The sequence below is a fragment of the Azospirillum sp. TSH20 genome (assembly GCF_003115935.1).
Classification (GTDB): Bacteria; Pseudomonadota; Alphaproteobacteria; order Azospirillales; family Azospirillaceae; genus Azospirillum.
In genome coordinates, this window is the sequence record NZ_LGQU01000057.1 from 55,763 (window position 1) to 109,497 (window position 53,735).

The 53,735-nt window shown below is 67.5% G+C and carries 44 protein-coding genes and 1 pseudogene (1 of these 45 cut by a window edge); 26 read left to right on the forward strand and 19 right to left on the reverse strand.

Annotation, left to right across the window (positions count from 1 at the left end; genetic code table 11):
• Positions 1–679, forward strand: the 3' portion of a protein-coding gene (locus tag TSH20_RS16785; protein WP_109075801.1) for an FGGY-family carbohydrate kinase. Its footprint begins 974 nt before the window's first position; only the last 679 of its 1,653 coding nucleotides appear in the window; its start codon lies beyond the left edge, outside the window; its stop codon occupies positions 677–679.
• Between the two features lie 3 nt (positions 680–682).
• Here the strand turns inward: TSH20_RS16785 and TSH20_RS16790 are convergent, their stop codons facing one another.
• The 3 genes from TSH20_RS16790 to TSH20_RS16800 form a co-directional block, all read right to left on the reverse strand.
• Positions 683–1,669: a LysR family transcriptional regulator gene (locus TSH20_RS16790; protein ID WP_109075802.1), complete on the reverse strand. Its 987-nt coding sequence runs from the start codon at positions 1,667–1,669 to the stop codon at positions 683–685.
• Between the two features lie 189 nt (positions 1,670–1,858).
• The gene (locus tag TSH20_RS16795; protein WP_109075803.1) at positions 1,859–2,527 is read right to left on the reverse strand and encodes a hypothetical protein; all 669 of its coding nucleotides are present in this window, start codon (positions 2,525–2,527) and stop codon (positions 1,859–1,861) included.
• Between the two features lie 144 nt (positions 2,528–2,671).
• Positions 2,672–3,997 (reverse strand): solute carrier family 23 protein, encoded by a 1,326-nt coding sequence (locus TSH20_RS16800; RefSeq protein WP_109075804.1) that lies wholly within the window; start codon positions 3,995–3,997, stop codon positions 2,672–2,674.
• A 1,014-nt stretch (positions 3,998–5,011) separates the two neighbouring features.
• On the opposite strand from TSH20_RS16800, the gene TSH20_RS34980 reads away from it, so the two are divergent.
• Both TSH20_RS34980 and TSH20_RS36280 read left to right on the forward strand, forming a co-directional pair.
• On the forward strand, positions 5,012–5,263 hold the full coding sequence (locus TSH20_RS34980) for a hypothetical protein (protein ID WP_158282006.1): 252 nt from the start codon (positions 5,012–5,014) through the stop codon (positions 5,261–5,263).
• Between the two features lie 178 nt (positions 5,264–5,441).
• Positions 5,442–6,161 (forward strand): hypothetical protein, encoded by a 720-nt coding sequence (locus TSH20_RS36280; RefSeq protein ID WP_348770440.1) that lies wholly within the window; start codon positions 5,442–5,444, stop codon positions 6,159–6,161.
• On the opposite strand, the gene TSH20_RS34660 is transcribed toward TSH20_RS36280, so the two are convergent.
• From TSH20_RS34660 to TSH20_RS16825, 3 genes are all read right to left on the reverse strand, one after another.
• A complete protein-coding gene (locus tag TSH20_RS34660) occupies positions 6,133–6,330 on the reverse strand; it encodes a DUF6883 domain-containing protein (protein ID WP_136702049.1) in 198 nt (65 codons plus the stop codon). The genes TSH20_RS36280 and TSH20_RS34660 overlap by 29 nt on opposite strands.
• Positions 6,317–6,553, reverse strand: a complete 237-nt coding sequence (locus TSH20_RS16815) for a DUF4926 domain-containing protein (RefSeq protein WP_109075850.1) — start codon at positions 6,551–6,553, stop codon at positions 6,317–6,319. Before TSH20_RS16815 ends, TSH20_RS34660 begins: the two co-directional genes overlap by 14 nt.
• Before the next feature lie 244 nt (positions 6,554–6,797).
• On the reverse strand, positions 6,798–6,989 hold the full coding sequence (locus TSH20_RS16825) for a hypothetical protein (RefSeq protein ID WP_109075805.1): 192 nt from the start codon (positions 6,987–6,989) through the stop codon (positions 6,798–6,800).
• A gap of 249 nt (positions 6,990–7,238) precedes the next feature.
• On the opposite strand from TSH20_RS16825, the gene TSH20_RS16830 reads away from it, so the two are divergent.
• The 3 genes from TSH20_RS16830 to TSH20_RS16840 all read left to right on the forward strand — a co-directional run bounded on the left by TSH20_RS16830 (position 7,239) and on the right by TSH20_RS16840 (position 12,581).
• A complete protein-coding gene (locus TSH20_RS16830; protein WP_109075806.1) occupies positions 7,239–8,000 on the forward strand; it encodes an alpha/beta hydrolase in 762 nt (253 codons plus the stop codon).
• Positions 8,001–8,005: 5 nt separating this feature from the next.
• Positions 8,006–9,175, forward strand: coding sequence for an efflux RND transporter periplasmic adaptor subunit (locus TSH20_RS16835; protein WP_109075807.1), 1,170 nt, complete (start codon positions 8,006–8,008; stop codon positions 9,173–9,175).
• A gap of 217 nt (positions 9,176–9,392) precedes the next feature.
• On the forward strand, positions 9,393–12,581 hold the full coding sequence (locus TSH20_RS16840) for an efflux RND transporter permease subunit (RefSeq protein ID WP_109075808.1): 3,189 nt from the start codon (positions 9,393–9,395) through the stop codon (positions 12,579–12,581).
• Between the two features lie 240 nt (positions 12,582–12,821).
• Here TSH20_RS16840 and TSH20_RS16850 read toward each other — a convergent pair whose 3' ends face one another.
• Positions 12,822–13,910 (reverse strand): LacI family DNA-binding transcriptional regulator, encoded by a 1,089-nt coding sequence (locus TSH20_RS16850; protein WP_109075809.1) that lies wholly within the window; start codon positions 13,908–13,910, stop codon positions 12,822–12,824.
• 142 nt (positions 13,911–14,052) lie between these two features.
• On the opposite strand from TSH20_RS16850, the gene TSH20_RS16855 reads away from it, so the two are divergent.
• The 5 genes from TSH20_RS16855 (at position 14,053) to TSH20_RS16875 (ending at position 20,623) form a co-directional block, all read left to right on the forward strand.
• On the forward strand, positions 14,053–15,081 hold the full coding sequence (locus TSH20_RS16855; protein ID WP_109075810.1) for a TRAP transporter substrate-binding protein: 1,029 nt from the start codon (positions 14,053–14,055) through the stop codon (positions 15,079–15,081).
• Between the two features lie 254 nt (positions 15,082–15,335).
• The gene (locus TSH20_RS16860) at positions 15,336–17,234 is read left to right on the forward strand and encodes a TRAP transporter large permease subunit (RefSeq protein WP_247871349.1); all 1,899 of its coding nucleotides are present in this window, start codon (positions 15,336–15,338) and stop codon (positions 17,232–17,234) included.
• A 45-nt stretch (positions 17,235–17,279) separates the two neighbouring features.
• Positions 17,280–17,819: a VOC family protein gene (locus tag TSH20_RS16865; RefSeq protein WP_109075811.1), complete on the forward strand. Its 540-nt coding sequence runs from the start codon at positions 17,280–17,282 to the stop codon at positions 17,817–17,819.
• Positions 17,820–18,050: 231 nt separating this feature from the next.
• Positions 18,051–19,331: a ribulose-bisphosphate carboxylase large subunit family protein gene (locus tag TSH20_RS16870; RefSeq protein ID WP_109075812.1), complete on the forward strand. Its 1,281-nt coding sequence runs from the start codon at positions 18,051–18,053 to the stop codon at positions 19,329–19,331.
• 5 nt (positions 19,332–19,336) lie between these two features.
• Positions 19,337–20,623, forward strand: a complete 1,287-nt coding sequence (locus TSH20_RS16875) for a four-carbon acid sugar kinase family protein (protein ID WP_109075813.1) — start codon at positions 19,337–19,339, stop codon at positions 20,621–20,623.
• Between the two features lie 177 nt (positions 20,624–20,800).
• Here the strand turns inward: TSH20_RS16875 and TSH20_RS16885 are convergent, their stop codons facing one another.
• Genes TSH20_RS16885 through TSH20_RS16915 form a run of 7 tightly spaced genes read right to left on the reverse strand, consistent with a single transcriptional unit; the run spans position 20,801 to position 26,369 of the window.
• Entirely contained in the window at positions 20,801–21,148 is a 348-nt protein-coding gene (locus TSH20_RS16885; RefSeq protein ID WP_109075814.1) for a RidA family protein, read from the reverse strand.
• A gap of 33 nt (positions 21,149–21,181) precedes the next feature.
• Positions 21,182–21,946 (reverse strand): transporter substrate-binding domain-containing protein, encoded by a 765-nt coding sequence (locus TSH20_RS16890; protein ID WP_109075815.1) that lies wholly within the window; start codon positions 21,944–21,946, stop codon positions 21,182–21,184.
• A gap of 26 nt (positions 21,947–21,972) precedes the next feature.
• A complete protein-coding gene (locus TSH20_RS16895; RefSeq protein ID WP_109075816.1) occupies positions 21,973–22,320 on the reverse strand; it encodes a RidA family protein in 348 nt (115 codons plus the stop codon).
• An 18-nt stretch (positions 22,321–22,338) separates the two neighbouring features.
• A complete protein-coding gene (locus tag TSH20_RS16900; protein ID WP_109075817.1) occupies positions 22,339–23,466 on the reverse strand; it encodes an FAD-binding oxidoreductase in 1,128 nt (375 codons plus the stop codon).
• Positions 23,467–23,480: 14 nt separating this feature from the next.
• On the reverse strand, positions 23,481–24,944 hold the full coding sequence (locus tag TSH20_RS16905) for an NAD(P)/FAD-dependent oxidoreductase (protein WP_109075818.1): 1,464 nt from the start codon (positions 24,942–24,944) through the stop codon (positions 23,481–23,483).
• Complete coding sequence (locus tag TSH20_RS16910) at positions 24,941–25,255, reverse strand: (2Fe-2S)-binding protein (RefSeq protein WP_109075819.1); 315 nt, start codon at positions 25,253–25,255, stop codon at positions 24,941–24,943. The genes TSH20_RS16905 and TSH20_RS16910 overlap by 4 nt, the downstream gene beginning before the upstream one ends.
• Entirely contained in the window at positions 25,236–26,369 is a 1,134-nt protein-coding gene (locus TSH20_RS16915) for an FAD-dependent oxidoreductase (RefSeq protein WP_109075820.1), read from the reverse strand. The genes TSH20_RS16910 and TSH20_RS16915 overlap by 20 nt, the downstream gene beginning before the upstream one ends.
• A 485-nt stretch (positions 26,370–26,854) precedes the next feature.
• Here TSH20_RS16915 and TSH20_RS16925 point away from each other — a divergent pair, with 485 nt between their 5' ends.
• From TSH20_RS16925 to TSH20_RS16995, 15 genes are all read left to right on the forward strand, one after another.
• Positions 26,855–27,811, forward strand: coding sequence for a LysR substrate-binding domain-containing protein (locus TSH20_RS16925; protein ID WP_109075822.1), 957 nt, complete (start codon positions 26,855–26,857; stop codon positions 27,809–27,811).
• A gap of 268 nt (positions 27,812–28,079) precedes the next feature.
• Positions 28,080–29,129: an ABC transporter substrate-binding protein gene (locus TSH20_RS16930; protein ID WP_109075823.1), complete on the forward strand. Its 1,050-nt coding sequence runs from the start codon at positions 28,080–28,082 to the stop codon at positions 29,127–29,129.
• A 39-nt stretch (positions 29,130–29,168) separates the two neighbouring features.
• Positions 29,169–30,248 carry an ABC transporter ATP-binding protein gene (locus TSH20_RS16935; protein ID WP_247871706.1) on the forward strand — a complete coding sequence of 360 codons (1,080 nt, stop codon included), beginning with the start codon at positions 29,169–29,171 and terminating at the stop codon, positions 30,246–30,248.
• Positions 30,245–31,183, forward strand: a complete 939-nt coding sequence (locus TSH20_RS16940; RefSeq protein ID WP_109075824.1) for an ABC transporter permease — start codon at positions 30,245–30,247, stop codon at positions 31,181–31,183. The genes TSH20_RS16935 and TSH20_RS16940 overlap by 4 nt, the downstream gene beginning before the upstream one ends.
• On the forward strand, positions 31,180–31,980 hold the full coding sequence (locus tag TSH20_RS16945; protein WP_109049671.1) for an ABC transporter permease: 801 nt from the start codon (positions 31,180–31,182) through the stop codon (positions 31,978–31,980). The genes TSH20_RS16940 and TSH20_RS16945 overlap by 4 nt, the downstream gene beginning before the upstream one ends.
• 354 nt (positions 31,981–32,334) lie before the next feature.
• Complete coding sequence (locus TSH20_RS16950; protein ID WP_109075825.1) at positions 32,335–34,218, forward strand: carbohydrate-binding domain-containing protein; 1,884 nt, start codon at positions 32,335–32,337, stop codon at positions 34,216–34,218.
• A gap of 229 nt (positions 34,219–34,447) precedes the next feature.
• Positions 34,448–35,257, forward strand: coding sequence for an ABC transporter permease (locus TSH20_RS16955; protein ID WP_109075826.1), 810 nt, complete (start codon positions 34,448–34,450; stop codon positions 35,255–35,257).
• A 273-nt stretch (positions 35,258–35,530) separates the two neighbouring features.
• The gene (locus TSH20_RS16960; RefSeq protein WP_109075827.1) at positions 35,531–36,547 is read left to right on the forward strand and encodes an ABC transporter substrate-binding protein; all 1,017 of its coding nucleotides are present in this window, start codon (positions 35,531–35,533) and stop codon (positions 36,545–36,547) included.
• 55 nt (positions 36,548–36,602) lie between these two features.
• Positions 36,603–37,427 carry an ABC transporter ATP-binding protein gene (locus tag TSH20_RS16965; protein WP_109075828.1) on the forward strand — a complete coding sequence of 275 codons (825 nt, stop codon included), beginning with the start codon at positions 36,603–36,605 and terminating at the stop codon, positions 37,425–37,427.
• A gap of 148 nt (positions 37,428–37,575) precedes the next feature.
• The gene (locus TSH20_RS16970) at positions 37,576–38,943 is read left to right on the forward strand and encodes a hypothetical protein (protein WP_109075829.1); all 1,368 of its coding nucleotides are present in this window, start codon (positions 37,576–37,578) and stop codon (positions 38,941–38,943) included.
• Complete coding sequence (locus tag TSH20_RS16975; protein WP_109075830.1) at positions 38,940–40,091, forward strand: Gfo/Idh/MocA family oxidoreductase; 1,152 nt, start codon at positions 38,940–38,942, stop codon at positions 40,089–40,091. Before TSH20_RS16970 ends, TSH20_RS16975 begins: the two co-directional genes overlap by 4 nt.
• A 215-nt stretch (positions 40,092–40,306) precedes the next feature.
• Positions 40,307–41,467: a dihydrodipicolinate synthase family protein gene (locus TSH20_RS16980; protein ID WP_109075831.1), complete on the forward strand. Its 1,161-nt coding sequence runs from the start codon at positions 40,307–40,309 to the stop codon at positions 41,465–41,467.
• Positions 41,467–42,333 (forward strand): sugar phosphate isomerase/epimerase family protein, encoded by an 867-nt coding sequence (locus tag TSH20_RS16985; protein ID WP_109075832.1) that lies wholly within the window; start codon positions 41,467–41,469, stop codon positions 42,331–42,333. The genes TSH20_RS16980 and TSH20_RS16985 overlap by 1 nt, the downstream gene beginning before the upstream one ends.
• A gap of 73 nt (positions 42,334–42,406) precedes the next feature.
• The gene (locus TSH20_RS16990; protein WP_109075833.1) at positions 42,407–43,099 is read left to right on the forward strand and encodes a TetR/AcrR family transcriptional regulator; all 693 of its coding nucleotides are present in this window, start codon (positions 42,407–42,409) and stop codon (positions 43,097–43,099) included.
• A 76-nt stretch (positions 43,100–43,175) separates the two neighbouring features.
• A complete protein-coding gene (locus tag TSH20_RS16995) occupies positions 43,176–44,984 on the forward strand; it encodes a glycoside hydrolase family 15 protein (RefSeq protein ID WP_109075834.1) in 1,809 nt (602 codons plus the stop codon).
• A 176-nt stretch (positions 44,985–45,160) separates the two neighbouring features.
• On the opposite strand, the gene TSH20_RS17005 is transcribed toward TSH20_RS16995, so the two are convergent.
• From TSH20_RS17005 to TSH20_RS17025, 5 genes and pseudogenes are all read right to left on the reverse strand, one after another.
• Entirely contained in the window at positions 45,161–45,538 is a 378-nt protein-coding gene (locus tag TSH20_RS17005) for a sensory rhodopsin transducer (RefSeq protein ID WP_109075835.1), read from the reverse strand.
• A 20-nt stretch (positions 45,539–45,558) separates the two neighbouring features.
• Positions 45,559–48,456, reverse strand: coding sequence for an FAD-binding and (Fe-S)-binding domain-containing protein (locus TSH20_RS17010; protein WP_109075836.1), 2,898 nt, complete (start codon positions 48,454–48,456; stop codon positions 45,559–45,561).
• The gene (locus TSH20_RS17015; RefSeq protein ID WP_109075837.1) at positions 48,453–49,544 is read right to left on the reverse strand and encodes an enolase C-terminal domain-like protein; all 1,092 of its coding nucleotides are present in this window, start codon (positions 49,542–49,544) and stop codon (positions 48,453–48,455) included. Before TSH20_RS17015 ends, TSH20_RS17010 begins: the two co-directional genes overlap by 4 nt.
• Before the next feature lie 170 nt (positions 49,545–49,714).
• Positions 49,715–52,510: pseudogene (gene adhE / locus TSH20_RS17020) on the reverse strand (bifunctional acetaldehyde-CoA/alcohol dehydrogenase); the annotation flags it as partial.
• A gap of 232 nt (positions 52,511–52,742) precedes the next feature.
• Positions 52,743–53,477: a helix-turn-helix domain-containing protein gene (locus TSH20_RS17025; protein WP_109075839.1), complete on the reverse strand. Its 735-nt coding sequence runs from the start codon at positions 53,475–53,477 to the stop codon at positions 52,743–52,745.
• Positions 53,478–53,735 lie beyond the last annotated feature (258 nt).

Sequence of the window (53,735 nt, forward strand, 5' to 3'; positions counted from 1 at the left end):
CGGGGCGCTGATCGACCATGTCGTCCAGGGCCATCCCCGCCATGCCGAGCTTGCCCTTGAGGCCCAGCGGCGCGGCACCACGGTCTATCAACTGCTGAACGAGGAGTTGGCGGATCTTGCGGAGCGCAGCGGCGGACCGGTGGCGATGCTGACGCGTGACCTGCATGTGCTGCCCGACTTCCACGGTAACCGCTCGCCGCGGGCGGATGCGAGCCTGCGCGGCGCCATCAGCGGGCTTCGGCTGTCGGACGGGCTGGAGGATCTGGCGCTGCTCTATCTGGCGACGGTGCAGGCGGTGGCCTATGGCACCCGGCACATCGTGGCGGCGATGAACGAGCGGGGCTATGCCATCGACACCATCCTCGCCTGCGGCGGCGGCACCAAGAATCCGGTGTTCCTGGAGGCCCATGCCGATGCCACCGGCTGCACCCTGGTCCTGCCGGAGGAGCCGGAGGCGGTGCTGCTCGGCGCCGCCGTGCTGGGAGCGGTGGCGGCGGGCGCCTTCACGGACATCGCCGCCGGCATGGCCGGGATGAGCCGCGCCGGCCGCAGCATCAAGCCGGCCGAGGGGCGGATGCGGGCCTACCACGACGCCAAATACGCCGTGTTCCTGCGGATGCACGAGGACCTGATGGCTTACCGGGCCCTGATGGAGATGGGGTTGGAGGGTGCCCGGTAGACCTCACATCACGCACTCGCAGGCGCCTTCCCGTTCCATCACCGGGGCCGTCTGCTTTTCGCACAGATCGCCCGGCAGCTCCTCGCCCTGGAGCAGGGGGCAGCGTTCGAACAGTTCGGCCAGCCAGTCGACGAAGACCCGCACCTTCGGCGACAGGTGCCGGTTGTGCGGGTAGACGGCGGAGATCGGGATGCGGGGCGGCCGCCAGTCGCGCAGAATCTCACGCAGGGCGCCGCTGCGCAGATGCGGCAGCACCATGAAGCGGGCGGGCTGCAGGATGCCCTGCCCTTCCAGGCCGCAGGTGACATAGGCGTCGGCGTCGTTGACGGAGACGACGCCCTTCATGGCGACCTCCTCCACCGCGCCGTCGCGCTGGAAGCAGAACTCCATGTTCCGCCCGGTGCGGTTGCTGAAATAATTCACCGCGATGTGGCGCTCCAAATCCTCGATCGTCTTCGGCTCGCCATGCTCGGCGAGATAGGCCGGGGTGGCGCAGGTGATCTGCTGCATGGCGCCGATGCGCCGCGCCAGCAGGCTGGAATCCGCCAGCTCGCCGATGCGGACCACGCAATCCACCCCCTCCTGCACCAGATCGATGGGACGGTCGCCCAGACCCAGCATCAGCTCGATGTCCGGGTATTTGGCGTGGAATTCGTGGATCGAGGGGATGATGACCAGCCGGCCGATGGAACCCGGCATGTCCACCCGCAGCCGGCCGCGCGGCGTCTTGCGCGCGCTGGTGAAGGTGGATTCGATCTCGTCGATTTCCGACAGGATGCGGGTCGCCCCCTCCAGATAGGCGGCGCCGTCCAGCGTCAGGCTGAGCTTCCGGGTGGTGCGCTGGAGCAGGCGCACGCCCAGCGCCGCCTCCAGATTCTGGACCGTCGTCGTCACCGAGGCGCGCGGCAGCCCCAGCGTTTCCGCCGCCTTGGTGAAGCTGTTCGCTTCGACCACCCGGATGAAGACGCGCATCGCATGCAGCTTGTCCATACGGATCCCGTCCTTTCCAACCACGGCCAGCGCCGGGCGCGGCCCCCATCAAGCGCGGAGAGTGTCCGCCGAAGATAGGCGAATAGCAACCGGCAGAGTCCCCTCTCCCCCCCGGGGAGAGGGAGAAAGGCGTAGTTCAAGAGGCGGTGGGATGGAACAGCGTGGAACAGTTTCCGGCGGGTGTTCCATCTACCGGCGGCGGGAGAAAGCACCGGCACCGCGGCGGGGCACCGGGCCGGGGTTGAGGTTGGGATAGGGCTCGTACTGGTTGACGGTGAAGGGGAAGATGCCCTTCGGACCTTCGGATTCCGGACGGGCCAGGATGGCGGCGATCATCTCGGGATCGGGCGGCGTGCGCTCGCGCAGTTCGCCGGGGAGGTCGTCGTCCAGTTCGGGGACGGTGACGGCGGGCGGGTCTTCAGGTGTCGGGGCGGGCTTGAGAGCGGCTTTGCCGGCCGCGGCGTCCAGGCCGGCGAACAGGCCGAGCCGCTCGGCCAGCCAACGGACGGTGGAGGGGTCGCCGGCCGAAACCAGCCGTTCGATCTGCTCGGCGACCAGGGCGCGGAGGGAGGAGAGGCGGAGTTCGGCCTCGCGGTTCAGCGCCTGACGCTCCCACCAGACCCTGTGACGGAAATCCTTGGAACCGTAATAGGCGCGCCAGAGAGTCGTCCGGCTGCAGCCCATGGCGCGGGAGACCTGGAGAAAGCTGTTGCCGCGGGCCAGCATGCCGGCGGCCATGATCCACTGCTCCTCGTGGAACTGGGAACCGGGGACCAGGGAGCCTTCGGAGGGGACCGGCGGCTCTTCGGCCCAGCAGGGGAAACGCTCGGCGGCGAGGGTGCGGCTGTCGAGGGGCATGGTCTTTCTCCGCAGGTTGGTGGGGCTTTGCGGAGAGGCTATGGGACTTTAGTCCTGATGTGGCGGGTTTTTTGAAAAAACGGGACTTGCCGGTGATGGTCGTTACCGGCAAGGCCGGGAAGGCGCTCTCCCAGGGTTTCAGCGTCAGTGCAGAGTGGTGGCCGCCGGCTGGGACGCGGTGCGGGCGGTCTCGCGCGCACGGCCGATGCCGAGCAGCTGATAGAGGCCGATCGCCGCGATGGTCGCGGTGCCGATGCCGCCGATGGAGAAGCCGCCGGTGGAAATGGTGAAGTTGCCGGCGCCGAGAACCAGCGTCACGCCTACGGTGATGAGGTTGCGCGGATCGGAGAAATCGACGCGGTTGTCGACCCACAGCCGCACCATCGCCGCGGCGATCAGGCCGAAGACGACGGTCGCCAGCCCGCCCAGCACCGGCGCCGGGATCGTCCGCAGCAGGGCGCCGAACTTCGGCGAGAAGCCCAGCAGGATGGCGGCGATGGCGGCAACGACGAAGATCAGGGTGGAGAAGACGCGGGTGACCGCCATCACGCCCATGTTCTCGACATAGGTGGTGACGCCGGTGCCGCCGCCGCTGCCCGAGACGATGGTGGCGATGCCGTCGCCGATGAAGCCGCGGCCGATGAAGCGGTCGAGGTTGCGCCCGGTCATGGCGCCGATGGCCTTGATGTGGCCGAGATTCTCGGCGACCAGGATGAAGGCGATGGGGGCGACGAGCGCCATGGCGCCGGCGTCGAAGGTCGGTGTGCGGAAGGCCGGCATGCCGAACCACGGGGCGGTGGCCAACTCGGCGAAGCTGACCGGCGGCAGCAGACCGAAGCCGTTGGCGAGAACCACATAGAAGACATAGCCGGCGGCGATGCCGGCGAGGATCGAGAGCCGCCGGATGGCGAGCGGCGCATAGACCGCAATGACGGCGGTGGCGACCAGCGTGAACAGGGCGACGAGGGTGTGCGGACCGCTGCCCTCGATGCCCTTGACGGCGACCGGCGACAGGTTGAGGCCGATCGCCGCGCCGACGGCGCCGGTCACCGCCGGCGGCATCAGCCGCTCGATCCAGCCGGTGCTGGTGTAGCTGACCAGCAGGCCGATGAGGACATAGACCACGCCGGCCGCGATGATGCCGCCCAGCGCCGGCCCGATGTTCGGGTTGGGCCCCTGGCCGGTGTAGCCGGTGACCGCGATCACCACGGCGATGAAGGAGAAGGAGGACCCGAGATAGCTCGGCACCCGCCCGGCGGTGAGCACGAGGAACAGCAGCGTGCCGATACCGGAAAACAGCACCGCGAGGTTCGGATCGAACCCCATCAGCAGCGGCCCGAGGATGGTCGAGCCGGACATGGCGACAAGATGCTGGATGCCGAGCGTCAGCGTCGAGCCCCAGGGAAGGCGCTCGTCCGGCTGGACGACGGGGCCGGCCGCGAGCGGCCAACGCGGGAAGTAATCTGCCATGAAGGTTCTGTCCGAAGATGGGTGGAACGGCGCTGTTGCCGGGGGATGTACGTCGCCCGCTTTTTGGCGTTTGCGAGGGCGTTGCGCCACATTTTTGTGCGGAGGCGGTAGGAACGTCAGCAACAAGACCGGACGGGGGCATTCAAAGCCACTTTCATGCTTCAAATGCTGACGGCCATCGGATGCGCAACGCTGCGGATCGCTTCGCCAGAGGGCGCAACCGATCCGCAGCGTTGATCCGGATTACTGCCGATACTTAGGTGGGCAAATAGGCCGCGCGCTGCGATAGCGGCGACCATGGATGATATGGTTCACCGTTCCAACATTGAGGCCAACTTGGATTGCCGCCTCAGTCTGTGTCGTGCCCTCTACACCAACCAGCCACTTAACGTAACAAGCTTTCATGAAGTTGGCGCGACGCGGAGAGTGGAGTTCCATTTTTGTGCTCCTTGACGGAAGGTTCAGGAGCACTTGACCCTTGAAAAGAGCGAGTTCATGCGTTAGCGTAATTCCGCTTTCCCAAAAGCATGAACCGCGAGTCAAGTGCTCAGCTTGTGCGGTTAAGTCCTAAAGTGGCTCTCCCTGGTTTCGGAGGTAGGATTCCGAGACCGGGGAGTGTCCGCTCAGCCGCATATCGCTAGCTGGGCTTCTGACGCCGGACAAAGTTAGGGCGTTGTGGCCTTGCGGCCTCCTTCGTTGCCTAGGGGATTTCGCACCAGCGCTCTAAGGGCGCGGCGTAGCGACGTGTGTCGCGTCGAGTAGTGCATAGAGACAAATGAGCAAGTCCGTAGGTTGCTGTCAAGCGCCGCCGTTACCAGTAATATTGCTGCTGGTCTCCGCTGCGCCCCACAGGTTGACTGCGGGGACTTCAAGAAGCGCAAATGATAATTCTTCTCAAGCCGTAATACATTGATAAATAAAGACATTTATGACGAATTCGCGATTTCCCGCGATGCGTACAAGCATAGTTGCGCCTCAAAAGCGCCGCATTCGGCCCCCGTCACTGACAGTGACATGAAGATCGGTCAGGCACCCAAACAAGAACATGATGTTCATTTCGGCCTGCTTTTGGTGCGACTCGGAGATGGCAGAACGAGGCCATCAGAGCGGCAGTGCATACGCTCAGCGAATACAGAGCGGATGGTCAATATGAGTGAGTCAGTCGGCGTGGCCGCACGCAATGAAAGCATTATCGCTTTCGTGCACGAACGTCGTTCGCAATCCAGCAGCGATTATATCGGCCAATCGCAGGGCGGCTTCAAATGACTGAGCCTTCCCGAGAACGTCGATGCCACCATTGCCAGGGAGATCGCTAGCTTCGAAAACAAAGTACCCACTGAACCCAAGGTGCTCTGCTCCTGAGTCAACTATCGTCTGACGCGAAAGGGTGGCAATATGAACACTCCGCCCCTCACCGATCTTCGCGCTCATGAGGATATCGTCCATGGCCATCGCTTTTCCCCCGGTGCGGCAAGCGCCCAGGATTTCCACCAACGAACTTGCCCTCTTCATGGTGTCGTCTGACACGGCAAGGGTAAGTATCATTCGAAGGGCCAAGAACCCTCAAACTCCACCTATCATCCGATATCGCGACGCAAGGGCAGCAATCTGCCAATATTTAACAGATATTCGTCGCCCTGTGAATTGCCTTGTTACTGCTGAGAATATGCTTTCTCAACGGATGGATGATCCCTCTGAGAGTAGCATGAGGAAAGAAGATGCACGTCATTCTATTGAAGTACTGCACGCTATTCAGAGAATGTCCAATAGGCTATCCGCGTTTCAGTTCATTCTCGCCCCAAACAGCCAGCCAAAGCTGACAATACAAGGTGTCGAGATCTCTGTGCGCGCCGACATGCTGGTCCATGGATCGAGTCGGAGCCAGCAGCAGATAGGGGCAGCAATTCTGAGAATGACTCAGGACGACGCGGACACGGACTCTGCGAGAGCGCGGCGTCAGGAAATGGGCTACTGCGTCGCCGCATTGGCGCGGCTTCACATTGAGCAGAACATCCAATCAGAACGTGTCCCGTCCAATCGGCTTTGCATGTCGATAGACGTTCAGCATGGGGAGGTGTTCCAAGCCCCTAACAGCAACGTCCGTAGGGTGAATGACATTGAGGCCGCTTGCCGGTTTATAGCGGCAATGTGGGATCAGGTCTGACCCGATGCGGCGGCAGCGCCGCCTCGAAGGCGGTAACATTGTCATGGCTGTAACCGCAAGCCATGAAGAATTTGGCCTTCGGGCCTCCTTCGGGGTGATCGGGTACCAGCAGGTGATGGGTGAGCTTCTTGAGGTCCAGCGTCGCCTTGTCGGCGTCAGGCACGTGCATGTCGAATGGCGTCCGGCATAACGGTCGCGACGGTGTGGAAGGGCTTCGCGAACTCGACCTCGTAGGCGGCGCCACCCCGGTACACGCCGACGACGGTCCCCATCGACCCGGCAGGCAGCACGCCGTCCTCGGTCTCAACCGGCTTGGACAGCGCCACCCGTGTGAGTTCCTCGATCGGCTCGTGCGTTCCGCTGTCGGTCGAGCGACTGTGCGGAGTCCACATGAAGCGCCCCATGGGCTCGGACATCATAACCTCCCCTGCCAATCGTGGCCCTTGTGTGACTCCGGAACGTCGCCAAAGAGCTTGATGAGCCGGGCCTAGTCAACGTCCCCGCCGAAGGCTCATTCCACCGCTTCCAGATACGCTTTGTGCCCGTCGGTGGTGATCTGCACCCGGTTGTTCAGCCGGATGCGCAGGTCGTCCATGAGCACGATGGCGGACTGCCTAGGGGCCCCTTGGGCATGGCTCAATTCCCTTCCCGACCGCCGTCAGGCAACGGCTCTTTGACGGCATCTCCCGTCTCGGTATCAATGATCTGCACGTCGTTATAGATGCCTTGCTGGCGGAGTTCGTTGGCCTTCTTGAGCGCACCTTCGAGAGTGTCCCGCTTCAGGCCCATTACGCCAACTTGAGAACTCCCCGTGATGTGATAGCGCATTCCCGCATCCTCCCACGTTATGCTTTCCGTTGAGCATATAGGATCGTGCAGCCGGACGCGAACGCCCTTCGCGCCAGGACGGCACCGGCCCGAATAGCCCGTTCCCCGCAAATGACCACCGCCACCCCGCCGCGATTGTTCGTCCCGGCTGAATTCTGTTCCCAGCCGCAGCGGCTTTATCCCACCCGGGCGCTTGCACATTATTGCTCTTGCCGCATTGCAGGAGGGGCGCCAGGGCGCCGGATCGGGATGGAACGTTCACGCACGTCGCTGAGGGTGGAGGGCCGCGAGGTCCCGCTGTGCCTGTATCGGCCGGCGCTTCCCGGGCCGCTGCCGGGCGTGCTGTATTTCCATGGCGGCGGCTTCACCTCCGGGTCGGTCGAGGATGTCGAGGTGCCGGCGATGGCGCTGGCGGAGAGCATTCCGGCGCTGGTGGTGGCGGTCGGCTATGCGCTGGCTCCCGCCCATCCCTTTCCCGCCGCCATCGAGGATGCCCATGCCGCGGCCCTCTGGCTGGCGGAGCGGGCCGGGCCGCTGGGCGTCGCCGGGCATGATGCCGGCGGGCATGTCGCGGTGTCGCTCACCCTGCTCGCCCGCGACCGCGGCGGGCCGGAGATCGCGGCGCAGGCGCTGCTCGGGCCGATGCTCGACCCGAGTTTGACGCGCGTGGGGGACGGCGAAGGCAGCGTGACAGACTGCGCGCGCTGTTACCGCGCCTATCTGCCGGAGGCGGCGCTGCGGCTGCATCCCTATGCGGCGCCCCTGGAATCGCGCCGGCTCGGCCGGCTACCGCCGATCATGATCGCCACGGCGCAGAACGACGTGCTGCGGCCGGAGGCGGAAAGCTATGCCGCCCGGCTGATCGACGCCGGGGTGCCGACCGAGGTCACCCGCTTTGCCGGCGTCAGCCATGCCGGCCTCGCCCAACACGCGCCGGCGCTGGCCGCCGCCGCCGATTTCTTCCGGCGCCGCCTGACCGGCGCCCATCCCGACACTTCGAGCCACAGGTAAAACCCATGTCCCGCAAGACACTTTCCCTACTGATCGCGGCCGGCGTGTCCGTGGCGGCACTGACCGGCGCCGTCACTCTGCGCAGCCCGGCCGAGGCACAAACGGCCTCCGAAACTCCCGCCCCGCCGCCGGCCGAGGTGGATGTCGCCACCGTGCTGGCCCGGCCGGTGACGGACTGGCAGTCCTATTCCGGGCGGCTGGAGGCGGTGGACCGCGTCGATATCCGGCCGCAGGTGCCCGGCACCATCGTCGCCGTGCATTTCCGCAACGGCGCGCTGGTGAAGAAGGGCGACGTGCTGTTCACCATCGACCCCCGCCCCTATGAGGCGGAGGTGGCGCGGGCCGAGGCGCAGGTCGCGGCGGCGCAGGCGCGGGTGCGGCTGACCGCCGCCGACCTCGACCGCGCGCAGAAGCTGGTGCGCGACGACACCATCTCGCGCAGCACCATGGACCAGAAGGACAATGCCGCCCGCGAGGCGACCGCCAACCTGAAGGCGGCGCAGGCGGCGCTGGAGATCGCGCGGCTCAATCTCGGCTACACGCGGGTGACGGCGCCGGTGTCGGGCCGGGTGTCGCGGGCGGAACGGACGGTCGGCAATGTGGTGGCCGCCGGTGCCGCCGCGGAGCCGCTGACGACTCTGGTGTCGGAATCGCCGATCTACGCCTCCTTCGACGTCGATGAGCAGACCTATCTGCGCCACATCGCGCCGATGCGGGATTCCGGGACGATCCCGGTCCGGCTCGGCCTTGCCAACGAGGAGGATTACTCGCGCGACGGCATGGTGGAGTATGTGGACAACCGGCTGGACAGCGTGTCCGGCACCATCCGCGTGCGCGCCCGCTTCGACAATGCCGACGGCGTGCTGGTGCCGGGGCTGTATGCACGGGTGAAGGTGGGGGGCACCAAGCCCTATGACGCGCTGCTGGTCGATGACCGCGCCATCGGTACCGACCAGGACAAGAAATTCGTCCTGGTGGTGACGCAGGAGAACAAGGTGGAGTACCGGCCGGTGAAGCTCGGCGCGCTGCAGAACGGGCTGCGCGTGGTGACCGACGGGCTGGCGGCCGGCGAGCGCGTGGTCGTCAACGGCACCCAGCACGCCCGGCCGGGCATGGCGGTCACGCCGAAGATGGTCGCCATGGGGACTGAGAAGACCCAGACGGCGGCGCGGTAAGAAACAACAAGGGCATGCGCCTTATCAGCCCTCTCCCGCCCCGGGAGAGGGAGGGGACCCGCGCCGTCAGGCGTGGGGAGGGTGAGGGGTGATCCAAGGAACCGTGCGGTACGGGATTCTTGCACGCCCCCTCACCCTTCCCACCGCTTCGCGGCGGGCCCCTTCCCTCTCCCGGGGCGGGAGAGGGAACCGAAGCGCACGCCCTCGGAGACCCCAGATGAACATCTCGAAATTCTTCATCGACCGGCCGATCTTTGCCGGCGTGCTGTCGGTGGCGCTGTTCCTGGCGGGGGCCATCGCGGTGTTCCGCCTGCCGATTTCCGAATATCCGGAGGTGGTGCCGCCGTCCGTCGTGGTGCGCGCGCAGTTCCCCGGCGCCAACCCCAAGGTGATCGCCGAGACCGTCGCCTCCCCGCTGGAGGAGCAGATCAACGGCGTCGAAGGCATGCTCTATATGCAGTCGCAGGCGAACAGCGACGGCAACATGGCGCTGACCGTGACCTTCAAGCTGGGCACCGACGCGGACAAGGCGCAGCAACTGGTGCAGAACCGCGTGGCGCAGGCGATGCCGCGGCTGCCGGCCGACGTGCAGCGGCTCGGAGTCACCACGGTCAAGAGTTCGCCGACGCTGACCATGGTCGTGCATCTGCTGTCGCCCAACGACCGCTATGACATGACGTACCTGCGCAACTACGCGGTATTGAACGTCAAGGACCGGCTGACCCGCATCGCCGGTGTCGGCGAGGTGCAGGTGTGGGGCGCCGGCGACTATGCGATGCGGGTGTGGCTCGACCCCGGCAAGGTGGCGCAGCGCGGGCTGACCGCCACCGACGTGGTCAATGCCATCCGCGAGCAGAATGTCCAGGTGGCGGCCGGCGTGATCGGCGCCTCGCCCTCGCTGCCCGACGTGCCGATGCAGCTGTCGATCAATGCGCGCGGCCGGCTGAAAACCGCCGACGAGTTCGGCGACATCGTGCTGAAGACCGGCGAGGACGGCGGCGTCACCCGCCTGCGCGACGTGGCGCGGGTGGAGCTGGCGGCGGCGCAATATGGGCTGCGCTCTCTGCTCGACAACAAGCCGGCGGTGGCGCTCGGCATCACCCAGACGCCGGACGCCAACGCGCTCGCCATCTCCGACGAGGTGCGCAAGGTGATGGCGGAGCTGAAGGGCGACATGCCGGAGGGGGTGGATTATTCCATCGTCTACGACCCGACGCAGTTCGTCCGCTCCTCCATCGAGGCGGTGGTGCACACGCTGCTGGAGGCGGTGGCGCTGGTCGTGCTGGTGGTGATCATCTTCCTGCAGACCTGGCGGGCGTCGATCATTCCGCTGCTGGCGGTGCCGATCTCCATCGTCGGCACCTTCTCGCTGCTGCTGGCCTTCGGCTTCTCGATCAACGCGCTGTCGCTGTTCGGCATGGTGCTGGCCATCGGCATCGTCGTCGACGACGCCATCGTCGTGGTCGAGAATGTGGAGCGCAACATCGCGTCCGGCCTGTCGGCCCGCGACGCCACCATCCGCGCCATGCAGGAGGTCAGCGGGCCGATCATCGCGATTGCGCTGACGCTGGTCGCCGTCTTCGTGCCGCTGGCGGCGATGACCGGCCTGACCGGCGAGTTCTACAAGCAGTTCGCGATGACCATCGCGATCTCCACCGTGATTTCCGCCTTCAACTCGCTGACGCTGTCGCCGGCCCTGGCGGCGGTGCTGCTGCGCGGCCATGACGAGCCGCAGGACTGGCTGACCCGTGCGATGAACCGGGTGTTCGGCGGCTTCTTCCGGCTGTTCAACCGGGTGTTCCACCGGGCGTCGGAGGGCTATGGCCGCGGTGTCGGCGGGGTGGTGCGGCGCAAGGGCGTGATGCTGGCGGTCTATGCGCTGCTGATCGGCGCCACGGTGCTGCTCGGCCGCACGGTGCCGTCGGGCTTCGTGCCGATGCAGGACAAGGAGTATCTGATCAGCTTCGCCCAGCTTCCCAACGGCGCCTCGCTCGACCGGACGGAGGCGGTGATCCGCGAGATGACCGACATCGCGCTGAAGCGCCCCGGCGTGCAGAGCGCGGTGGCCTTTCCGGGGCTGTCGGTCAACGGCTTCACCAACAGCTCCAGCGCCGGCATCGTCTTCGTCACGCTGAAGCCCTTTGCCGAGCGCAAGGATCCGTCGCTGTCGGCCGGGGCCATCGCCATGGATTTGCAGAAGCGCTATGCCGGGCTGAAGGAGGCCTTCGTCGCCATCTTCCCGCCGCCGCCGGTGATGGGGCTGGGGCAGCTGGGCGGCTTCAAGATGCAGTTGGAGGACCGCGGGAACCTGGGCTATGAGGCGCTGAGCGGCGCGGTGAACGCCTTCGTCAAGCGGGCGGCGCAGACGCCGGAACTGGGGCCGACCTTCTCCGCCTACCAGATCAACGTGCCGCAGCTGGACGTCGATCTCGACCGGGTGAAGGCCAAGCAGCTGGGCGTCAATGTCGCCGAGGTGTTCGACACCATGCAGATCTATCTGGGGTCGCTGTACGTCAACGACTTCAACGCCTTCGGCCGCGTCTATCAGGTGCGGGTGCAGGCCGACGCGCCGTTCCGCGATACCGCCGACGACATCGGGCTGCTGAAGACCCGCAACGCGGCGGGGACCATGGTGCCGCTGTCGTCGCTGGTGACCGTGCAGCCGGGATACGGGCCGGAGATGGTGGTGCGCTACAACGGCTTCACCGCCGCCGACGTCAATGGCGGGCCGGCGCCCGGCTTCTCCTCGGGACAGGCGGAAGCGGCGGCGGAGCGCATCGCGGCGGAGGTTCTGCCGCGCGGCGTGAAGCTGGAATGGACCGACCTGACCTATCAGAAGATCCTGGTCGGCAATGCCGGGCTGTGGGTCTTCCCGATCAGTGTGCTGCTGGTCTTCCTGGTGCTGGCGGCGCAATATGAGAGCCTGACGCTGCCGCTCGCCATCCTGCTGATCGTGCCGATGAGCGTGCTGTCGGCGCTGTTCGGGGTGTGGCTGACGGGGGGCGACAACAACATCTTCACGCAGATCGGCTTCATGGTGCTGGTCGGGCTGTCGGCGAAGAACGCCATCCTAATCGTCGAGTTCGCCCGCGAGCTGGAGCATGAGGGGCGCAGCGTGGTGCAGGCGGCCATCGAGGCGAGCCGGCTGCGGTTGCGGCCGATCCTGATGACCTCCATCGCCTTCATCATGGGCGTGGTGCCGCTGGTCACCTCCACTGGCGCGGGGGCCGAGATGCGGCATGCGATGGGTGTCGCGGTGTTCGCCGGCATGATCGGCGTGACGCTGTTCGGTCTGGTGCTGACCCCGGTGTTCTACGTGCTGCTGCGCAAGCTGGCCGGGGCGGAGCGTCGGGCGGAAGCGCCGGCGCATGGCGAGGAGCCGCCGGCGGAGTGGAAGATGGGCTGATAGCTCCCTCTCCCCCGCTCACGCGCAAACTTCGTTTGCGCTGACGCGACAGGCGGATCGAAGATCCGCCGAAAGCGGGGAGAGGGTCGGGGTGAGGGGGATGCATTGCGGAGCGCCGGTGACAATGCCGGCGCTCCGTTTTCTTTGAAAATCCTCGCTGTGCATCCCCCTCACCCTAACCCTCTCCCCGGGGGGAGAGGGAATTATCCCCGGGGCGGGAAAGTGCGTTAATTCCGTCCTCTATTCATCCGGCAGCATGTTTTTCGGCAGGTTTTCGCGGAAGATCACTTCCGCTCTCGGGCTTTCCACCCCCTGCATGGCGGGACGGCCGGCGCGCAGGTTGGTGAAGATGCCGACGCAGGCCGACAGGGTGTTGCGCGGATCCTGGGTGATCACCGCGTCCAGCGCCCCGTCGATCAGCAGGCCGCGCGTCTCGGTGGTCAGGCCGTGGCCGATGAAGACCATTTCGCGCTCCCGCCGAGTTTCCTTCAGCGCGCGGGCCACCCCCTCCGCCCCGCCGCCGATGTTGTAGACGCCGGCAAGGTCGGGGTGCAGGCCCAGCAGCATGCGGGTCTGGCGGTAGCTTTTCCCCTCGTCGTCATGGCCTTCGCGCAGGCCCACCACCTCGATGTCGGGGGCGGTTTCCTTCAGGACGTGGAGGAAGCCCATCTCGCGGTCCTCATGCGCGCGGTAGCTGAGGCTGCCGGCGATCATCGCCACCTTGGCCGGGCGATGCTTCAGGAAGCGCGCGATCAGGTAGCCGGCGGTGCGGCCGGCCGCGCGGTTGTCCAGCCCGACATAGCCGGCGCGCCGGCAGTTCAAAATGTCGGAGATCAGCGTCACGCTCGGCACGTTGCGCTCGGCCAGCGCGTCCACCGCCTCGCGCACCGCCGGATGCTCCAGCGCCATGAAGGCGACGCCGTCGGCGCGGCGGCCGTGCTGGAACAGGCTGCGCGCCAGCAGTTCCGGGTTGAAGCTCTTGATGAACTCCACCTGCGCCTTGACGCCATGCGGGGCGAGGGTGGCGTCGGCGCGCCGGATCATCTCCCCCAGACCGGTGAGGAAGCGGTTGTTGCCGGCGGGCAGCAGGAAGGACAGCCGCATCGGCTTCTGCCCTGCCGCGGCATAAAGCTCGGAGTCCGGCAGATAGTCGAGTTCCGCCGCCGCCTTCAGCACGCGCTGCACGGTGGCGGCGCGCACCCCCGGCCGGTGGTTCAGCACGCGGTCGACCGTGGCGGTGGACACGCCCGCGGCCTGCGCGATGTCGGCCACCCGCGGCAGGCCGCGCGCACCCGTGCCGGTTTCCGGATCGTCCTTCAGTGAAACCATCAAAAACCATCAATTTCGGCGTTTGACACTTGTCGGTGCTGGACATACCGTCCATCCAACAATCATCAATTGACATCAGATCACATCAGAAACGCAAGGCCGGAAACAGCAACGTCGGCCGGTAATCCATGGGAGGTTTGAAATGACCAGTCTGACCCGCCGCACGATGCTGAAGGCCATCGCCACCGCGCCGGCGATCGGGGCCGCCGGTGCCGTCATCGGCATGCCGCACATCGCCCGCGCCGCCGAGTTTGAGCTGAAATACGGCAACAACCTGCCGCTGAGCCATCCGCTGAACATCCGCGCCCAGCAGGCGGCGGATCGCATCGCCAAGGAGACGAACGGCAAGGTCGAGGTCAAGATCTTCCCGAACAACCAGTTGGGCGGCGACACCGACATGCTGTCCCAGGTGCGCAGCGGCGGCCTGACCTTCTTCACGCCGTCGGCCCTGGTGATCGCCACGCTGGTTCCGGTCGCCGCGATCAACGCGGTCGGCTTCGCCTTCTCCGACTATGATCAGGTGTGGAAGGCGATGGACGGCAAGCTGGGCGCCCATGTCCGCAACGCCATCTCCAAGGTCGGGCTCCATGCCTTCGACAAGATGTGGGACAACGGCTTCCGCCAGATGACCAGCGGCGACAAGCCGATCAATTCCGCCGCCGACATGGACGGCTTGAAGATCCGCGTGCCGGTCAGCCCGCTCAGCATCGCCATGTTCAAGGGCCTGGGCGCCTCGCCGACCAGCCTGCAGTTCAGCGAGGTCTATTCGTCGCTGCAGACCCGGATCGTCGATGCGCAGGAAAACCCGCTGCCGATCATCCAGGTCGCCAAGCTGTTCGAGGTGCAGAAATACTGCTCGCTGTCGAACCACATCTGGGACGGCTTCTGGTTCATCGCCAACGGCCGCGCCTGGAAGGGCCTGCCGCCGGACATGCAGACCATCGTCGCCAACGCGATCAACGACGCCGGCATGGCGCAGCGCGGCGACATCAAGGCGCTGAACCAGTCGGTCCGCGCCGACCTGGAATCGAAGGGGCTGGCCTTCAACCAGCCGGCACCCGACAGCTTCCGCGCCAAGCTGCGCGACAGCGGCTTCTACGGCGAATGGAAGGGCCGCTTCGGCGACGAGGCCTGGGGCCTGCTGGAGGAGGCGGTCGGCAAGCTCGCCTGACCGTCGACCCTTTCAAATCAGAGACCGTGAGTTTCCAGAGCCTCTTATCGGCCGTCATCCCCGCGGAGACGGGGATCCAGTGTTTCCCGAGCAGAACCAATGGGTACGCCTGGATCCCCGCCTTCGCGGGGATGACGCCGAAAGAGGTGCCGGCATCCCGTAAGTTGGCGCCTTCGCGCCTTCGCGGGAATGACGGCCGGGAGAGGCAAAACTCACAAACGCTCAGGGCCTCTTCGATGAAGGAACCCCCCGCCATGTCCCACATGTCCGAACCGGTCCACGGCTACGTGGACGCTCCCGGCGGCGTTGCCGCCGGCGGCGGCGCTTCGCTGCTGCGCCGGATCGACCGCGGCCTGTCCGTCGGGGTCGAGACCGTGGCGGGCCTTCTGGTGCTGGTCGAGATTGTCGTCCTGCTGGCCGGCGTCACCGCCCGCTACCTGTTCCACACCCCGCTGGTGTGGTCGGACGAGCTGGCCTCGATCCTGTTCCTGTGGCTGTCGATGCTGGGTGCGGTGGTGGCGCTGCGCCGGGGCGAGCATATGCGGATGACCGGGCTGGTCAGCCGCGTCGGCCCGCAGGTGCGCAGCCTGCTGGAATGCATCGCCATCACCGCCCCCATCGCCTTCCTGGCGCTGATTCTCTATCACGCCGTCGATTACGCGATGGAGGAGCAGTTCATCACCACCCCGGCGATGGAGGTTTCCAACGCGTGGCGGGCGGCGGCGCTGCCGGTCGGGCTGGGGCTGATGCTGGTCGCGGCGCTGTTCCGGCTGCTGCGCGTCGCCCGGCCGCTGACCGTGCTGGCGGCGGTTCTGGTGACGGGGGCCATCGTCGCCGGCTTATGGGTCGCCGGGCCGGTGCTGAAGCCGCTGGGGCAACTGAACCTGCTGATCTTCTTCGTCGGGCTGGTGGCGGCCAACGTCTTCGCCGGGGTGCCGATCGCCTTTTCCTTCGCGCTCGCCACCTTCGCCTATCTGGCGCTGACCACCTCCACGCCGTTGCTGGTGATGGTCGGCCGGCTGGATGAGGGGATGAGCCATCTGATCCTGTTGGCGGTGCCGCTGTTCGTCTTCCTCGGCCTGCTGATCGAGATGACCGGCATGGCCCGCGCGATGATCCAGTTCCTCGCCAGCCTGCTGGGGCATGTGCGCGGCGGCCTGTCCTATGTGCTGATCGGCGCGATGTATCTGGTGTCGGGCATCTCGGGCTCGAAGATCGCCGACATGGCGGCCATCGCGCCGGTGCTGTTCCCGGAGATGAAGAAGCGCGGGGCGCCTGCCGGCGATCTGGTGGCGCTGCTGTCGGCGACCGGCGCGCAGACCGAGACCATCCCGCCCAGCATCGTGCTGATCACCATCGGCTCGGTCACCGGCGTGTCGATCGCGGCGCTGTTCACCGGCGGCATGCTGCCGGGCGTGGTTCTGGGCGCCTGCCTGTGCTTCGTCGTCTGGCGGCGCTACCGCCGTGAGGATCTGAGCCATGTCGAGCGCACCCCCGGCCGTGAGATCGCACGGCTCGCCATGGTGGCGCTGCCCGCCATCCTGCTGCCCTTCGTCATCCGCGCCGCTGTGGTCGAGGGCATCGCGACGGCGACCGAGGTGTCGACCATCGGCATCGCCTATTCCACCATCGTCGGGCTGCTGATCTACCGCCAGTTCGACTGGCGCCGGCTGAAGCCGATGCTGATCGAGACGGCGTCGCTGACCGGGGCCATCATCTTCATCGTCGGCTGCGCCACCTCAATGGCCTGGGGCCTGACGCAATCCGGCTTCTCGTCCGATCTGGCGCGCTTCATGGCCGGCATTCCCGGCGGTGCCTACGGCTTCCTCGCCATCTCCATCGTCGCCTTCATCATCCTGGGCAGCGTGTTGGAGGGCATCCCCGCCATCGTGCTGTTCGGACCGCTGCTGTTCCCCATCGCCCGCGCCGCGGGGGTGCATGAGGTGCACTATGCGATGGTCGTCATCTTCGCCATGGGCATCGGCCTGTTCGCCCCGCCCTTCGGCGTCGGCTATTACGGCGCCTGCGCCATCAGCAAGGTCAACCCCGACGACGGCCTGAAGCACATCTGGGGCTATGTCGGCGCGCTGCTGGTCGGGCTGGTGATCGTCGCCGCCATTCCCTGGATTTCGACCGGGTTCCTGGCTCGTTAAAGCCGCCGGTCTTCCCCGAATCCCCTCTTATCCGGAGTTCCTTCAATGAGCCGATTCTTCGGCCAGATCCGTCAGGCTGGCTACGTCGTGCGCGACATCGAGGCCGCCATGGACTATTGGAGCCGCACGCTCGGCATCGGTCCCTGGTTCTACAACGAGCGGGTTCCGATCCGGAACTACACCTACCGCGGCGAATCCTACGAGGTTCACAATTCGGTGGCGCTGGCCAACTCCGGCCCGCTGCAGATGGAGCTGATCCAGACCCGCAACGACGCGCCGTCGATGTATCGCGACTTTCTGCAGGCGGGGAACACCGGGCTGCAGCATGTCGCCTACTGGACCGAGGATTACGACGCCGACCTGGAACGTCTGCTGGGCCAGGGCTTCAAGCCGGTGATGAGCGGCGAGGTCGGCGAGAAGGGGCGGTTCATCTATTTCGACACCGAGTACCATCCCGGCACGGTGATCGAGCTGTCGGAGGTCGCGGGGCCGAAGGGCAAGATGTTCGACCTGATCCGCGAGGCGTCGATGGGGTGGGACGGCAGCGATCCGGTGCGGCCGTTTCCGGATTTGAGCAAGTTGTGAGGGGCGATTTTTGAGGGGAAGTTAGACCCCCACCTAACCTCCCCCGCTGGGCGGGGGAGGGACTGCCGCAGCTCTCCCGTCTAAGCACTTGCTCCCTCCCCCGCCCAGCTCTCGCACAAAGCTATGCTTTGTGCTGACGCGGCAGGCGGACCGTAGGTCCGCTGAGAGCGGGGGAGGGTTGGGGTGGGGGCAACCCCCACCAGCACTTCCCGCCATCGCAAGGCCACGCCCATGCACGCCGACCGCATCGAAGCCACATACCTGATCGAAACCCCCCTCGCCCCGGCCAAGGTGGCCGAAGTGATGGCGGGGGAGCAGTCCTGCGGCACCTTCACCCGCGTCCATGGCGAGACCGACGACCTGCGCGCCCGTGCCCGCGCCATCGTCGAATCCGTTGAGAAGCTGGATGTCGCCGACGCCCCTGCCCTGCCCAACACCTGGCTGGAACGCCAGCGCAATCCCGGCCCATGGCAGCGGGCGCGCGTCACCATCTCCTTCCCCACCGCCAACATCGGCGCCAATCTGCCGACGCTGGCGGCGACGGTCGCCGGCAACCTCTATGACCTGGGCGAGGTGACGGGGCTGCGGCTGGAAAGCTTGCGGATCCCGCAGGCCTACCGCGCGCAGTTCGACCTGCCGCGCCACGGCGTCGCCGGCACCCGGCGGCTGACCGGGGTGGCGGACGGGCCGCTGGTCGGCTCCATCATCAAGCCGAATGTCGGGCTGTCGGCGGAGGAGACCGGCGAGTTGGCCGGCACGCTGTGCGCCGCCGGGCTGGACTTCATCAAGGACGACGAGATCTGCGCCGACCCGGCCCATGCGCCGCTGGCCCAGCGCATCCCCGCCGTGATGGAGCGAGTGCGCCGGCATCAGGACCGCACCGGCAAGCATGTGATGGTCGCCTTCAACATCACCGACGAGACCGACGCCATGCGCCGCCACGCCGATCTGGTGGAGCGCGAGGGCGGGTCCTGCATCATGGTCAGCCTGAACTGGTGCGGCTATTCGGCGGTGCAGACGCTGCGCCGGCACAGCGGGCTGGTGCTGCACGGCCACCGCAACGGCTTCGGCGCCCTGTCGCGCCATCCGCTGCTGGGCATCGGTTTCGACGCTTATCAGGCGCTGTGGCGGCTGGCGGGGGTGGACCACATGCATGTCCACGGGCTGAACGGCAAGTTCGCCCAGCCGGACGAGGAGGTGATCGACGGGGCGCGGGCCTGTCTGGCGCCGCTGGCGGCGGATGCGGCGGACGGCGCCGACGCCGTGATGCCGGCCTTCTCGTCGGGTCAGTGGGCCGGGACGGTGCCGGTCACCTGGGAGGCGGTGGGGACTGCCGACCTGATGTTCATGTCCGGCGGCGGCATCATGGCCCATCCCGACGGGCCGGCGGCCGGCGTGCTGAGCATCCGGCAGGCCTGGGACGCCGTGCGGGCCGGGCGGACGCTCGACGATGCGGCAAGGGAGCTGCCGGAGCTGCGGCGGTCGCTCGACTTCTTCGGGAAGAAGGGCTGAGCGCGATGGCGGCGGGACCGAAGCTCGGCTGGTACGGCGACGACTTCACCGGGGCGACCGACACGCTGGCCGCCCTGGCGAAGGCCGGGCAGCGGGCGCTGCTGTTCCTCGACGTGCCGTGCGTCGCACGGTTGGGGGAAGCCGGGCCGCTCGACGCCGTCGGCATCGCCGGGGCGGCGCGCAGCATGACGCCGGACGCGATGCGGGCGGAACTGGAGCCGGTCGGCCGTTTCTTCGCGGCGTTGGGCGTGCCGGTGATGCATTACAAATGCTGTTCCACCTTCGACAGCGCGCCCGGTGTCGGCAGCATCGGCGAGGCGGTGCGGACACTGGCGCCGCATTTCCCGAACCGCTTCCGGCCGGTGGTGGGCGGGCAGCCGAACATCGGGCGATACTGCCTGTTCAGCACCCTGTTCGCCGCGGCGGGCACCGGCGGGACCGTTCATCGAATCGACCGCCACCCGACGATGAGCGTCCATCCCGTCACGCCGATGGCGGAGGCGGACTTGCGCCGTCACCTCGCGGCGCAAGGGCTGGAGGGGGTGGCGGCGCTGCATTTCCCGGATTACGGGATGGACGGCGACGCGCTGGACGGGCGGCTGGCGGAGGGAGCGCCGGCGGTGCTGCTGGACGTGTCGCGCGGTGAGGATCTTGCCGTCATCGGGCGGCTGATCTGGGAGCGGGCCGAGGGCGAGCCGCTGCTGGCGGTCGGGCCGAGCAGCGTGGCGCAGGCGCTGGTCGCGCATTGGGCGGTTGGCTCTGGTACTCGGACTGAAGAGGTGCCGCTCGGTGCGGCGGACTTGCCGGTGTTTTTGATGGCGGGCAGCCTGTCTCCGGTGACGCGGCGGCAGGTGGAGGCGGCGGGGTCCTACACGCGCATCCAGGCCGATGCGGCGGCGCTGTGTGCGGATGCCGGCTATGCGGAGGCGTTGTTGGGGGAGGTGGCGGCGTCATTGCGCGCCGGGCGCCATACGCTGGTCTGGACCGCGCCGGCGGAAGCCAGAACGGCGGACACCGCGCAGGCCGGGCGGGTCGCGGCGGCGACGGCGGAGTTCGTCGCGGCGGTGCTGCGGAGCGTGCGGTTGCGCCGGGTCGGGATTGCCGGCGGGGATACGTCCAGCCTCGCGGTGCGGGCGCTGGGGTGCTGGGGGTTGTCCTATGGCTGCACGCTGGCGCCGGGCGTCACCGTCAGCCGCACCCATGCCGACGATCCGGCGGTCGATGGGCTGGAGCTGATGCTGAAGGGCGGGCAGATGGGCGGCGAGGATCTGTTCGAACGGTTGCTGGGGTAAGGCCCTCTCCCGCCCCGGGAGAGGGAGGGGACCCACGCCGCAGGCGTGGGGAGGGTGAGGGGTGGGGCGAGAATCCGGAAGCCCATGGTTCCTTGCGCTACCCCTCACCCTTCCCAAGCTTCGCTTGGGCCCCTTCCCTCTCCCGGGGCGGGAGAGGGAGCCTTCTTCAGTCGCCGATCACACCGCGGCGGTGACGACCACTTCGATCAGGATTTCCGGCTTGCCGAGGTCGGCGACGCCGATGGTGGCGCGGGCGGGGAGGTCGTTGCCGTCCAGCCAGGACAGCCAGGCGTCGTTCATCTCGTCCTTCAGGCCCATGTTGGTGATGAACAGCTGGGCGGACAGCAGCTTGGTCTTGTCGCTGCCGGCCATCGCCAGAACCTGGTCGAGCTTGCCGCAGATCTGCGTGACCTGGCCGCCCATGCCGACGCTGACGTCGTCGGCGATGATGCCGCCGAGATAGGCGGTGCCGTTGTTGACGACGACGCGGTGCATGATCTTGGTCTTCTCGATGCGCTTGATCACGGGGAACTGCTCCTTGGTTTTTTGAAAAAGAACTCAGGGGGTGATGGAGAAATCGACGTAGCGGGCGGCGATGCGGGCCAGCGTGCCGTCCTGGACGACCGCGCGGATCGCCTCGTCGAAGGACTGCTTCAAGCCTGTGTCCTCCTTGCGCAGGCCGACGCCGATGCCGGGGCCGAACACATCGGCGTCGATCACCGGCTGGCCGACCAGCTTGACCGACTTGCCGCCGTCGCCCTTCACCCAGTCGGACGCGGTGGCGCCCGTGGTGATGGCGGCGTCGAGCCGCCCGGCCTTCAGATCAGCCAGCAGGTTCGAGGCGGTGTCGTAGGTCTTCAGCGTCGCGTCGCTGCCGAGATGCTTCTCGACATAGCGGGAATGGGTGGTGGAGACCTGGGCGCCGATGGTCTTGCCGCGCAGGCTGGCCGGCGAGCCGTCGATGGCCGATTTGGCCGGCGCTACGAAATAGGCCGGCACCACCATGTAGGGGGTGGAGAAGCCGATGGCCTTCGCCCGCTCCGGCGTGATGTTCATCGTCGCCATGATGGCGTCGTACTTCTTCGCCAGCAGGCCCGGAATGATGCCGTCCCATTCCTGGGCCACGACGGTGCAGGGACGCTTCATCCGCTCGCACAGGGCCTGCGCGAGGTCGACCTCCAGCCCCGCCACCTTGCCGTCGGGCTGGGTGAAGTTGAAGGGCGGGTAGGCGCCTTCGGTGGCGATGCGGATCTCCTGCGCCGCGGCGATGCCGCCGGACGCAAGCAAGAAGAGGGCGGCAACGCCCGAGGTGAGGCGCTTCATGGCAGGCTCCGGCAGGGGGGAAGGGGTCAGCGCCCGGCGATGACGACGATTTCGACCAGGATGGACGGGTCGGCCAGCCGGGCCTCCACCGTCGCGCGGGCCGGCGGGTTGGCCTTGTCGACCCAGGCGTCCCAGGCGGCGTTCATCTGGGGGAAGGTGGCGATGTCGGCGAGATAGACCGTGGCGGTCAGGATGTTGCTCTTCGACGTGCCGGCCTCGGCCAGCAGGGCATCGATCTGGCGCAGCACGTCGCGGGTCTGCGCCTCCACCGTGGTGGAGCCATCGTCGACGATCTGGCCGGCGAGATAGACGGTGTCCTTGTGGATCACCATGTCGCAGAGCCGCGGGGTCGGGTGAAAGCGCTGGATCGTCACGGGATGATGCTCCAAAGGTCAGGCGGCGAAGCGGCCGATGCGGAAGGGGGCGATGGGCAGGTCGGTGGACCCGGCCGTGATGAGGTCGGCGGTGATGCGCCCAACGATGGGGCCGAGCTGGAAGCCGTGCGCCGAGAAGCCGAAGGAATGGTAGAGGTCCGGCTCGGTGCCGCTGGGGCCGATCACCGGGATCTGGTCCGGCATCCGCGCCTCGATTCCCGCCCAGGAGCGGACGATGGTGGCGCCGCGCATGCACGGGAACAGGTCCCACACCGTGCGGGCATTGACCGACACCTGCGAGAAGTCCAGCTCCGTCCGGTTCTCGTCGCGCACCGCCCGGCCGAGCAGGCCGCCGCCGATCAGAACGGTGCCGTTGGGGAACTGCTTGAAGGACAGGGTGCGGCCGGTGGCGCCGACCACCGGCTTGATGAAGGGAGCGACGCGGGCGGTGATCATCAGCATCGGCGCGATGACCTCCAAGGGCACCGGTTCGCCCACCTGCGCGGCGATGCGGTCGGCCCAGGCGCCGGCGGCGTTGACCACCACCGGTGCCTCGAAGCGGTTGCCGTCCGCCGTTTCGACGGTCCACAGGCCGCCCTGGCGGGCCAGCCGCGTCACGGTGCCACCCTCTTGGAAGCGGGCGCCGAGAGCGATGGCCTTGCGGCGGAAGGCGAAGGTGGTGCGGAAGGGGATCGCCGCGCCGTCGCCGCGCGACACCAGGGCGCCGACGCAATGGTCGGCGATGGCCGGCACCAGCGACCGCAGTTCGTCCTGCCCGATCACCTCCTCGTGGGTGAAGCCCAGCGCGCCCAGTTCGGCGACGCGGGCGCGCACCGTCTCAAGCTCCGCCTCGGTCTCCGCCACCTTGATCTGGCCGTGGCTTTCGAAGCCGCAATCGTCGTCCACCAGATCGCGGATGCCGTGCCACAGCGCCATCGAGGCGACGGTCAGCGGCACCTCGGCGACATGGCGGCCGAGCTGGCGCACGCCGCCCGCATTGACGCCGGAGGCGTGGCGGGCGACATGGTCCTTCTCCAGAACCAGCACGCGGACGCCGCGCATCGACAGGTGCAGGGCGGCGGAGCAGCCGTGCAGGCCGCCGCCGATGACGATGACGTCGGGTTTGGGGGAGGCAGTTGCGGTCATCGGGCGCCTCCGCGTCAGTGCTTGAACACGGCGTCGATGTCGGCGTCGGTCTTCGGCAATGCTGCCAGTTCGGCCAGCGTGATCGGCTTCACCGGCGGGCGCAGGCGATAATAGCCGACCTCCGCCGGGGAGACGTTGCGCTCCGCCGCGATGACCTCGGTCACCGTCGGGCCGCAGAGCCGGCCCTGGCACGGCCCCATGCCGCAGCGCAGGAAGCTCTTGGCCTGATTGGGGCCGGAACAGCCGAGCCGCACCGCCTCGCGCACCGCACCGGCGGTGATCTCCTCGCAACGGCAGACGATGGTGTCGTCGGCCGGCACGCGGAAGGCTTCCGCCGGGGTGTAGAGCGTGTCGAGGAAAGCGCGGCCGGTCAGCGCGCGGTCGAGCGCGGCACGGACGGGGGCGGCGGACTGGTCGCGCTGCTCCCGCCCGATGCGGCCCAGCCGGTGCAGGGCGTCGAGGGCAGCCAAGCGGCCGGCTTCCTCCGCCGCGCGGGCGCCGCCGATGCCGGCGCCGTCGCCGGCCAGCGACACGCCCTCGACCGAGGTGGCGCCCCACTCGTCGGTGGTCGGGCGCCAGCAGCGCTGCTGCTCGTCCCAACGCTGGGCGCAGCCGGTGGCGTTGGCAAGGTTCAGGTTGGGGATGACGCCCTGGTGCAGCAGCAGCGTGTCGGCGGGCAACCGGTGTTCCGTGCCGTTGCGGGTGTAGACGACGCTCTTCAACGTGCCCCCGCCGGCAAGGCCGCCTTCGGCGCGGAGCGCGGTGACGTTGCCGATGACGGTCAGCTTGCGCCGCACGTCGAGCATCAGCTTCATGCCCTTGCCGAGATAGGGCGAGCGCAGGAAGCCCGGCAGCATCGGCAGGGCGGCGCGCCAGTTCTGTTTCGGCGTGGTGTCGAGGATGGCGTCGATGCGGGCGCCGGCCTGCAGATACTGCCAGGCCAGCAGCCAGAGCAGCGGCCCGCTGCCCGCCATCACCGTGGCGCCCGACGGCACGAGGCCGGAGGTCTTCAGCAGAACCTGCGCCGCACCAGCGCCCAGCACGCCCGGCAGGGTCCAGCCGGGAATCGGGAAGGGACGCTCCAAGGCGCCGGTCGCCAGGATGACGTGGCGCACGGTCAGCATGGAGGCCGCGCCGTTGCGCGACAGGCCGATCTGGATGGGACGGGACCCGTCGGGAGCATCCTCGCGCGGGCGGGCGACGCTCCAGACCGTGGTGCCCGACCAGTGGACGGCGCCGCTGTCGCGCAGCGGACCCAGCAGTTCGGCGCCGTGCCAATAGTCGGGGCCGAGCACCTTGCGGTCGCGCACCGGGGTTTCGGTGACGGCGCGGTAGATCTGGCCGCCGGGCTCCGCCTGTTCGTCAAGCAGGACGACCGACGCGCCCTTGGAGGCGGCCAGCGCAGCGGCGGCGAGGCCGGCCGGGCCGGCGCCGACGACGGCGATGTCGAAGTCAAAATTGGATTTGGGGGGGCTCACCGCTCCACCTCGCGCTTGCCGTTCTGGGTTTCCACCGCCATGCCGGGGGATACCCGGACTTGGCAGCCCTGGCGGTTGCCGGTGCCGTCGATGGTGACGAGGCAGTCGAAGCAGACGCCCATCATGCAGTAGGGACCGCGCGCCGCACCGCTGACGGGCGTCTTGCGGCAGACGGTGACGCCATTCGCCAGCAGGGCGGCGGCGACGCTGTCGCCGGCCCGCGCGTTGGCCGGACGGCCGTCGATGGTGAAGGAAACCGTTTGCCCAGCGGTCTGGGAGGCGGTCTCGATCTCAGGCAGCCTGCGGAACATGGAACCTCCGGGCGCTGAAGGGCTTGAAGCGGTCGCCGAGGCCGCCGGCCGCGATCAGCGGCGCCAGCGTCAGCGCATGGTTGGCGGCAAGGGTCACGCCGCTGTGGCAGGTGGCGACGAAGGCGCCGGGGGCGGTCGTCGACTCCTCGTAGATCGGGAAGCCGTCCGGCGTCAGAACGCGCAAGGCCGCCCAGCTGCGCACCACGTTCAGCTTGCCCAACAGCGGGAAGAAGCGGATGGCGCGCTGGGCGATGGCCGACGACACGCCGGGCTGCAGCGTGGTGTCGAAGCCGGCCTCCTCGAAGCTGTCGCCGATCATCACCCCGCCCTCGTCGGTCTGCCGGACATAGACGGTGGGGTGGTGCAGGAAGGGCGCGGTCTTCTCGGTGACGATGACATGGCCGCGCTGGGGACGGACGGGAGCGGACAGCCCGACCATCGGCGCCAGCCGGGCGCTGTCATGGCCGGCGGCCAGCACGATCTTGCCGGCGCGGACCTCGCCGCCTGCAGTGGTCATGCGGAAGCCGCCGTCGCGATGCTCGATGCTCTCCACCCGGTGGTTGGGACGGTAATCGACGCCGAGCAGGCCGATGCCCTTGTGCAGGGTGCGCAGCAGCCGCAGCGAGTTGCAGTGGCCGTCCAGCGGGCAATAGGTGCCGCCGACCACGTCGGGGCCGATGAAGGGCAGCTCCTTGCGCAGGGTCTCGCGGTCCATCACCTCGTAGGGGTAAGGGATCATGTCGGGCTGGTTGTGCAGCCGCATCATGGTGTTGGCGCGGGCCTGCAGATCCTCTTCCGACAGCATCGGCATGAAGCCGCCGGGGCGCCGGTAGGCGACGTCGAGACCGGTCTGCTCGCGCAGCAGGTCGGCGAAGCCGCCCCAGTCGTCGGAGGACTGCTTGGTCCAGCCGGCATATTCCGCCATGCCGAGACCCTTGCCCTGCACCCAGACCAGGGCGAAGTTGCCGCGCGACGGACGGACGGCGATGTCGCCCTCGTCCAGCATCGCCACCGTCTGGCCCGACCGGGCGAGGCCCCAGGCCAGCGCCGACCCGACCAGCCCGCCGCCGATCACGGCGACGTCGTATTCTCCGCCCCGAGTGGGCTGCGTCATCGTCTCCACTCCCGCCGCCGGCGCCGCACCGTTTCCCGTGCGCACCGGCCGCCGCCGTTATCGTGTGGCGCGCATCGCCGCGCCCGACACCCGCATACAGTGCCGAATACTTGGCGATGCCGCGCATATCCTTGTGGGTTCGCCGGATCCGCCGGCGTTACACATGGATGGATTGCGAACTGCAGGGTTTTCTTTGGCGAAGCGCCGCGGGATGCTGCCCGACGACCCACCGCCGCTCCTCGATCCTTGCGACAGCATCGGCAGCCAACCTATAACTGTCAAATCAGATCGAAGGGGTGTTTCATGACCGAATGTTATGGCGCGGTGAGGGGCGAGCTCCCTCTCCCCCCCGGGGAGAGGGTCGGGGTGAGGGGGATGCGCGGCGTGGCGCTCCCAAGAATCCTCGCCGTGCATCCCCCTCACCCTAACCCTCTCCCCGGGGGGGAGAGGGGATTGTTCCTGCTTTGGGAAGCGGGAGCGACACCATGATCAATCCGCGCCAGATCGAGGCTTTCCGCGCCGTGATGGTGACCGGCGGCATCACCGCCGCGGCGGAGCTGCTGAACATCTCCCAGCCTGCGGTCAGCCGGCTGATCGGCGATCTGCAATATGCGCTGAAGCTGACGCTGTTCGAACGGCGGGGCCCTCGCATCGCGCCGACCAGCGAGGCGATCTCGCTGTATCAGGTGGTGGACCGCGCCTTCGTCGGGCTGGAACTGATCGAGCAGACGGCGCGCGACCTGACAGCGCGGCGTAGCGGGGCATTGCGGGTGGCGGCGATGCCGGCGCTGGGGGTGGGATTCCTGCCGCGCTACGTCGCGCGCTTCCTCGCCGAGCGGCCCCGGGTGGACATCGCGCTGCGCGGCAGCACGTCGCCCACCATTCTGGATTGGGTGGCGACCGGACAATGCGAGCTGGGCTTCGCCCATACGCCCATCGACCACGCGGCGGTGGTGACCGAGAAGATCCACGGGATCCCGGCCGTCGCCATCCTGCCCCCCGGCCACCCGCTGGCCGCCAAGGAGGTGCTGGTGCCGAAGGATTTCGAAGGCGAAAGCTTCATTTCCACCACCCCGCCGGCCCTGCTGCGCTCCCGCATCGACACCGCCTTCGCCGACCATGACGTGGCGCGGGTGATGCGGGTGGAAGCCCAATTGACCATGAACGCCTGCGCCATGGTGGCGGCCGGCTATGGCGTGTCGGTCGTCGATCCCTTCACCGCCCAGGATTATGTCCCGCACGGGCTGATCGTCCGCGCCTTCGAACCGCGCATCGGCTTCGACATCGCCATCCTGCGCTCCGCCCAGGTGCCGCTGTCGATGATCGCCGAGGACTTCCTCAACGGCTTCATGGAGGAGGCCACGCGCTTCCGCGACAGCCTGATCGGAACGGGCGATGGAACCGAAAGCGGCGCTCAACTCGTTCGGAACACGGAATTATAACATTAGCGGATGAATGATGGCGCGAATTCGATTTGACGGTTATGTGACTGCGCCATCACCCTTGATCCATGTCCGAGCCGGGACCTTCACGAAAAACAGCCCCGAAAATGGGCGGCCGGCAAGGTGACGGACGTAAAGGCGGCGATCCGGACCGCTGTTCGCGATGCGGTCCGAAGATCAGCCCCAGACGAACCCCCAGGCCATGACCTGGGAGCCCGATGAACAGGGACCCTGCCAACAGGGATCAAGGCTCTAGAGGAGAATGACGATGCGCTCCGTGATGTGCGGGTTGATGGCGACGGCGGCCCTGTGGTGCGGCATGGCCGCGGTCCAGACGGCTGAGGCCCAGGACAAGACGCTCTATGTCGCCGCCTATGGCGGCTCCTTCGAGCAGACCATGCGCAAGGACATCATCCCGGCCTTCGAGAAGGCGACGGGGATGAAGGTCGAGTATGTCGCCGGCAACTCCACCGACAATCTCGCCAAGCTGCAGGCCCAGAAGGGCAACCAGCAGATCGACGTCGTCATCCTGGACGACGGCCCGATGTATCAGGCGGTGGCGCTGAACTTCTGCGCCGACCTGGAGAAGGCGCCGGTCTACGACCAGCTCTATGATCTGGCGAAGATGCCGTCGGGCAAGGCGATCAACTTCGGCGCCGTCGGCACCGGCATCGTCTACAACAAGGCCTATTTCGACGAGAACAAGATCCCGGCCCCGACCTCGTGGAAGGACATCGAGGATCCGCGCTTCAAGAAGAAGCTGGTGGTTCCGCCGATCAACAACAGCTACGGCCTGCACGCGCTGGTGATGATGGCGCGCCTGAACGGCGGCGGCGAGACCAACATCGAGCCGGGCTTCAAGGAGTTCAAGGACAAGGTCAACCCGAACGTGCTCGCCTATGAGCCGTCGCCGGGCAAGATGACCGAGCTGTTCCAGAGCAACCAGGCCGTCATCGCCGTCTGGGGTTCGGGCCGCGCCAAGGCGCTGGCCGACACCGGTTTCCCCGCCACCTTCGTCTATCCGAAGGAAGGCGGCATCGTGCTGGGCTCCGCCGCCTGTCAGGTCGCCGGCAGCAAGAACGCGGCCGAGGCGCAGAAGTTCATCCAGCACATGCTGGGCGTCGAGGCGCAGACCGCGCTGGCGGTCAATGCCGGCTTCGGTCCGGTCAACAAGACGGTGGAGCTGCCTGCCGAGAAGCAGGTCGGCATCCCCTATGGCCCGGAGCAGGTCGGCAAGCTGCTGGTGGTGGACTGGGACACCATCAACAAGAACCGCGAGCAGTGGAACCGTCGCTGGACCCGCGAGATCGAGCGCTGATGTAAGGGTGCATCCCCCTCTCCCCCCGGGGAGAGGGGGATGAAGGGCAAGGGAGACGACGGCATGGCTTATCTGGTTCTCGACCAACTGACCAAGCGCTTCGGAAACTGGACGGCGGTCGATCACGTCTCGCTGACGGTGGAGAAGGGCGAGCTGATTTCACTGCTGGGGCCGTCGGGCTGCGGCAAGACCACCACCTTGCAGATGATCGCCGGCTTCCTCGACGCCGATGGCGGGCGGGTGACGCTGGACGGCCAGGACCTGCTGGCGAAGAAGCCGAACGAGCGCGGGCTGGGCATCGTCTTCCAGAGCTATGCCCTGTTCCCGCACATGACCGCGGCGGAGAATGTCGCCTTCGGGCTGGAGATGCGCAAGATCAACCGGGCCGACCGCGACCGCATGGTGGCGGACGCGCTAAAGCTGGTCGGGCTGGAGCAGTATGGCGACCGCCACCCGCGACGGATGTCGGGCGGCCAGCAGCAGCGCGTGGCGCTGGCGCGCGCGCTGGTGATCAAGCCGAGCCTGCTGCTGCTGGACGAGCCGTTGTCGAACCTGGACGCCAAGATGCGCGAGGAGATGCAGATCGAGCTGCGCCGCATCCAGCGCACCGTCGGCACCACCATGATCCTCGTCACCCACGACCAGTCGGAGGCGATGGCGCTGTCCGACCGCGTGGTGGTGATGAACAAGGGCCGCATCCAGCAGGTCGCCACCCCGCAGGAGGCCTACGACCGGCCGGCCAACGCCTTCGTCGCCAACTTCCTGGGCCGCACCAACCTGCTGCCGGGCATGGTCGGCAGCGGCGCGGGCGGCGGCACCGTCATCACGGTGGCCGACAGCGTGTGGCCGGTGTCGCAGCCGGTGCCCGTGGGCCCGGGGGCGCTGGCCGTGCGGCCGGAGAAGGTCGGCTTCGTCGATGCCGGCGGGCTCGGCGGCACCGTGCTGGCCCGCGTCTTCCAGGGCACGCAATGGCTGTTCGAGATCGAGACCGCCGCCGGCCGCCTGATGGTGATCCGCCAGCATGACGGCTCTCCCCTGCCGGCCGAGCGCGAGCAGGTGATGGTCGGGTGGCGGCCCGACGACATGGCGGTGATGCCCGCCGATCGGGAGGCGGCATGAGCATGGCGGCCTCCACCGATACCCAAATGCAGGCGAATGGCGCCAACCCGGCCGCTCACGCTCCCCCGCCGCGCCGGCCGCGCCGCTGGCCCTGGGCACCCTATCTGCTGAGCGCGCCGGGGCTGGCGCTGTTCGCGGTGCTGCTGCTGGTGCCGCTGGTGATGACCTTCCTGTTGTCGCTGAACAGCTTCAGCTTCTATGGCGGCATCGAGAATGTCTGGCAGCTCGGCAACTATGCCGACATCATCGCCGACAGCTATTTCCACGAGGTGTTCCTGCGCACCTTCCGCATCGCAGCATTGGTGACGCTGCTGTGCGCGGTGTTCGGTGCGCCGGAAGCCTACATCCTGCGCCGGATGAAGTCGCCGTGGCGCGGGCTTTGCCTGCTGATCGTGCTGGGGCCGCTGCTGATCTCGGTGGTGTCGCGCACGCTGGGCTGGGCGCTGCTGTTCGGCTCCACCGGCCTCGTCAACCAGGGGCTGATGGGGCTGGGGCTGATCGCGACGCCGATCGAGTTCATGTATACGGAAACCGGCGTCGTCATCGCGCTGACCCATGTGCTGGTGCCCTTCATGGTGCTGTCGGTGTGGGCCTCGCTCCAGCGGCTCGACCCGCAGGTGGAGAATGCGGCGCTGTCGCTGGGCGCCGGGCCGCTGACGGTGATGCGCCGGGTGGTGCTGCCGCAGATCGTGCCGGGCATCCTGTCGGGGTCGATCATCGTCTTCGCGCTGGCGGCCAGCGCCTTTGCCACCCCGGCGATCATCGGCGGGCGGCGGCTGAAGGTGGCGGCGACTCTCGCCTATGACGAATTCCTGAACACGCTGAACTGGCCGTTGGGCGCCACGGTGGCGGTGCTGCTGCTGATCGCCAACATCGTCATCATCGTCGGCTGCAACCGGCTGGTCGAACGTCGCTACAAACAGGTGTTCGAATGAACCGCAACGGCCCGATCGCGCTGATCTTCCACGTCCTGTTCCTGGGCTTCCTGCTGGCGCCGATCCTGATCGTCTGCGCGGTGGCCTTCACCTCGCAGGGATATCTGTCGCTGCCGACCGAGGGGCTGTCGCTGCGCTGGTTCCGCGCCATCGGCGACAATCCGGAGTTCATCCGCGCCTTCAAGGACAGTTTGCTGCTGGGCGCGGTGTCCTCCACCCTGGCGATCCTGGTGGCGGTGCCGGCGGCGCTGGCCATCGCGCGCCACCAGTTCTTCGGCCGCGAGGCGATCCAGGCGCTGTTCCTGTCGCCGCTGATGGTGCCGCACATCGTCCTCGGCATCGCCTTCCTGCGCTTCTTCACCATGATCGGGCTGGGCGGCACCTTCGCCGGGCTGGTGCTGAGCCATGTCATCATCATCCTCCCGTTTGCCCTGCGGCTGATCCTGGCGGCCTCGACCGGCATGGATAGGGCGGTGGAGAATGCGGCGGCGTCGCTCGGCGCCTCCTCCTGGACCTGCTTCCGCCGGGTGACGCTGCCGCTGATCCTGCCGGGCGTGGCGAGCGGCTGGGTGCTGGCCTTCATCAACAGCTTCGACGAGGTGACGATGACGGTCTTCATCGCCTCGCCGGAGACCACCACCCTGCCCGTCCGCCTGTTCCTCTACATCCAGGACAACATCGACCCGCTGGTCGCGGCGGTCTCGGCGGTGCTGATCTTCCTGACCGTGGCCGCCATGCTGGTGCTCGACCGCGTCTATGGCCTGGAACGGCTGCTGGTCGGCAAGGGCCGCGACTGAGACGACGATCCTTCTTCGAGTTTCCTCCCCAGACTGATCGCCCCGCACGTCCGCGTGCGGGGCGTTTTCTTTTCAGTGAATGATTCTGTCCTTCTGGAAAGACTTGGCGACAGATGAGGTCGTGAAACTGCGCTTTGTTCGAGCAATGGACCGGCATCGGGAGAGTTACCCCTACACCAATCGTGGTGTCTATGTCCGCTTGTGCTGGGTAATCAGTTCCAGATATTGCTCAGTGATCGCAGGAAAGTAACAGGATTTACCACCAATTCGTCTGTTCTCGGAAAAATGCCTCACCAATGCCCCAGCCGTCTGGCCATGGTGGCGCCGCATCGCAACCGCCAAGGATACGGACCAATGGCCACGACCTCCGGGAACTCGACCATCACCGTGAACGCGAAGGGGACCCTCGACGCGCATTTCAACCTGCTGGTCGACGGCAAGCAGATCGGTGAGGGCACCACGGGTGCCACGGCCAAGGACTTCGTCTTCAAGACGGATATCGCCGAGAACCAGGGCCACAAGATTCAGGTCCAGTACGACAATGACGGGATCTTCAACGGCACCGACCGCAACCTGATCGTCAACGAGGTCACCATCAACGGCAAGTCGGTCCTGCCGACCGCCGACCATGTCACTTACGACAAGGGCGCGCTGGACGGCCATGACGTCGCCGACGGGCAGGCCGGCATGTGGTGGAACGGCGCGCTGGTCGTCGATGCCGACAAGAGCTATTTCGCCGCGGACGGCGTGACGACCCCCACCACGCCGGCCCCCACCACGCCGACGCCCATTCCGCCTGTTAGCGAGGCGCCCGATCCCACGCCGAGCGCCCCCACCCCGAGCGTGCCGCAGCCGACCGGCCCCGGATTCTACGTCGCCACCAACGGCAAGGACAGCTGGTCGGGCAAGCTGGCCGCCCCCAACGCCGACGGCACCGACGGTCCCTTCGCCTCGCTGCAGAAGGCCCAGACCGCCATGCGGTCGAGCGACATCGACACCACCTATGTCCGCGGCGGCGATTACCACCTGAACAGCCCGGTCTGGCTGACCGGCCAGGATTCCGGCGTCACCTTCACCGGCTACGGCAACGAGAAGGCGGTGATCCACGGCGGGTCGCAGGCATCCGTGTCGTTCGGCGTCAGCGGCGCCCAGAACGTCACCATCGAAGGGCTGACCTTCACCGACGGCGTTGCGAACGGACACTATGTCTTCGCCGACAAGGCATCCGGCCTGACCTTCGCCAACAATGAGGTGAAGGGCGGCGGCTACGGCATCACCGTGCAGAACAGCACCGACAGCAAGGTGGTCGGCAACCAGTTCGACAGCACCGGCGCGGAGTCGATCTTCGTCAAGGCCGGTTCGAACTCGACGGTCGTGTCCGACAACCACATCACGCATCCGAACGCCGCCAACCGTGGCGACGCCGGCATCTGGGTCAACGGCAGCTCCGACGTCCAGGTCACGCACAATCTGGTGGAGCATTCGCCGGAGAAGGCCATCGCCGTCGGCTCGGTCCAGACGGACGGCAGCGACGCCTCCCACCGGGTGACCGTCGCCTTCAACAAGGTCGTCGACGCCAATCTGGAATCGAACGACGGCGGCGGCATCTACCTGATCAACCGCCAGCAGGACCTGACCGGCCACACCGTCGTCAACAACGAGGTGACCGGCACCACCGCGACCAACCCGACGGGTCAGGTGGCGAGCTGGGGCATCTATCTCGACGACTGGACCAGCGGCGCCACGGTCAAGGGCAACCTCGTCCATGGCAACATCGGCGGCGTGTTCCTGCATGGCGGCTGGAACAACAGCGTGACCGAGAACGTGATCGCCGACAACAGCGGCGCCCAGATCGGCCTGCAGCAGCCGGTCGGCTGGAGCGGCTGGAAGGGCCACGAGATGAGCGGCAACGACGTCTCCGGCAATGTGATCGACGTCAGCGACGGCACCGCCTTCCACATCTTCGGCCCGGCCAATGTCGGCAACATCCACAACAACTTCTACAGCCACCTGAACACGTCACAGGACATGTTCGACGTCTGGCCGCAGGTGATGGCGGGCGGCGGCAAGGGCAATCTGGGCGAATGGCAGGCGGCCGGCTACGACAAGGGTTCGACCATGGTCGATCCGGGCTTCGTCAATCCGGGGGCGCACGACTACAGCCTGTCGTCGGATTCGTCGGTCTATGCCCATGGCTTCGACCACATCCCCACCCACGACATCGGCCTGATCGGCTGATCGGCCTCGACCCGGTCGAACACGTGTTTTGACTGCGGGCCGCCCGGCGACGGGCGGCCCGTTCGCGTTTGCGGGCAGTGGGTGGTTAGTATCGTTGTGATCGCAAATGATCCGTTACCGCCATTTTCTGTGTTGACCGCAGGGGGCCGGCAGCCGTACTTTTAACCAGCCGGTTAAAACATAGCGACCGCCACACCGGTCGCCCGAGCCTGCCGGCCGGAGGAGACGCATGGAACCCCGCTCTCACTCGGGCGCAGCGTTGCGCCTGCTCAATTCCGACTGGGTCCGCCCCATCCTGCTGATCGTGATCCTGCTGGTTCTGTGGGATCTGTCGGTCCGTATCTTCGGGGTGCCCGCCTATCTGGTGCCGAAGCCCGGCGACGTCGTGCTGGCGATGATCGACGAATGGCCGCGGCTGCTGTCCGAATCCGTCCCGACCTTCACGGCGACTCTCGGTGGCTTCGCGCTGTCGGTGCTGTTCGGCATTCCCATCGCGATGCTGATCGCCGGATCGCGCACGGTCGAAGCCTATGTCTATCCGCTGCTGGTCTTTTCGCAGTCGATCCCCAAGGTCGCCATCGCGCCGCTGTTCGTGGTGTGGTTCGGCTTCGGCCTGATGCCGAAGGTGATCGCCGCCTTCCTGCTGGGCTTCTTCCCGGTCGTCGTCTCGGCGGTCCAGGGCTTCAAGTCGGTGGACGGCGAGATGATGGATCTGGCGCGATCCATGAAGGCGTCGCGCTTGCAGACCTTCCAGATGGTCAGCCTGCCGCATGCGCTGCCGGCGATCTTCGCCGGGCTGAAGGTGTCCATCACGCTGGCGGTGGTGGGGGCGGTGGTCGGCGAATTCGTCGGCTCCAACTCCGGCATCGGCTTCGTCCTGCAGCGCTCCATCGGCAATTTCGAACTGCCCTTGATGTTCGCGGCGCTGACCGTGCTGGCGCTGATGGGCGTCGTGCTGTTCTGGGTCATCGACGTGGTCGAACGCTTCGCCATCCCCTGGCACGCCAGCCAGCGCAACAAGTACGGCCCGGCCGCGTGAAAGGCTGTGAGGTCTTGGCCCGACTGTCGGCCGTCATCCCCGCGAAGGCGGGGATCCAGGCTACCGGTCCAAGCGCTTGAAAAGGCTGGATTCCCGCCTTCGCGCGAATGACGGTCGAGAGGCGGAAATGTCGGCCGAGAGACTCGCTTGATGTGATCCGACACCGCAGTTTTGAAGATGTGGTCCCGAAACCCGTTCATCGACAAGAACCCCGGTGCCGGACACCGCCGGCCGACGGGGCGATCCACCACCCATGGGAGGACACCGGTCGTGATGAAGAAAGCCATCGTCGCGGCGCTCTGCGCCTTTGCCGCCTCCACTTTGCCGGCGCAGGCCGCCGACAAGGTGACGCTGATGCTGAACTGGTATGTCTATGGCGAGCATGCGCCCTTCTATTACGGCAAGGACAAGGGGCTGTACGAGGCCGAAGGCATCGACCTGGAAATCCAGGAAGGCCGCGGATCGGCGGTGACGACGCAGCTGGTCGCCAGCAAGGCCGTCACCTTCGGCTATGTCGACGTGCCGACGATGATCAAGGCGGCGATGAAGGGCGCGCCGGTGTCCTCGCCGGGCGTGCTGCTGCAGACCAGCCCGATGTCGGCGATGGGCTTCAGCGAGAAGAACATCCGCAAGCCGGAAGACATCAAGGGCAAGATCGTCGCCATGACGCCGGGCGACAGCATGTCCCAGATCTGGCCCCTGTTCCTGAAGAAGACCGGCCTGAAGGAACGTGATTTCGAGGTGGTGTCGGGCGATGCCCAGACCAAGCTGAACGCCGTCATCAACGGACAGGCCGATCTGCTGCTGGGCTATGTCATGGACCAGAGCATGAAGATCAAGGACGCCACCGGAAAGTCGGTGACGCCGATCCGCTTCGCCGATTACGGCGTCAACATGGTCTCCTCCGGCATCATCGCCAACACCGACACGCTGAAGGAGAACCCCGACCTCGTCCGCCGCTTCATGGCCGCCACCACCAAGGCGGTGGAAGAGGCGGAAAAGGCGCCGAAGGAGGCTGCCGCCGCCATCCTGAAGGCCAACCCGAAGGGCGGCAAGCCCGACACGCTGCAGGAAGGCTTCGAGCTGACCATCCCGCTCTACCGCACCAAGGAGACGGAGAAGATGCGGCCCTTCCAGGTCACCGACGCCAACATGAAGGAGACGGTGGATCTGCTGGTCGAATATGGCGGGCTGGACAAGTCGGCCAAGGACAACCCCAAGCGCTTCTACACCCGCGAGTTCCTGCCGGCCGACCCTGCGGCGAAGGCGATGAACGCCGCCGCCAAATAATCGACCTGCCAAGTGATCTGACCGCAGCATGCCCGCACGGAGCGACGAGGAGAGCATGGCACAGCCACAGTTGAAACTGGTGGGCGAGGCGGAAACGCAGCGTCTGTCCGGCGAGCCGCTGATCCGCATCGACGGCGTGACCAAGACCTACCGCACCCGCGACGGCGAGGTGCCGTCGCTCCGCCCCATCACCTTCGACGTGCGGCCGGGCGAGTTCCTGGTGGTGGTGGGACCGTCGGGCTGCGGCAAGTCCACCCTGCTGAAGATGCTGGCCGGGCTGCTGCCGGTCAGCAGCGGCAGCATCCGGATCGAAGGCGACACGGTGACGGAGCCGCATGACGACACCGGCATCGTCTTCCAGAGCCCGACCCTGCTGGCCTGGCGGTCGGTTCTGCGCAACATCATGCTGCCGGTGGAAATCCGCCGCCTGCCGCGCGAGCGCTATCTGGAACGCGCCCACAAGCTGGTCGAGATGACCGGGCTGAAGGGGTTCGAACACAAGTATCCGTGGCAGCTGTCGGGCGGCATGCAGCAACGCGCCGCCCTGTGCCGGGCATTGGTGCACGACCCGAAGATCCTGCTGATGGACGAGCCGTTCGGCGCGCTCGACGCCATGACGCGGGAGCGGATGAATGTCGAGCTGCAACGCATCCAGCATGAGACCGGCAAGACGGTGATCCTGATCACCCACTCCATCCCCGAGGCGGTGTTCCTGGCCGACCGGGTGATGGTGATGTCGGAACGGCCGGGCACCATCGCCGCCACCTACGAGGTTCCGCTGGAGCGCCCGCGGACGCTGGACGTGATGGGCGACCCGGTGTTCATCCAGCTGACCCAGACCATCCGCAAGCATTTCGCGGCGCAGGGGCATTTGGATTAGGGGCCGGACGCCCCTCTGGCACCGAAAGAACTTTGCGTCATCCCCGCGAAGGCGGGGATCCAGGCAACTTCGCAGTTGAATCGCTGCGCAGGCTGGATTCCCGCCTTCGCGGGAATGACGGCCGAAGACGTACCGAAAGACTCTCACCATGTCCGCCCCCTCGGCTGCCCCTCGTCTCCGCATCCGCGCCATCGAGCTGTACGAGCGGCCCGTCCGTTTCGTGAAGCCGTTCCGCTTCGGCGCGGTGACGGTGGAGGCGGCTCCGCAGGCCTTCGTCCGCGCTCTGGTCGATGTGGAAGGGCATGGCGAAGCGTGGGGCGCGACGGCAGAGATGATGATGCCGAAATGGTTCGACAAGCGCCCGGACCGCAGCCCGGCCCAGACGGTGGACGGCTTGCGCCGCTCGCTGGTCGAAGCGCGGGAAGCTTATCTGGCGGACAGCCGGCTCGACACCGCCTTCGGCCATCACGCCGCCTTCACGCTGACGATGGAGCCGAAACTCGCTGCAGCCTTCGGGCCGGCGCAGATCGACAAGGCGGTGCTGGACGGGCTGCTGCGGGTGCTGGGGTTGAACGCGTTTCAGGGGCTGGGCGCCAATGTCGCCAGGCTGGATGCGCGGCTGACGCCGGACCTCGCAGGCTTCGATCTGGACGGGTTCCTCGGTGGACTCTCTCCGCATGCAGAGGTGGAATTGCGCCACACCGTCGGGCTGCTCGACAAGCCGGAGGACTTGGCAAGGCACGCGCATCTGCGCTGGTTCAAGATCAAGCTGGGCGGCGACGTGTCCGCCGATATCGCGCGGCTCACCGAACTGGCCGCCGTGCTGGAGCGGAGCGCCCCCGGCTATCGCGCCACGCTGGACGGCAACGAGCAGTATCGCGACGCGGCCCATGTCGCGGAGCTGCTCGACCGCATCGACGCCTCCCCTGCCCTCGCTGGCTTCCGCAAGGCGCTCGCCTATCTGGAGCAGCCGATCGCGCGGGAGGCGGCGCTCGCCCGGCCGCTGGGGGCGGTGGCGGAGCGGGTGCCGGTCATCATCGACGAGTCCGACGACGGGTACGACGCCTTCCCGCAGGCCCGCGTCCTGGGCTATCGCGGCGTGTCGTCTAAATCCTGCAAGGGCCTCTACAAGGCGATGCTCAACCGCGCCCGTTGCGCGGCGTGGGGGCCGCCGCACTTCATCTCCGCCGAGGATCTGACCTGCCAGGCCGGGCTGTCGGTGCAGCAGGACACCGCCCTGGTCGCTTTCCTCGGCATCCCGCATGCCGAACGCAACGGGCACCAGTATGGCGGGGGCTTCGGCAGCGAGGCGGAGGGGGCGGCCTTCCTCGACGCCCATCCCGGTTTTTACGAACGCGACGCCGACGGGACGGTGCGGCTCGCCACCGGCAGCGGACGGCTGGCGACGGCGCCGCTGTCCGGCCCCGGCTTCGCTCATATCGCCGACCCCGACTGGTCCGGCCTGTCACCCCTTTCAAACCCGACATCAGCGCTTTCCGAAGGAGTCCACCCATGAGCACCAAGCGCCTTGGCCTCATCATGCACGGCGTGACCGGGCGGATGGGCATGAACCAGCACCTGATCCGCTCGATCCTGGCGATCCGCGCCCAGGGCGGCGTCACCCTGTCCGACGGCTCGCGCGTCATGCCCGATCCGATCCTCGTCGGCCGCAATGCCGAGAAGATGCAGGAACTGGCCCGCCGCCACGGCATCGAGCGCTGGAGCGACAATCTCGACGCGGCGCTGGACAATCCGGACGACGTGATCTTCTTCGACGCCGGCACCACGCAGATGCGCCCCACCCTGCTGGAAAAGGCGATCCGCGCCGGCAAGCATGTCTATTGCGAGAAGCCGATCGCCACCAACCTGGACGAGGCGCTGCGCGTCGTCCGGCTGGCAGAGGAGGCCGGGGTGAAGAACGGCACGGTGCAGGACAAGCTGTTCCTGCCGGGCCTGGAGAAGCTGCGCATGCTGCGCGACAGCGGCTTCTTCGGCCGCATGCTGTCGGTGCGCGGCGAGTTCGGCTATTGGGTGTTCGAGGGCGACTGGCAGCCGGCACAGCGTCCGTCCTGGAATTACCGGGAGGAGGATGGCGGCGGCATCATCCTCGACATGATCTGCCACTGGCGTTATGTGCTGGACAACCTGTTCGGCACGGTGAAGAGCATCTCCTGCCTGGGCGCCACCCACATTCCGGAACGCTGGGACGAAAAGGGCAAGCCCTACGAGGCGACCGCCGACGACGCCGCCTATGCGATGTTCGAGCTTGAGGGCGGGGTGATCGCCACCATCAATTCGTCCTGGTGCACGCGGGTCTATCGCGACGATCTGGTGACCTTCCAGGTCGACGGCACCAACGGCTCGGCGGTCGCAGGATTGACCGACTGCGTGATCCAGCCGCGCCAGGGCACGCCGCGCCCGGTGTGGAACCCCGACCAGAAGCAGACCATCGACTTCTACGACACCTGGCAGCCGGTGCCGGACAATGCCGTGTTCGACAACGGCTTCAAGGTGCAGTGGGAGTCCTTCATCCGCCACGTGGTGGAGGATGCGCCCTACAAGCACGGCCTGATCGAAGGCGCCAAGGGCGTCCAGCTGGTGGAATGCGCGCTGCAGAGCTGGCGCGAACGCCGCTGGGTGGATGTGCCGGCGATCGGGGGGTGAGGCTGCGGCCAAGTTAGACCCCCACCTAACCTCCCCCGCTCTCAGCGGACCTACGGTCCGCCTGCCGCGTCAGCACAAAGCATTGCTTTGTGCGAGAGCTGGGCGGGGGAGGGACTGCCGCTGAACGCCGACAAAGCTCCTGTCCCCCTCCCCCGCCCAGCGGGGGAGGGTCGGGGTGGGGGCAATCAGCGACGACTTTTCCAGGAACCCATCCCATGCCGACCATCCGCCTCCCCCGCCCCGACCGCAGCATCGAGAGCTACACGCTGGCCCCGCCGCGCGGCTTTCCCGCCCGCACCGACCGGCCGCTGACCCGCATCGCCTTCGCCGCCGCCCATATGGTCGCCGACCCGCTGGCCGAGGGCGATCCGTGGCTGGCGCCAGCCATCGACTGGGACCGCACCATCGCCTTCCGCGAGCATCTGTGGGACCTCGGCCTCGGCGTCGCCGAGGCGATGGACACGGCGCAGCGCGGCATGGGGCTGGACTGGCCGACCTCGCTGGAGCTGATCCGGCGGTCGCAGTCGGCGGCCAAGGCGCGCGGCGGTGTCATCGCCTGCGGCGCCGGCACCGACCATCTGCCGCCGGAGAACGCCCGCGGCATCGACGACGTCATCCGCGCCTATGAGGAGCAGATCGAGGCCATCGAGGCGCTCGACGGCCGCATCATCCTGATGGCGTCACGCGCGCTGGCCCGCGTCGCCAGGGGGCCGGAGGATTACGCCCGCGTCTATGGCCGCATCCTGTCGCAGGTGAAGCAGCCGGTGATCCTGCATTGGCTGGGCGACATGTTCGACCCGGCGCTGGCCGGCTATTGGGGCAGCAGCGACATCGACGCGGCGATGGACACGGCGCTGTCGATTATCGGCGACTTCGCGGCCAAGGTGGACGGCATCAAGATCTCGCTGCTCGACAAGGACAAGGAGATCGTCATGCGGCGGCGCCTGCCGGAGGGCGTGCGCATGTATACGGGGGACGATTTCAATTATGCGGAGTTGATCGCCGGCGACGGGCAGCATCATTCCGACGCGCTGCTGGGGATCTTCGACGCCATCGCGCCGGCTGCCGCCGCCGCGCTGGCCCATCTGGCCGACGGCGACGAGGCGGCGTTCCACGACATTCTGGCGCCGACCGTGCCGCTGTCGCGCCACATCTTCAAGGCACCGACCCGCTTCTATAAGACCGGCGTGGTGTTCATGGCCTATCTGAACGGCCATCAGGACCATTTCACCATGGTCGGCGGGCAGGAGAGCACGCGGTCCACCCTGCATCTGGCCGAGCTGTTCCGGCTGGCCGACAAGGCCGGGCTGCTGTCCGATCCGGACCGCGCGGCGCAGCGGATGGCCGCGGTGCTCGCGGTGCGGGGGATTTCGTGATGCGGGACTTTTCGGGGGATCACCGCTGGCTGTCGATCAACACCGCCACGGTGCGCAAGCAGGGCGATCTGGTCGGGATCCTCGACGCCTGCGCCCGCCGCGGCATCCGCGCCGTCTCGCCCTGGCGCGATCAGGTCGCGGCGGTGGGGCTCGACGCCACGCTGCGGGCAGTGCGGGCGGGGGAACTGGCGCTGTCCGGCTATTGCCGCGGCGGCATGTTCCCGACCGATTCGTCCAAGGCGGCGGAGGTGCGCGACGACAACCGCCGCGCGGTGGACGAGGCGGCGGCGCTGGGCGCGGCCTGCCTGGTGCTGGTGGTCGGCGGACTGCCGCAATATTCCCGGCCCGGTTCGGCGGTCAGCAAGGACATCGCGCTGGCCCGCGCGCAGGTGGAGGACGGCATCGCCGAGCTGCTGGACTATGCCCGCAAGGCGGGGATGCCGCTGGCAATCGAGCCGCTGCACCCGATGTATGCCGCCGACCGCGCCTGCGTGAACACGATGGCGCAGGCGCTGGACCTTTGCGACCGGCTGGATCCGGTTGGATCGGGGGCGCTGGGGGTGGCGGTGGACGTCTATCATGTCTGGTGGGACCCGGATCTGGAGGCGCAGATCCACCGCGCCGGCAAGGAACGGCTGCTGGCCTTCCATGTCTGCGACTGGCTGGTGCCGACCACCGACCTGCTGCTGGACCGCGGCATGATGGGCGACGGCATCATCGACATTCCGCGCATCCGTGGCTGGGTCGAGGAGTGCGGCTTCGCCGGCTATTCGGAGGTGGAGATCTTCTCGCAAAACACCTGGTGGGAGAAGCCGATGGGCGAGGTGCTGGACACCTGCATCGACCGCCACCGCAGCGTGGTTTGAAATTGCTGGCAGAGGCTTCTACCATGGGGGGAAGACCGCCCCCTACCCCGGACCGCAGGAGCCGGCTTCCCGCATGGACAGCCTGACCGACGCACCCGACGCACCCGAACCGGTGCCGCCTTCTCCCAGCCAAAGCGCCGCGCCGGTCAAGGTGACCCGCGACCCGGAGGGCACGCGGGCGCGCATCATGGCCGCCGCGACGGAGGAGTTTGCGCGCTACGGGCTGGGCGGCGCCCGCGTCGACCGCATCGCCGAGCAGGCCGGCACCAACAAGCGCATGCTCTATTACCATGTCGGCAACAAGGAGGAGCTGTATCTGGCGGTCCTTGAGGACGCCTATGCCCACATCCGCGAGACCGAACGCACGCTGAACCTGGACAAGCTGGCGCCACCCGAGGCCATCGCCCGGCTGATCGGCTTCACCTGGCAGTATTTCATCGACCATCCCGAATTCATGGCCCTGCTGAACATCGAGAACCTGCACCGGGCCGAATTGCTGAAGACTTCCGGTCAGGTGCAGTCGATGCACTCCCCCTTCGTGCAGATGATCGCCGACGTGCTGGCGCGCGGGGTGGACCAGGGGGTGTTCCGGGCCGGGGTCGATCCGGTGCAGCTCTACATCTCCATCGCCGGGCTGTCCTACTTCTACCTGTCCAACGTCCACACCCTGTCGGTGATCTTCGGGCGCGACCTGCTGGCCGATCCGGCGAAGGAGGAACGGCTGGCCCATATGGTGGAGCTGGTGCTGCAATCGCTGCGGCCCTGACCATTGTCCTTCCGGGAACCGGAAGCGCTGCGGCGAGTTGGAAACTGGCGGGGGGCGCGGAAGGAAGGAAGACCGAATGGCTTCGCGGATCGAGGATTATGCCCTGCTCGGCGACTGCGAGACGGCGGCGCTGGTGTCGCGCGAGGGGTCCATCGACTGGCTGTGCTGGCCGCGCTTCGATTCCGATGCGTGCTTCGCGGCATTGCTGGGCACGCCGGAGCATGGCCGCTGGCTGATCGCGCCGGCCGACCCGAACGCGCGGGTGACGCGGCGGTATCGCGGCGACACGCTGATCCTGGAGACCGATTTCGAGACGGCCGACGGGGCGGTGACCGTCATCGACTTCATGCCGCCACGGGACCAGGCATCGGACGTGGTGCGGATCGTCGTCGGGCGCCGGGGCCGCGTCGTCATGCGGACCGAACTGGTCATCCGCTTCGGCTATGGCTGCGCCGTGCCCTGGGTGACGCGGCTGGAGGACGGCACGCTGCGCGCCATCGCCGGGCCGGACATGCTGCATCTGCGCACGCCGGTCGAGCTGTGCGGTCGGAATCTGACCACCGTCGGCGACTTCACGGTGGAGGCCGGCGAGCGGGTGCCCTTCGTGCTGACCTACGCCCCCTCCTGCGATCCGACTCCCGACCCGGTGGATGCGGAACAGGCGCTTGGCGACACCGAACGGTTCTGGCAGGACTGGATCGGCCGATGCAAGTATGACGGCCCCTGGTCTGAAGCCGTGCGGCGCTCGCTGGTGACCTTGAAGGCGCTGACCTATTCGCCGACCGGCGGCATCGTCGCCGCCGCGACCGCCTCGCTGCCGGAACAGCTGGGCGGCATCCGCAACTGGGACTATCGCTTCTGCTGGCTGCGGGATTCGACCTTCACGCTGCAGGCGCTGATGAATGCCGGCTATTATGACGAGGCGAACGCATGGCGCGGTTGGCTGCTGCGCGCCACCGCCGGCCGGCCGGAGCAGTTGCAGATCATGTATGGCCTTGCGGGCGAACGCCGGCTGATGGAGTGGGAGGCGGACTGGCTGCCCGGCTATGAGGGGGCCCGGCCGGTGCGCATCGGCAATGCCGCATCGACGCAGCTTCAGCTCGATGTCTATGGCGAGCTGATGGATGCCCTGCATCAGGCGCGGCGGGGCGGGCTGGGCGCCAACGACACGGGCTGGCAGCTTCAGCGGTCGCTGCTGGCCCATCTGGAAACGGTTTGGGACCAGCCGGACGAGGGCATCTGGGAAACCCGTGGCGGGCGGCAGCGCTTCACCTTCTCCAAGGTGATGGCCTGGGTGGCGGTGGACCGTGCGATCAAGAGTGCCGAGCAGTTCGCCATGGACGGTCCGGTCGAGCGCTGGAAGGATCTGCGCCGGCGCATCCATCTGGATGTCTGCGCCAACGGCTATGACCGGGAAATGGGGAGTTTCGTCCAGTCCTATGGCAGCAAGCTGGTGGACGCGTCGCTGCTGCTTCTGCCGGTGGTGGGCTTCCTGCCGGCCAATGATCCGCGCATCGCCGGCACGGTGGCGGCGGTCGAGCGCCAGCTGTTGAAGGACGGCTTCGTCAAGCGGTACGACACCGGCCGGGTCGAGGACGGGCTGCCCCCCGGCGAGGGCAGTTTCCTGGCCTGCAGCTTCTGGCTGGTCGATGCCTTCGTCCTGCAAGGCCGCCGCGACGAGGCGACGGCGCTGTTCGAACGCCTGCTGGCCCTGCGCAACGACCTGGGCCTGCTGTCGGAGGAGTATGACGCGCAGGCCGGGCGGCTGGTCGGGAATTTCCCGCAGGCCTTCTCCCACATCGCGCTGATCAACTCCGCCATCAACCTGAGCCGCAACGCCCAGGCGGCCAAGCAGCGCGCCAACGGGGAAGGCGGTGGTGCGTGATCGGTCAGGGGTTGTGAGTTTTTGGAGGCGCAGGAAAGATCCCCTCTCCCCCCCCGGGGAGAGGGTTAGGGTGAGGGAGTCGCAGGGCAAGGATTCTCGGGACAGCCACGCTGTGCATCCCCCTCACCCCGACCCTCTCCCCGGGGGGGAGAGGGGGAGAGGGGAGAGGGAGATTTTCACCCGGCGAAGGCGATGACGCTGAGCAGGGCGTTTTCCGCCTGCCGGCTGTCGAGGCGGGTGAGTTGCACCACCACCGGCCCATCGGCCTCGACGACGGTGGAAAAGGGCTGGCCGAGCGGGACCGGCTCGGGGTCGTCGAGCAGGTTCATGCGGACATGGTTGGTGCGGCGGGCGCCGACCTTCACCTTGTACGGCCCGGCCGGCTCGCGGTCGGTGAAGTAGAGGGTGATGCGCACCTCCACCTCGCGGTCGCCGGTGTTGAGGATCGACAGCCCTTCGTGGCTGGCCATCTCGGGTTCGGGGCCGTGGCTCCAGGACGGGATGTAGTTGTCGGCGATGGCCCAGCGGGTGTGACCGATCGGTGCCTTGGCCATGGGTGTCTCCTGAGTTTGGGTCATCTGCCGGCGGGTTGGTGTGATGTGCGGCGGCGCAGGGCGTCGCGCAAGACCTCGGCCAGGGTCAGCGGGTGGCGGCCGGTCAGCTGCTCCACCTGCTCGCGGCAGGAGAAGCCGTCGGCGATCAGCAGGGTGTCGGGGGGCGCCTGCCGCAGCGTGGCGCCGAGCCCCTGGTCGAAGATCGCCAGCGACACCGGGTACTTGTCCTCCTCGTAGCCGAAGGCGCCAGCCATGCCGCAGCAGCCGTCGTCGAGGATGCGGGCGTCGAGGCCGCTCTTGCGGATCTGCGCCGCATCGCAGGCCATGCCGAACACCGCCTTGTGGTGGCAGTGCCCATGCACCAGCGCCGGGCCGGACAGCTTGGGCGGGTCGAAGTGGGCCACCTTTTCCAGAAATTCGGCCAGCAGCATGCTGCGGCTGGAGAGGCGTTTCGCCTCCGGATCGTCGGGGAACAGGTTGGGCAGCTCGTCGCGGAACACCGACAGGCAGCTCGGCTCGACGCCGACGACATAGGCGCCGGCATCCAGCTCGCGACGCAGGCCCGCCATGGTCTGCTTCAAGGTGCTCCTGGCGTCGTCCAGCCGGCCGAAATCGTAATAGGGCCGGCCGCAGCACAGGTTCTTGCGCGGAATGGTGACGGCGTAGCCGGCGGCGTCCAATACCTCGGCGGCGGCGAACAGCGGCTCGGGCGTGAAATGGTTGTTGAAGCTGTCGGTCCACAGCACCACGGGCGGCCGGCCGCGATCCGGCCCGGGCTTCCAGGAGCGGCGGAAGGTCTTCGCGGCGAAGGTCGGGACCGGGCGCTGCGGGGCGATGCCCGCCGCCGCGCGCGACAGCCGGCCGAACACCGGCGTCTGGGTGGCGAGGTTGGGCGCCCACCACACCGGCGCCAGCAGGCGCGCCCAGCGATGGATCAGCCCCATGCTCCAGGCCGCCCGCGGGCGGTGGCGGTGCTGGTAATGGTGGTGCAGGAACTCCGCCTTGTAGGTCGCCATGTCGACATTGACCGGACAGTCGGCCTTGCAGCCCTTGCAGCCCAGGCACAGGTGCAGCGCGTCGTGGATCGCCTCGTCGCGCCAGCCGTCGCGGATGGGGTCGCCCTGCAGCATCTCCTGCAGCAGGCGGGCCCGGCCACGGGTCGAATGCCGCTCCTCCCGCGTGGCGCGGAAGCTGGGGCACATGGTGCCGCCCTCGTGCCGCCGGCATTTGCCGACGCCGACGCAGCGCAGCAGGGCGTGGGTGAGCGAGCCGCCATCCTCCGGATAGGTGAAGACGCTCTCCAGATGCGGCGGTTTGAAGCGCGGGCCGAGGCGAAGCTGTTGGTCCGCCGCATAGGGATGCACGACCTTGTGCGGATTCATGCGGTTGTCCGGATCCCAGATCGCCTTGAACTCGGCGAAGGCCTGCACGAGGTCGTCGCCGAACATGATCGGCAGCAGTTCCGCCCGCGCCTGCCCGTCGCCATGCTCGCCGGACAGGGTGCCGCCATGGCGCACCACCAGATGGGCGGCGTCGTTCAGGAAGCGGCGGAACCTGTCCACCTCCTCCTGCGTGTGCAGGCCGAAGCCGACGCGGCAATGGATCAGCCCGTCGCCGAAATGGCCGTAGAGCGCCGGCTTGTAGCCGTAATCGTCGTAGAGCTTCAGCAGGTCGCGCATGTAGGCGCCGAGATTCTCGGGCGCCACCGCGGAATCCTCCCAGCCCGGCCAGGTATCGTGCTTCTGCCCCGGCACCCAGGCGGTGGCGCCGAGGCCGGATTCACGCACCTTCCACAGCCGTTCCTGCTCGTGAGGATCGGTGACGAGGCGCATGTCGTGGACATGCGGCCGGCCACGCAGATGGTCCTCCAGGCGGCGGGCCTTGGCGGCGGCCTCGTCCGGACTGTCGCCGCCGAACTCGATGAACAGCCAGGACGGTCCGTCGGGCAGAAGCTTGAGGTCGTCGACATGCAGGTGCTTCTTGCGCATGAAGTCGGTCAGGCGCTCGTCCACCCCTTCGATGGCGTCGGGGCCGAAGCCGCGGACGTTGCAGACCACGTCGGCGGCGTGGCAGACGCTTTCGAAGCCGACGACCAGAACCACCTTGGCGGGCGGATCGGGGATCAGGTTCAGCGTGGCGCGCAGGATCGTGACGCAGGTGCCCTCGCTGCCGACCAGGGCGCGGGCGAGGTTGAAGCGGCCGTCCGCATCGGGCAGCAGCGAGTCGAGGTTGAAGCCGGAGACGCGGCGCGGGATCTTCGGATAGATGCGGCGGATCTCGCCGGCATAGCGGTCGCGCAGGGCCTTCAGCTTGGCGTGGATTTCGCCCTTGCGGCCACCCTCTGCGATGATGCGGTCCAGCTCCTCCTCGGCCGTCCAGCCGACGGACAGGCGCAGCCCGTCATAGGTGACGATGTCCATGCTCTCGACATTGTGGCTGGTCACCCCGGCGACGACGGAATGCGGCCCGGCGGAGTTGTTGCCGATCATGCCGCCGATGGAGTTGTGGTCGTGCGTCGACGGGTCGGGGCCGAAGCGCAGCCCATGCGGCCGGCAGCGCTTCTGCAGCTCGTCCAGCACGATCCCGGGCTCGACGGTGGCGAGGCGGCGGTCGAGGTCGATGGCGAGGAAGCCGTTGCAGTATTTGGAACTGTCGATGATGACCGTGTAGTTGGTGGTCTGTCCGGCCAGCGCCGTCCCGCCTCCGCGATGGGTGATCGGGGCGCCGAAGTCGTGGCAGACCCGCACCGCCTCGGCCAGAGCCTCCACGTCGAAGGGCACGACGAGGCCAATGGGCACCTCCCGGTAATTGGAGGAGTCGGTGGCGTAGAGCGCGCGGTCGCCGTCGTCGAAACGGATTTCGCCGTTCACGCGGCTTTTCAGGGCGGCGACCAGCGCCGGCACGTCGATGCTGCTCATCTGCGGAACCTCTCGGCGTCGGCCCGTTTCAGCTCGATGCCCAGGCCGGGGCGGCTCCGGTCCGGCGTCAGCATGCCGGCCACTGGGGTGATCGCGCCGTCGAACAGCATGGTTTCGATGCGGGCATGGTCGTGGAAATACTCGATGTTCTTCAGCGGCCGGCAGGCGCAGCCGACCTGGGCGTGCAGCGTTGGGGCGGTATGCGCGGAGAGCGGCACGGTGAAGGCCTCGGCCAGCGCGGCGGCGGCGAGGAAGCCGGTGACGCCGCAGCGGGTGGCGTCGGCCTGCAGCACATCCACCGCGCCGGCCTGCAGCATGCGACGGAAATAGATCGGGGTGTAGCCGTACTCGCCGGCGGCGATCATCATGCCGGGCGGAGCACGGTCGCGCAGCAGGCGCAGGCCCTCCAGATCATCCGACGACACCGGTTCCTCGAACCAGCCGACCCGCTGTTCGGCAAAGCGCCCGGCCTGGGCCAGCGCCAGCTTGCGGTCATAGGCGCCGTTGGCGTCGACATAGAGGTCGGTGGCGGGACCGATGGCGCTGCGCACCAGCGCCACCCGCCGGACATCCAGCGCGGCGTCGCGGCCAACCTTCATCTTGACGGCGGACAGACCGTCCTGCGCCCAGCCCGCAAGCTGTTCGACCAGTGTTTCGTCGGAATAGGAGGTGAAGCCGCCGCTGCCATAGGCCGGCGTGCCGTCGCGGGCGCGGCCCAGCAGGTCGGCGACCGGCCGCTCCAGCAGCTTGCCCTTGAGGTCCCACAGCGCCGCATCCACCGCGGCGATCGCCATGGCGGCGATGCCGGGCCGGCCGAGATTGCGCACCGCATCGGTCATGGCGATCCAGGCGCGGTTGATGTCGACGGCGTCGAGACCCCGCAGCCGCCCGGCCAGCAGGCCGGCGACGAGCTGCGCCGCCGGGCGGTCGGCGTAGCCGTAGCCGATCCCCTGGCGCCCGCCCGCCTGTGCGGTGACCACGACCAGCGTGGTGTGGTCCCAGTCCAGGGTGCCGTCGGCCTCCGGCCGGTCGGTCGGGACCGTGAACGCCTCGACGCCGATTTCGTCTATGGGGGCCTGCGGGCGCATCGTCGACCTCGGGGTGGTGCCGGCGGATCGGGTGCCGGGCTGGCGGGTCAACTCACCGGATGCGATCGGGTTCCCAATCACCCGAACGCAAAGGGGGACCGCCCTGCCGGGAGCCTTCGCTCCCGACCCGACGGTCCCCCGATGCTTGGCAACTGTGACGACGTGGTCTGTTATTCGGCGGCGGTCTTGGTGTGGCCGACGACGCTCAGCGCCGCCGTACGGTCGCCGTCCGCCTCGACATAGGCGCGGCCGTAGTAGCTGTCGATCAGCAGCTGTTTGATTTCAGCGACCAGCGGATAGCGCGGGTTGGCGCCGGTGCACTGGTCATCGAACGCCGCCTCGGCAATCGCGTCGACCCGCGCCAGGAACGCCGCCTCCGGCACCCCCGCCGCCTGGATCGAGGCCGGGATCTCCAGCGCCCGCTTCATCTCCTCGACCCAGCCGATCAGCTTCTCCACCCGCTCATGGTCGCGGCTGCCGCCGAGGTCCAGATGCCGGGCGATCTGCGCATAGCGCGCCACGCCCTTGGGACGGTCGTACTGGCTGAAGGCCGTCTGCTTGGTCGGGATGTCCGCCGCGTTGTAGCGGATCACGTTGGCGATCAGCAGGGCGTTGGCGATGCCGTGCGGGATGTGGAACTCCGCACCCAGCTTGTGCGCCATCGAATGGCAGACGCCGAGGAAGGCGTTGGCAAAGGCGATGCCGGCCAGCGTCGCCGCGTTGTGGACCAGCTCCCGCGCCTTCGGGTCGTGTGCCCCGTTGCGGTAGGCCGAGGGCAGGTTCTCCTTCAGGAGCTTCAGCGCCTGGAGGGCCTGGCCGTCGGTATACTCGTTCGCCACCACCGAGACGTAGGCCTCCAGCGCGTGGGTCACCGCGTCGATGCCGCCGGCCGCGGTCAGGCCCTTGGGCATGTCCATGACGAGGTTGGCATCGACGATCGCAAGCGTCGGCGTCAGTTCATAGTCGGCGATCGGGTATTTGGTCCCAGTGTGCTCGTCGGTCACCACGGCGAAGGGCGTGACCTCGGACCCCGTGCCGGACGTGGTCGGCACCGCCACCAGCTGCGCCTTCACGCCCAGCTTGGGGAAGGTGTAGATGCGCTTGCGGATGTCCATGAAGCGCAGGGCGAGGTCCTCGAACGCGACCTCGGGCGCCTCGTACATCACCCAGATGATCTTGGCCGCGTCCATCGGCGAGCCGCCGCCCAGCGCCAGGATCACGTCGGGCTGGAAGGCGTTGGCGAGCGCCACGCCCTTGCGCACCACCGCCAGCGTCGGGTCGGCGCTGACCTCGAAGAAGGTCTCGACCTCCAGCCCCAGCGATTTCAGGACGCGGACGCTGTCGTTGACATGGCCGTTCTCGAACAGAAAGCGGTCGGTGACGATCAGGCAGCGCTTCTTGCCGCGCAGCTCCTCAAGGGCGAAGGGCAGGCAGCCGCGGCGGAAGTAGATCGACTTGGGCAGCTTGTGCCACAGCATGTTCTCCGCCCTCTTCGCCACCGTCTTCTTGTTGATCAGGTGCTGCGGCCCGACATTCTCCGAAATCGAGTTGCCGCCCCACGACCCGCAGCCCAGCGTCAGCGAGGGCGCGAGGCGGAAGTTGTAGAGGTCGCCGATGCCGCCATGGGACGACGGCGTGTTGATCAGGATGCGGGCGGTCTTCATCTTGTCGCCGAAATGGCGGATGCGCTCGGCCTGCTGGTCCTGGTCGGTGTAGAGGGCGGAGGTGTGGCCGATGCCGCCGAGTGCGACCAGCGCCGCGGCCTTGTCGCAGGCCTCGATGAAGTCCTTGGCGCGGTAGAGCGCCAGGGTGGGGGAGAGCTTCTCGTGGGCGAAGGGTTCGCTGTCGTCGATGTCGGTGACCTCGGCGATCAGCACCTTGGTGGCGTGCGGGACGGTCAGGCCGGCCATGGCGGCGATGGCGTGGGCCGGCTGGCCGACGATGTCGGCGTTGAGGTGGCCGTCGGTCAGCAGCACCTTGCGCACGGCGTCGGCCTCGCGGGCCGACAGGATGTAGCCGCCATGATGGGCGAAGCGGTCGCGCACGGCGTCATAGACGGCATCGACCACCACCGCCGACTGTTCGGACGCGCAGACCACGCCGTTGTCGAAGGTCTTGGACATCAGGATGGAGGCGACGGCGCGCTTGATGTCGGCGAACTCGTCGATGACGGCAGGCGTGTTGCCGGCGCCGACGCCGATGGCGGGCTTGCCCGACGAATAGGCGGCCTTGACCATGCCCGGCCCGCCGGTGGCGAGGATCAGGTTGATGTCCGGGTGGTGCATGACGGCGTTGGAGAGTTCGAGCGAGGGCTCGTCGATCCAGCCGATGATGTCGTCGGGCGCGCCGGCCTCGACCGCGGCGGCGAGCACCAGGCGGGCGGCTTCGCAGGTCGATTTGCGGGCGCGGGGATGGGGGGAGAGGACAAGGCCGTTGCGGGTCTTCAGCGCGATCAGCGCCTTGAAGATGGCGGTGGATGTCGGGTTGGTGGTGGGGACGATGCCGCAGATCAGGCCGACGGGCTCGGCGATGGTGAGGATGCCGGCGTCGTTGTCTTCCGACAGGACGCCGCAGGTCTTGTCGTCCTTGTACTTGTTGTAGATGTATTCGGCGGCGAAGTGGTTCTTGATGACCTTGTCCTCCATCACGCCCATGCCGGTCTCCGCCACCGCCATCTTGGCGAGCGGGATGCGGGCGTTGGCGGCGGCCAAGGCGGCGCTGCGGAAGATCAGGTCGACCTTCTCCTGCGGATACTCGGCGAAGCGCGCCTGCGCCGCCTTCACCCGCGCGATCAGGGAGTTCAGGTCGGAAAGGGTCGTGATGGTCATGGTCATCATCCACTTGCTGTCCGCAACCTGCGCAGTGACGCCGTCGCGGTGATGTGTTCGGGGAGGCCCTTGGACGCGGCACCGTTCGGGCGCGCCGCTGCGGCTCCGGGCTCCGAAGCGCGCGAACCACGGCCACGTCTTTGAAAGAAGGCGTTAAGGGTCAGTGCTTGTGAGTTTTTATGGGCTTCTCTCGGCCGTCATCCCCGCGGAGGCGGGGACCCAGGCTGATCGGCTTCCCGAGAGCCTTTGGAACGTCTGGATTCCCCCCTTCGCGGGAATGACGGCCGAGGAAGGCTCATGATGAGAGCCGATGCGGAGCGGTTCAAACTCCAAACGTCTCTCAGCCCGACTCATGAAAACCCGCAAACTCTCAGAAGCAGCTGGCGAGGTCGGCCAGCGCGTCGCGGTCCAGCAGTTCCAGCTTGCCGCCGACGAGGATGCGGATCAGGCGGGTCGACTTCAGCTTGGTCAGGGTGCGCGACACGGTTTCGGTGGTCAGGCCCAGATGGTCGGCGATGTCGCTGCGGCCCATCGGCAGGTCGATGATGCGCTCATCTCCTCCGCCAAGGGCCTTGCGGTCGCTGAGGCGCAGCAGGAAGGTGGCGACCTTTTCGCAAGCCGTCTTGCGGCCGAGCAGAACCATCTGGTCCTGCGCCGCCATCAGCTCGGACGTGGTCGCCGACAGCAGCTTGCGGGCGAAGGCCGGCTGGGCATCCATCAGGGCGTCCAGCTCCAGCCGCGGGATGCGCTGGATGGTGGTCGTCGTCACTGTTTCGGCGGTGTAGAGATACTGGGCGGCGAAGGCCAGACCCATCATGTCGCCGGCCTGCAGGAAGCCGATGATCTGGCGCCGGCCGTCGGGCAGCATCTTGTAGAGGCGGACCATGCCGCTCATCACGCGGAACACCGAACCGGCGTCGTCGCCTTCGCTGAACAGCGTGGTTTCGCGCTCGTGGACCTTGGCATGGCCCAGGCCGGCGAGCGGGTCGGCGGGGTTGCGCTGGATGGCCTCCAGGGGGGAGGTCGGGGACATCGCCAGGGCGGAGACCAGGTAACCAGGAACGGCGCGGTTGGCGTGGGCGGCAATGGCGGCGTGCGTGGACATGGTGACCTCGGCCTTGACGGTGCGATGCGGTCCGGTTCGTTCCGGGGTGCATCCGATGACCAGAAGCTAGCCGTCCCCCGCGGTGCTGTTTAGTTCGGTGATGTACCTAAGGATGTTTGCGTACGTAAGTGTACCTACGTAGGGGACCGTACGGGGTCCAGGAAGGATCCCCTCTCCCCCCTGGGGAGAGGGTTAGGGTGAGGGGGTCGCAAGGTGAGGATTCTCGAGAATCCACGTAGTGCATCCCCCTCACCCCCA

What these genes read in the sequence shown, in the direction of transcription:
- TSH20_RS16930 (WP_109075823.1), top strand. Translation starts at nt 28,080, where the DNA reads ATGCGCTCCGTGATGTGCGGGTTGATGGCGACGGCGGCCCTGTGGTGC.
- TSH20_RS16830 (WP_109075806.1), top strand. Translation starts at nt 7,239, where the DNA reads ATGGAACGTTCACGCACGTCGCTGAGGGTGGAGGGCCGCGAGGTCCCG.
- TSH20_RS34660 (WP_136702049.1), bottom strand. Translation starts at nt 6,330, where the DNA reads ATGCACGTGCCTGACGCCGACAAGGCGACGCTGGACCTCAAGAAGCTC.
- TSH20_RS16900 (WP_109075817.1), bottom strand. Translation starts at nt 23,466, where the DNA reads ATGACCGCAACTGCCTCCCCCAAACCCGACGTCATCGTCATCGGCGGC.
- TSH20_RS16875 (WP_109075813.1), top strand. Translation starts at nt 19,337, where the DNA reads ATGGCGGCGGGACCGAAGCTCGGCTGGTACGGCGACGACTTCACCGGG.
- TSH20_RS16975 (WP_109075830.1), top strand. Translation starts at nt 38,940, where the DNA reads ATGAGCACCAAGCGCCTTGGCCTCATCATGCACGGCGTGACCGGGCGG.
- TSH20_RS16990 (WP_109075833.1), top strand. Translation starts at nt 42,407, where the DNA reads ATGGACAGCCTGACCGACGCACCCGACGCACCCGAACCGGTGCCGCCT.
- TSH20_RS16865 (WP_109075811.1), top strand. Translation starts at nt 17,280, where the DNA reads ATGAGCCGATTCTTCGGCCAGATCCGTCAGGCTGGCTACGTCGTGCGC.
- TSH20_RS16970 (WP_109075829.1), top strand. Translation starts at nt 37,576, where the DNA reads ATGTCCGCCCCCTCGGCTGCCCCTCGTCTCCGCATCCGCGCCATCGAG.
- TSH20_RS16985 (WP_109075832.1), top strand. Translation starts at nt 41,467, where the DNA reads ATGCGGGACTTTTCGGGGGATCACCGCTGGCTGTCGATCAACACCGCC.
- TSH20_RS16925 (WP_109075822.1), top strand. Translation starts at nt 26,855, where the DNA reads ATGATCAATCCGCGCCAGATCGAGGCTTTCCGCGCCGTGATGGTGACC.
- TSH20_RS16950 (WP_109075825.1), top strand. Translation starts at nt 32,335, where the DNA reads ATGGCCACGACCTCCGGGAACTCGACCATCACCGTGAACGCGAAGGGG.
- TSH20_RS16790 (WP_109075802.1), bottom strand. Translation starts at nt 1,669, where the DNA reads ATGGACAAGCTGCATGCGATGCGCGTCTTCATCCGGGTGGTCGAAGCG.
- TSH20_RS16890 (WP_109075815.1), bottom strand. Translation starts at nt 21,946, where the DNA reads ATGAAGCGCCTCACCTCGGGCGTTGCCGCCCTCTTCTTGCTTGCGTCC.
- TSH20_RS17025 (WP_109075839.1), bottom strand. Translation starts at nt 53,477, where the DNA reads ATGTCCACGCACGCCGCCATTGCCGCCCACGCCAACCGCGCCGTTCCT.
- TSH20_RS16850 (WP_109075809.1), bottom strand. Translation starts at nt 13,910, where the DNA reads ATGGTTTCACTGAAGGACGATCCGGAAACCGGCACGGGTGCGCGCGGC.
- TSH20_RS16960 (WP_109075827.1), top strand. Translation starts at nt 35,531, where the DNA reads ATGAAGAAAGCCATCGTCGCGGCGCTCTGCGCCTTTGCCGCCTCCACT.
- TSH20_RS16840 (WP_109075808.1), top strand. Translation starts at nt 9,393, where the DNA reads ATGAACATCTCGAAATTCTTCATCGACCGGCCGATCTTTGCCGGCGTG.
- TSH20_RS17005 (WP_109075835.1), bottom strand. Translation starts at nt 45,538, where the DNA reads ATGGCCAAGGCACCGATCGGTCACACCCGCTGGGCCATCGCCGACAAC.
- TSH20_RS16955 (WP_109075826.1), top strand. Translation starts at nt 34,448, where the DNA reads ATGGAACCCCGCTCTCACTCGGGCGCAGCGTTGCGCCTGCTCAATTCC.
- TSH20_RS34980 (WP_158282006.1), top strand. Translation starts at nt 5,012, where the DNA reads ATGAAGATCGGTCAGGCACCCAAACAAGAACATGATGTTCATTTCGGC.
- TSH20_RS16980 (WP_109075831.1), top strand. Translation starts at nt 40,307, where the DNA reads ATGCCGACCATCCGCCTCCCCCGCCCCGACCGCAGCATCGAGAGCTAC.
- TSH20_RS16940 (WP_109075824.1), top strand. Translation starts at nt 30,245, where the DNA reads ATGAGCATGGCGGCCTCCACCGATACCCAAATGCAGGCGAATGGCGCC.
- TSH20_RS16965 (WP_109075828.1), top strand. Translation starts at nt 36,603, where the DNA reads ATGGCACAGCCACAGTTGAAACTGGTGGGCGAGGCGGAAACGCAGCGT.
- TSH20_RS16945 (WP_109049671.1), top strand. Translation starts at nt 31,180, where the DNA reads ATGAACCGCAACGGCCCGATCGCGCTGATCTTCCACGTCCTGTTCCTG.
- TSH20_RS16860 (WP_247871349.1), top strand. Translation starts at nt 15,336, where the DNA reads ATGTCCCACATGTCCGAACCGGTCCACGGCTACGTGGACGCTCCCGGC.
- TSH20_RS17015 (WP_109075837.1), bottom strand. Translation starts at nt 49,544, where the DNA reads ATGCGCCCGCAGGCCCCCATAGACGAAATCGGCGTCGAGGCGTTCACG.
- TSH20_RS17010 (WP_109075836.1), bottom strand. Translation starts at nt 48,456, where the DNA reads ATGAGCAGCATCGACGTGCCGGCGCTGGTCGCCGCCCTGAAAAGCCGC.
- TSH20_RS16855 (WP_109075810.1), top strand. Translation starts at nt 14,053, where the DNA reads ATGACCAGTCTGACCCGCCGCACGATGCTGAAGGCCATCGCCACCGCG.
- TSH20_RS16835 (WP_109075807.1), top strand. Translation starts at nt 8,006, where the DNA reads ATGTCCCGCAAGACACTTTCCCTACTGATCGCGGCCGGCGTGTCCGTG.
- TSH20_RS16910 (WP_109075819.1), bottom strand. Translation starts at nt 25,255, where the DNA reads ATGTTCCGCAGGCTGCCTGAGATCGAGACCGCCTCCCAGACCGCTGGG.
- TSH20_RS16870 (WP_109075812.1), top strand. Translation starts at nt 18,051, where the DNA reads ATGCACGCCGACCGCATCGAAGCCACATACCTGATCGAAACCCCCCTC.
- TSH20_RS16800 (WP_109075804.1), bottom strand. Translation starts at nt 3,997, where the DNA reads ATGGCAGATTACTTCCCGCGTTGGCCGCTCGCGGCCGGCCCCGTCGTC.
- TSH20_RS16815 (WP_109075850.1), bottom strand. Translation starts at nt 6,553, where the DNA reads ATGTGGACTCCGCACAGTCGCTCGACCGACAGCGGAACGCACGAGCCG.
- TSH20_RS16825 (WP_109075805.1), bottom strand. Translation starts at nt 6,989, where the DNA reads ATGCGCTATCACATCACGGGGAGTTCTCAAGTTGGCGTAATGGGCCTG.
- TSH20_RS16935 (WP_247871706.1), top strand. Translation starts at nt 29,169, where the DNA reads ATGAAGGGCAAGGGAGACGACGGCATGGCTTATCTGGTTCTCGACCAA.
- TSH20_RS16915 (WP_109075820.1), bottom strand. Translation starts at nt 26,369, where the DNA reads ATGACGCAGCCCACTCGGGGCGGAGAATACGACGTCGCCGTGATCGGC.
- TSH20_RS16995 (WP_109075834.1), top strand. Translation starts at nt 43,176, where the DNA reads ATGGCTTCGCGGATCGAGGATTATGCCCTGCTCGGCGACTGCGAGACG.
- TSH20_RS16795 (WP_109075803.1), bottom strand. Translation starts at nt 2,527, where the DNA reads ATGCCCCTCGACAGCCGCACCCTCGCCGCCGAGCGTTTCCCCTGCTGG.
- TSH20_RS36280 (WP_348770440.1), top strand. Translation starts at nt 5,442, where the DNA reads ATGGCCATCGCTTTTCCCCCGGTGCGGCAAGCGCCCAGGATTTCCACC.